42 protein-coding genes, 3 tRNA genes and 3 rRNA genes are annotated in these 55,552 nt (G+C 61.5%); 23 read left to right on the top strand and 25 right to left on the bottom strand.

Annotated features, from left to right (window positions below):
* The 4 genes from dph2 to QZ650_RS07255 form a co-directional block, all read left to right on the top strand.
* On the top strand, window positions 1-938 hold a 938-nt coding region (gene dph2 / locus QZ650_RS07270; RefSeq protein WP_292522480.1), incomplete at its 5' end, for a diphthamide biosynthesis enzyme Dph2.
* Window positions 935-1,546 (top strand): METTL5 family protein, encoded by a 612-nt coding sequence (locus tag QZ650_RS07265; protein WP_292516882.1) that lies wholly within the window; start codon window positions 935-937, stop codon window positions 1,544-1,546. The genes dph2 and QZ650_RS07265, both read left to right, overlap by 4 nt.
* Window positions 1,547-1,550: 4 nt before the next feature.
* A complete protein-coding gene (locus tag QZ650_RS07260) occupies window positions 1,551-2,720 on the top strand; it encodes an MFS transporter (protein WP_292516878.1) in 1,170 nt (389 codons plus the stop codon).
* Window positions 2,721-2,763: 43 nt separating this feature from the next.
* Window positions 2,764-4,413 (top strand): AarF/UbiB family protein, encoded by a 1,650-nt coding sequence (locus QZ650_RS07255; RefSeq protein ID WP_292516875.1) that lies wholly within the window; start codon window positions 2,764-2,766, stop codon window positions 4,411-4,413.
* Window positions 4,414-4,519: 106 nt separating this feature from the next.
* Here QZ650_RS07255 and QZ650_RS07250 read toward each other — a convergent pair whose 3' ends face one another.
* From QZ650_RS07250 to cofG, 5 genes are read right to left on the bottom strand one after another with little or no spacing between them, the layout of a single operon-like run.
* On the bottom strand, window positions 4,520-4,801 hold the full coding sequence (locus QZ650_RS07250; RefSeq protein ID WP_292516872.1) for a ferredoxin-thioredoxin reductase catalytic domain-containing protein: 282 nt from the start codon (window positions 4,799-4,801) through the stop codon (window positions 4,520-4,522).
* Window positions 4,802-4,814: 13 nt separating this feature from the next.
* Complete coding sequence (gene purQ / locus QZ650_RS07245; RefSeq protein ID WP_292516869.1) at window positions 4,815-5,528, bottom strand: phosphoribosylformylglycinamidine synthase I; 714 nt, start codon at window positions 5,526-5,528, stop codon at window positions 4,815-4,817.
* Window positions 5,529-5,532: 4 nt separating this feature from the next.
* Complete coding sequence (gene purS, locus QZ650_RS07240) at window positions 5,533-5,775, bottom strand: phosphoribosylformylglycinamidine synthase subunit PurS (RefSeq protein WP_292516867.1); 243 nt, start codon at window positions 5,773-5,775, stop codon at window positions 5,533-5,535.
* Complete coding sequence (gene purC, locus QZ650_RS07235) at window positions 5,772-6,497, bottom strand: phosphoribosylaminoimidazolesuccinocarboxamide synthase (RefSeq protein ID WP_292516865.1); 726 nt, start codon at window positions 6,495-6,497, stop codon at window positions 5,772-5,774. The genes purS and purC overlap by 4 nt, the downstream gene beginning before the upstream one ends.
* A 42-nt stretch (window positions 6,498-6,539) precedes the next feature.
* Window positions 6,540-7,535 (bottom strand): 7,8-didemethyl-8-hydroxy-5-deazariboflavin synthase subunit CofG, encoded by a 996-nt coding sequence (gene cofG / locus QZ650_RS07230; protein WP_292516863.1) that lies wholly within the window; start codon window positions 7,533-7,535, stop codon window positions 6,540-6,542.
* A 111-nt stretch (window positions 7,536-7,646) separates the two neighbouring features.
* Here cofG and cofC point away from each other — a divergent pair, with 111 nt between their 5' ends.
* A complete protein-coding gene (gene cofC, locus QZ650_RS07225) occupies window positions 7,647-8,294 on the top strand; it encodes a 2-phospho-L-lactate guanylyltransferase (protein WP_292516860.1) in 648 nt (215 codons plus the stop codon).
* On the opposite strand, the gene cofE is transcribed toward cofC, so the two are convergent.
* From cofE to glyA, 4 genes are read right to left on the bottom strand one after another with little or no spacing between them, the layout of a single operon-like run.
* Complete coding sequence (gene cofE / locus QZ650_RS07220) at window positions 8,220-9,026, bottom strand: coenzyme F420-0:L-glutamate ligase (protein WP_292516856.1); 807 nt, start codon at window positions 9,024-9,026, stop codon at window positions 8,220-8,222. The genes cofC and cofE overlap by 75 nt on opposite strands.
* Entirely contained in the window at window positions 9,023-9,841 is an 819-nt protein-coding gene (gene folP, locus QZ650_RS07215) for a dihydropteroate synthase (protein ID WP_292516852.1), read from the bottom strand. Before folP ends, cofE begins: the two co-directional genes overlap by 4 nt.
* Window positions 9,814-10,668, bottom strand: a complete 855-nt coding sequence (folD, locus tag QZ650_RS07210; RefSeq protein WP_292516849.1) for a bifunctional methylenetetrahydrofolate dehydrogenase/methenyltetrahydrofolate cyclohydrolase FolD — start codon at window positions 10,666-10,668, stop codon at window positions 9,814-9,816. The genes folP and folD overlap by 28 nt, the downstream gene beginning before the upstream one ends.
* The gene (gene glyA, locus QZ650_RS07205) at window positions 10,665-11,936 is read right to left on the bottom strand and encodes a serine hydroxymethyltransferase (RefSeq protein WP_292516846.1); all 1,272 of its coding nucleotides are present in this window, start codon (window positions 11,934-11,936) and stop codon (window positions 10,665-10,667) included. Before glyA ends, folD begins: the two co-directional genes overlap by 4 nt.
* Before the next feature lie 188 nt (window positions 11,937-12,124).
* Here glyA and QZ650_RS07200 point away from each other — a divergent pair, with 188 nt between their 5' ends.
* The 7 genes from QZ650_RS07200 to rrf all read left to right on the top strand — a co-directional run bounded on the left by QZ650_RS07200 (window position 12,125) and on the right by rrf (window position 22,659).
* Complete coding sequence (locus QZ650_RS07200) at window positions 12,125-12,766, top strand: hypothetical protein (protein WP_292516843.1); 642 nt, start codon at window positions 12,125-12,127, stop codon at window positions 12,764-12,766.
* A gap of 17 nt (window positions 12,767-12,783) precedes the next feature.
* Entirely contained in the window at window positions 12,784-16,227 is a 3,444-nt protein-coding gene (smc, locus tag QZ650_RS07195; RefSeq protein ID WP_292516840.1) for a chromosome segregation protein SMC, read from the top strand.
* Window positions 16,220-16,990 carry a segregation/condensation protein A gene (locus tag QZ650_RS07190; protein WP_292516837.1) on the top strand — a complete coding sequence of 257 codons (771 nt, stop codon included), beginning with the start codon at window positions 16,220-16,222 and terminating at the stop codon, window positions 16,988-16,990. The genes smc and QZ650_RS07190 overlap by 8 nt, the downstream gene beginning before the upstream one ends.
* Before the next feature lie 834 nt (window positions 16,991-17,824).
* Window positions 17,825-19,291: ribosomal RNA gene (locus QZ650_RS07185) — 16S ribosomal RNA — on the top strand.
* Window positions 19,292-19,361: 70 nt separating this feature from the next.
* A tRNA-Ala gene (locus tag QZ650_RS07180) sits at window positions 19,362-19,434 on the top strand.
* A gap of 129 nt (window positions 19,435-19,563) precedes the next feature.
* Window positions 19,564-22,494 (top strand): 23S ribosomal RNA (locus QZ650_RS07175).
* Between the two features lie 43 nt (window positions 22,495-22,537).
* Window positions 22,538-22,659 (top strand): 5S ribosomal RNA (gene rrf / locus QZ650_RS07170).
* Together the 16S, 23S and 5S rRNA genes with 1 tRNA gene alongside form the textbook arrangement of a ribosomal RNA operon.
* 157 nt (window positions 22,660-22,816) lie before the next feature.
* Here rrf and QZ650_RS07165 read toward each other — a convergent pair.
* The 5 genes from QZ650_RS07165 to QZ650_RS07145 form a co-directional block, all read right to left on the bottom strand.
* Window positions 22,817-23,449, bottom strand: a complete 633-nt coding sequence (locus QZ650_RS07165; protein WP_292520506.1) for a fasciclin domain-containing protein — start codon at window positions 23,447-23,449, stop codon at window positions 22,817-22,819.
* A gap of 111 nt (window positions 23,450-23,560) precedes the next feature.
* Window positions 23,561-25,024, bottom strand: a complete 1,464-nt coding sequence (locus QZ650_RS07160; RefSeq protein WP_292520504.1) for a thioredoxin-like domain-containing protein — start codon at window positions 25,022-25,024, stop codon at window positions 23,561-23,563.
* Window positions 25,025-25,091: 67 nt separating this feature from the next.
* A complete protein-coding gene (locus tag QZ650_RS07155) occupies window positions 25,092-25,988 on the bottom strand; it encodes a hypothetical protein (RefSeq protein WP_292520502.1) in 897 nt (298 codons plus the stop codon).
* Between the two features lie 702 nt (window positions 25,989-26,690).
* Window positions 26,691-27,602: a UbiA family prenyltransferase gene (locus tag QZ650_RS07150; RefSeq protein ID WP_292520500.1), complete on the bottom strand. Its 912-nt coding sequence runs from the start codon at window positions 27,600-27,602 to the stop codon at window positions 26,691-26,693.
* Window positions 27,603-27,882: 280 nt separating this feature from the next.
* A complete protein-coding gene (locus QZ650_RS07145) occupies window positions 27,883-28,710 on the bottom strand; it encodes a transcriptional regulator FilR1 domain-containing protein (protein ID WP_292520498.1) in 828 nt (275 codons plus the stop codon).
* Window positions 28,711-28,922: 212 nt separating this feature from the next.
* Here QZ650_RS07145 and QZ650_RS07140 point away from each other — a divergent pair, with 212 nt between their 5' ends.
* The 5 genes from QZ650_RS07140 (at window position 28,923) to QZ650_RS07120 (ending at window position 33,692) form a co-directional block, all read left to right on the top strand.
* Window positions 28,923-30,167, top strand: a complete 1,245-nt coding sequence (locus QZ650_RS07140) for an MBL fold metallo-hydrolase (RefSeq protein ID WP_292520496.1) — start codon at window positions 28,923-28,925, stop codon at window positions 30,165-30,167.
* A 2-nt stretch (window positions 30,168-30,169) separates the two neighbouring features.
* Window positions 30,170-30,409, top strand: a complete 240-nt coding sequence (locus tag QZ650_RS07135; RefSeq protein WP_292520494.1) for a DUF3006 domain-containing protein — start codon at window positions 30,170-30,172, stop codon at window positions 30,407-30,409.
* 48 nt (window positions 30,410-30,457) lie between these two features.
* Window positions 30,458-31,543 carry an NAD(P)/FAD-dependent oxidoreductase gene (locus tag QZ650_RS07130; protein ID WP_292520492.1) on the top strand — a complete coding sequence of 362 codons (1,086 nt, stop codon included), beginning with the start codon at window positions 30,458-30,460 and terminating at the stop codon, window positions 31,541-31,543.
* 33 nt (window positions 31,544-31,576) lie between these two features.
* Entirely contained in the window at window positions 31,577-31,885 is a 309-nt protein-coding gene (locus QZ650_RS07125; protein ID WP_292520490.1) for an ATP cone domain-containing protein, read from the top strand.
* A gap of 388 nt (window positions 31,886-32,273) precedes the next feature.
* Window positions 32,274-33,692, top strand: coding sequence for an MATE family efflux transporter (locus QZ650_RS07120; RefSeq protein ID WP_292520488.1), 1,419 nt, complete (start codon window positions 32,274-32,276; stop codon window positions 33,690-33,692).
* A gap of 19 nt (window positions 33,693-33,711) precedes the next feature.
* On the opposite strand, the gene QZ650_RS07115 is transcribed toward QZ650_RS07120, so the two are convergent.
* The 3 genes from QZ650_RS07115 to QZ650_RS07105 form a co-directional block, all read right to left on the bottom strand.
* A complete protein-coding gene (locus tag QZ650_RS07115; protein ID WP_292520486.1) occupies window positions 33,712-36,108 on the bottom strand; it encodes an ATP-binding protein in 2,397 nt (798 codons plus the stop codon).
* A gap of 314 nt (window positions 36,109-36,422) precedes the next feature.
* Complete coding sequence (locus QZ650_RS07110; protein ID WP_292520484.1) at window positions 36,423-37,868, bottom strand: heterodisulfide reductase-related iron-sulfur binding cluster; 1,446 nt, start codon at window positions 37,866-37,868, stop codon at window positions 36,423-36,425.
* 493 nt (window positions 37,869-38,361) lie between these two features.
* On the bottom strand, window positions 38,362-39,003 hold the full coding sequence (locus QZ650_RS07105; RefSeq protein ID WP_292520482.1) for a superoxide dismutase: 642 nt from the start codon (window positions 39,001-39,003) through the stop codon (window positions 38,362-38,364).
* 390 nt (window positions 39,004-39,393) lie between these two features.
* Between QZ650_RS07105 and QZ650_RS07100 the strand changes: the two genes are divergently transcribed.
* Window positions 39,394-40,956 carry a glycosyltransferase gene (locus QZ650_RS07100; RefSeq protein ID WP_292520480.1) on the top strand — a complete coding sequence of 521 codons (1,563 nt, stop codon included), beginning with the start codon at window positions 39,394-39,396 and terminating at the stop codon, window positions 40,954-40,956.
* A gap of 45 nt (window positions 40,957-41,001) precedes the next feature.
* On the opposite strand, the gene QZ650_RS07095 is transcribed toward QZ650_RS07100, so the two are convergent.
* Window positions 41,002-43,044 carry an acetate--CoA ligase family protein gene (locus QZ650_RS07095; RefSeq protein ID WP_292520478.1) on the bottom strand — a complete coding sequence of 681 codons (2,043 nt, stop codon included), beginning with the start codon at window positions 43,042-43,044 and terminating at the stop codon, window positions 41,002-41,004.
* 604 nt (window positions 43,045-43,648) lie between these two features.
* Here QZ650_RS07095 and QZ650_RS07090 point away from each other — a divergent pair.
* Window positions 43,649-46,288, top strand: coding sequence for a DEAD/DEAH box helicase (locus QZ650_RS07090; protein WP_292520476.1), 2,640 nt, complete (start codon window positions 43,649-43,651; stop codon window positions 46,286-46,288).
* Between the two features lie 52 nt (window positions 46,289-46,340).
* Here QZ650_RS07090 and QZ650_RS07085 read toward each other — a convergent pair whose 3' ends face one another.
* Window positions 46,341-47,549: a multidrug effflux MFS transporter gene (locus tag QZ650_RS07085; protein WP_292520474.1), complete on the bottom strand. Its 1,209-nt coding sequence runs from the start codon at window positions 47,547-47,549 to the stop codon at window positions 46,341-46,343.
* Window positions 47,550-47,585: 36 nt separating this feature from the next.
* Window positions 47,586-47,660, bottom strand: a tRNA-Glu gene (locus QZ650_RS07080).
* Between the two features lie 188 nt (window positions 47,661-47,848).
* Here QZ650_RS07080 and QZ650_RS07075 point away from each other — a divergent pair.
* The gene (locus QZ650_RS07075) at window positions 47,849-48,964 is read left to right on the top strand and encodes a GTP-binding protein (RefSeq protein ID WP_292520472.1); all 1,116 of its coding nucleotides are present in this window, start codon (window positions 47,849-47,851) and stop codon (window positions 48,962-48,964) included.
* Here the strand turns inward: QZ650_RS07075 and QZ650_RS07070 are convergent.
* A complete protein-coding gene (locus QZ650_RS07070; protein WP_292520470.1) occupies window positions 48,951-50,066 on the bottom strand; it encodes a tRNA (guanine(10)-N(2))-dimethyltransferase in 1,116 nt (371 codons plus the stop codon). The two genes, QZ650_RS07075 and QZ650_RS07070, sit on opposite strands and share 14 nt — an antisense overlap.
* A 69-nt stretch (window positions 50,067-50,135) precedes the next feature.
* Here QZ650_RS07070 and QZ650_RS07065 point away from each other — a divergent pair.
* The 3 genes from QZ650_RS07065 to QZ650_RS07055 all read left to right on the top strand — a co-directional run bounded on the left by QZ650_RS07065 (window position 50,136) and on the right by QZ650_RS07055 (window position 51,679).
* A tRNA-Arg gene (locus QZ650_RS07065) sits at window positions 50,136-50,210 on the top strand.
* Window positions 50,211-50,282: 72 nt separating this feature from the next.
* Window positions 50,283-51,122 (top strand): geranylgeranylglycerol-phosphate geranylgeranyltransferase, encoded by an 840-nt coding sequence (locus tag QZ650_RS07060; protein ID WP_292520468.1) that lies wholly within the window; start codon window positions 50,283-50,285, stop codon window positions 51,120-51,122.
* Window positions 51,123-51,331: 209 nt separating this feature from the next.
* A complete protein-coding gene (locus QZ650_RS07055) occupies window positions 51,332-51,679 on the top strand; it encodes a polymer-forming cytoskeletal protein (RefSeq protein WP_292520465.1) in 348 nt (115 codons plus the stop codon).
* Here QZ650_RS07055 and QZ650_RS07050 read toward each other — a convergent pair.
* From QZ650_RS07050 to QZ650_RS07035, 4 genes are read right to left on the bottom strand one after another with little or no spacing between them, the layout of a single operon-like run.
* A complete protein-coding gene (locus QZ650_RS07050) occupies window positions 51,644-52,348 on the bottom strand; it encodes a DUF116 domain-containing protein (RefSeq protein WP_292520463.1) in 705 nt (234 codons plus the stop codon). The genes QZ650_RS07055 and QZ650_RS07050 overlap by 36 nt on opposite strands.
* The gene (mtnA, locus tag QZ650_RS07045; protein ID WP_292520461.1) at window positions 52,345-53,406 is read right to left on the bottom strand and encodes an S-methyl-5-thioribose-1-phosphate isomerase; all 1,062 of its coding nucleotides are present in this window, start codon (window positions 53,404-53,406) and stop codon (window positions 52,345-52,347) included. Before mtnA ends, QZ650_RS07050 begins: the two co-directional genes overlap by 4 nt.
* Before the next feature lie 2 nt (window positions 53,407-53,408).
* Window positions 53,409-54,683 (bottom strand): CoB--CoM heterodisulfide reductase iron-sulfur subunit A family protein, encoded by a 1,275-nt coding sequence (locus QZ650_RS07040; protein WP_292520459.1) that lies wholly within the window; start codon window positions 54,681-54,683, stop codon window positions 53,409-53,411.
* Window positions 54,676-55,167, bottom strand: a complete 492-nt coding sequence (locus QZ650_RS07035; protein ID WP_292520457.1) for a gamma carbonic anhydrase family protein — start codon at window positions 55,165-55,167, stop codon at window positions 54,676-54,678. Before QZ650_RS07035 ends, QZ650_RS07040 begins: the two co-directional genes overlap by 8 nt.
* Window positions 55,168-55,552 lie beyond the last annotated feature (385 nt).

The following is a 55,552-nucleotide window of genomic DNA, read 5'->3' as shown; positions in this document are numbered from 1 at the left end:
TTTCTGATCTTATCGAGAGGCTCCGCGAACGAGGAGCGCGGTCCGTCGCCCTCCAGTTCCCGGCCGGGCTTGCCCGGCAGGCGCCGGGGACGGCCGCCGCCCTCCGCCGTGAGGGATTTGATGTGATCGTCAGCGGCGACCCCTGCTACGGGGGCTGCGACCTTGCGCTTGACGCCCTCGCGTACGCCGACATCCTTGTCCACTTCGGCCACGCGCCGGTCGAGGAGCGCCCGGATGTCATCTACGAGCCTGTCCGGTTCGACTTCGATCCCGGGGTGCTCGAAAGGGTCCTGCCGGCGCTCCACTCCCGCCGCATCGGGCTCGTCACGACCGTCCAGCATGTCCACCTGGTCGACGCGATGGCGGCGTTCCTCCGCGACCACGGCATCGAGGCGGTCATAGCACCCGGGGACAGCCGGACGCCGATCCCGGGGCAGGTGCTCGGCTGCAACTTCGCCGCCGCACGGGCGACGGGGGCTGACGAGATCCTCTTTGTGGGAACCGGGGTCTTCCATCCGATCGGTATCCAGCTCGCGACCCGTTCAAGGGTGGTCGCGCTCGACCCCTTCACGGGCGAGGTGCAGGAGGTGGACGCCGACCGCCTGGTCCGCCGTCGCGCTGCGGTGATGGAGAAGGCCCGGGATGCCGCGAGTTTCGGCATCATCGTCAGCACCAAGAGCGGGCAGCGTCGGATGGACCTCGCGCGAAGGCTCGTCTCCCTCTCTGAGCGGGCCGTGCTCGTCGCGATGCGCGAGGTCTCGCCTGCCGAGATGCTCGACCTCGGATTCGGGGCTTACGTGAACACCGCCTGCCCCCGGCTTGCCTACGACGACCAGATCCGCTTCCCGGTCGCGGTGCTGACGCCGCCGGAGTTCGAGATCCTCTGCGGTGCCCGGACCTGGGACGATTATACCATAGACGAGTACCTTGCACCATGAATCTCCGGCACCTTGAGATGCGGCTTGAGAGCCTGGAGGGTTTCGAGCGGCCGACCGCCCGGCTCGAACAGTACCAGACCCCCGCGCCGGTGGCGGCCCGCCTCCTCCACCATGCCGCCATGCAGGGGGCGATCGAGGGGCGCCGGGTCTGCGACCTCGGGTGCGGGACGGGGATCCTCGCCTGCGGCGCCGCTCTCCTCGGCGCATCCGCCGTGACCGGGATCGACGTCGACCCGGCCGCAATAGCCGTTGCCCGGCGGAACGCGGATGCATTCGGCGTCTCCGTCGAGTTCATCGTCGCCGATGTCAGGGATCCCGATCTCGACCGGGCAGGCCTCGCCTGCGACACCGTCGTGATGAACCCGCCGTTCGGGGCACAGAAAGCGCACGCCGACCGGCCGTTCATCGACCGGGCGCTCGAACTCGCGAGTGAGGTCTACGGCATCTTCAATGAGGGCTCGGCCCCGTTCGTCGCCGCCTATACCGAGGGCCGTGCGGCGATCGAGGAGGTGATACGGTGCGCGTTTCCCATGCGGCGGACGTTTGCCCATCACCGCAAAGACCGGGTGGATATTACGGTAGAGGTTATACACTTAAGGCGGATCTGACACCGTGACTGCTGATACAAAACCGGTCTGGGGGCTCTCGGCCGCCCACCTGGTCACCGACCTTTACTCACCCGTTCTTCCTGCAATCCTGCCGCTCCTCATCGCGGAGCAGGGCTACTCGTTCTTCCTGGCCGGGCTGATCGTCACGGTCTACAACCTCACGTCGTCGTTCGTGCAGCCGCTCGTCGGCTGGGTCTTCGATACCCGGGGGTTTGCCGTCCACATCGGGACGAGCGTCGCCATAAGCGCCTTCTTCATATCCATCGTCGGCCTGCTCAACAACTACTACCTCGTTCTCGCGTCCGTCGCCGTCGCGGCGCTGGGGCACGCCTTCTTCCATCCGAGCGCGCTCGGGACCGTCAGCCGCCTCACCCGGGACGCGAGCCGGGGAAGGATCACCTCCTACTTTGTCATCGGCGGCAACCTGGGCTACGCCATCGGCCCCATCTGCGCGGGCGTCGCCGTCGGGCTGATGGGCCTTCCGGGCCTCGTCATCCTGGCCGTCCCCGGGATCGCGATCGCCGCGGTGCTCAGACGTATCCTCCCCGCCCCCGACCGGGATGCCGTCCCCGAGACCCCTGTCCCTGCCGCCAGACCCTCGTACCGGGCAATCGTCCTCCTGGTCGCGGCCTCGGGCCTCCGGGCATGGGCGATCTTCGGGTCGGTCGCCTATCTTCCGACCGTTCTCACCCTGCGGGGCATCGACCTCGTGACCGCGAACCTCCTGGTCTCGGGCATGCTCATGTTCGGGGTCGTGGGGCAGGTTGTCGGCGGCACCCTCTCCGACCGCTACGGTCGCAAAGAGTTCACGATCATCGGGCTTGTCGCCGCTATACCGCCGTTTGCCGTATTCCTCACCACCGGGGGCATCGTCTCGATCGCTGCACTGATGGTCTTCGGGTTCATCCTCTGGTCGACGTTTGCCGTCACCGTCGCCATGGCCCATGAGATAGCCCCCGGGAACGTCGGGCTCGTCTCCGGCCTGATGCTCGGGCTCGCGGTCGGCGTGGGCGGGATGGGGGTTGCAGCCACCGGGTGGATCGCCGATATGACCACACTGACGCTCGGGCTCATGACGATCCCGCTCGCGATCGCCCTCGCCATTCCGCTCTTCCTCGCCGTCCCCTACCCCTGGAAGTCCCTTCTCCGGGGCCGGCTCCCCTCCCGGGGATGACCCGCCCCATCCCTTAAGTACCGGGAGTGCAGATTCATCCCCGATGGTCACCCGGCTCCAGCGCTACCGGCAGATAGCGGATGTGCTGGTCAAGTACGGTTTTGGGATCCTCGTCGAGGAGATGATTCCCGGGGGTGAGCGACTGCGGGCGTTTCGAAAGACCCCTGAAGAGAAACGGTCGGTGTACGTCCGTATCCGGCTCGCCATCGAGGAACTGGGGCCGACCTACATCAAGTTCGGCCAGATCATGAGCACCCGCCGCGAGCTCCTCCCGCCCGCTCTCATCGAGGAACTGCAGAGGCTTCAGGACCGGGTTGCCCCAATCCCGTTCGCAAACATCCGGCCGGTGATCAAGGAATACTGCCCGAACCTTGAGGAGTGTTTCGATATCATCGAGGAGGAGCCGGTCGCGGCGGCCTCCCTCTCGCAGGTGCACCGGGCGGTGACGAAAGACGGCCATGTCGTCGCTCTCAAGGTGCAGCGCCCGGGGATCGTCGACCTGATCGAGACCGACCTTGTCATCCTGCAGTCGCTCGTGGTGCGGGCGGAGTCGATCTTCCCTGATCTCCGGGTCTACAACCTGCAGGGGATGGTCAACGAGTTCTCGGCCCAGATCCGGCGCGAACTAGATTTTACCCAGGACGGGATGAACGCGGAGCGCCTCAAGCGGAACCTCAAGGACGTCCCGTGCGTGAAGATCCCTCGCATCTACTGGCAGATCTCCGGTCGCTGCCTGCTTGCCATGGACTATGTCGAGGGGGTGCGGATCGACGACGTGGAGGCCATCCGGGCTCTCGGCCTCTTCCCGGAAGAGGTTGCCGACATCGGGTTTCACGCCTACATCCAGCAGATCTTCGTCGACGGGTTCTTTCACGGCGACCCCCACCCGGGCAACCTCCTGGTGACGAATCAGGGCGAGATCGCCTTCCTCGACTACGGTATCGTCGGGGTCCTCCGCCCGGAGCGGCGGCGTGTCTTTGTCGACCTCCTCCTCGCTATGACCCGAACTGACGTCGCCGGCGTGATCTCGGCGCTCGGGAGGCTCGATGTGCGGATCAGTCCGGCGAATCTTGATGCTGTAAAAGACGACCTTTACGTGGTCCTGCTGGATTATAGGGAGATGAAACTTGAGCGGGTGAACTTTGCGGTCGCAATCCGGGGCCTGACCGACACCCTTCGCCGCTACCACATCCGGGTGCCGCCGACCCTGATGCTCATGATGAAGGTGATCGTCATGGTGATGGACATCGGCATCCGGCTCGATCCTGCGTTCAACTTCGACCAGAAGATCCGGCCGTACTTGATGGAGATCGCCGCGCAGCAGCGGTTCTCCCCGGATAACCTGGGGAGTGTTGTCCGGTCTCTTGCGGGCGCGGCAGAGGGGCTGCTTGCCATCCCGGCAAACGTGAACGAGACCTTAAAGACCCTCTCGGAGGGCACCGTCACGATCGAGCTCGAGAACCGTGACCTCAACGAGATCGTCAACGTCATCGACCGGACGAGCGACAAGGTCATCATCGCGCTGGTGGTCGCCGCGGTCGTCGTGGGTTCGTCGCTGATACTCCGGATGGACGAGCTCCCGATTCCGGGCTACATCTCGTTCCTCGCCACGCTGGGCTACATCGTCGCGGTAATCATCGGGTTCTACGCGGTCTACAGCGCTCTGCGGCATGGGCGAACGTTCCGGCGGTGATGCATGACGTTGCGGAGATCATCCGGGCCCCTGTTCTTCCTCCGAACCCCGCCCGGAGGATACGCCATTCCGCTCTTTCCGGAGGCAGCGAGGGCGCAAAAAAGAGTTATTCAGACTTCTTCTTGAAGAACAGCCTGCAGTGGCAGGCTCCCTGCTCTTCGATCTCTTTCTCGTGGTAGATGCAGGGGCAGATGATGATCCGGTCCTTCTCCGGGTCCCCGCTCCGGAGCCGGCAGGGACAGTATGCCGCCCCATACCGCTCCTGGTTCCGGGCGAGCCCGCGAAGGACGGCCGAGAGCTGCTTTTCGTCGACATTCAGCACGTAGCCTTTCTCTTTCGCGTACACCTTTACCCTGGCCCGTGCCTCTTTGATCCCTTCTTCAGTCATGATAAATTTCCCCTTATATCGCTCTCCGGCGCCCGTACTCTTCAATATAGGCGATCATCGAGTTAAAGATTTTGACCCCGTCGTCCGATCCGAGCACGGGCTCACTCGCCCGCTCAGGATGCGGCATCATCGCGAGGACGTTTCTACCCTCCGAGAGGACGCCGGCGATGTTTTCCGCCGACCCGTTCGGGTTGCTCTCAGCGGTCAGGTTGCCGTGCTCATCGCAGAACCGGAACGCGACCCTTCCCTCACGGTTCAGCCGCGCGACCACGTCGTCGGTTGCGACGTACCGGCCTTCCTTGTGGGCGATCGGCACCCGGATGACCTCGCCCTCCCGGTAGAGCGCGGTGAACGGGGACGCGGTGCTCTCCACGCGGAGGTAGACGTGCTGTGATATGAACTTCGGGTAAGCATTCAGCGTGAAGGTGCCCGGGATCAATCCGGCCTCAGAACCGATCTGGGCGCCATTGCAGATCCCGAGGACGAGCCCGCCCTCGTTCGCGTGCCTGACGATCTCGGTCATGACCGGTGTCCGGGCGGCGATGGCTCCCGCCCGGAGGTAGTCCCCGTACGAGAACCCGCCGGGGAGGACCACGGCATCGTAAGAGCGAGAGAGCCCGTTCTTGTACCAGACAAGGTCCGTATCGACCCCGCAGACGTCCGCGAGAACGTGATAGGTGTCCCGGTCGCAGTTGCTGCCCCCGAACTGCACCACAGCAAATCTCATGGCCCTACTCGACCTCAATCGTGTAGCGGTGGATGACCGGGTTTGCGAGAAGCCGTTCGCACATCTGCCCGGCCACCTCCCGCGCCGCCGTCGCATCCGCCGCATCAAGCGTGATCCGGAAGAGCCGCGCCGTGCTCAGAGCCTCGGTCGGGAACCCCAGGTTTGCGAGGGCGTGCTGGATGGCACGCGCCTCGGGGTCGAGCATCCCCTCTTTGAGGGCGATGGTGATGGTTACGTCGTGTTTCATCCGGATTCACTCCGGGACGGGGAGAGGATTCGTTTCGCGACGCCGGCGTAGGTCTCCATGACGTCTCCCTTGTTGAAACGGTAGACATCCTTATCGAGAGACGCTCCGGTCTCCTTGTCCCAGAGACGCATCGAGTCCATGCTGATCTCATCCCCGACAAGGATCTCTCCATCGTCGCGGCCGAACTCGAGTTTGAAGTCGACCAGGGTGATGCCGCGCGCGTCGAGGTATTCCCGGAGCAGATCGTTTATCGCGAGCGCCATGGCCTTGATCTGGTCGAGTTCCTCGGGCGTTGCAAGGCCGAGAGCATAGATCAGGTCGTCGTTGAGCATCGGGTCGTGATGGGCGTCGCTCTTGAAGTCGATGACGATCACCGGCGGGTCGAGCGGTTTCCCTTCTTCGAACGGATAATTGCGGACGATGGAGCCGGCCGCGACATTCCTGACGATCACTTCAAGCGGGATCATCGTAAGCCCCCGCACCGCGATGGTGCCGGGCTCGATGCTTGCGAGATAATGGGTGCGGATCCCGTTCTCCTCCAGGTACCTGAAGAAGAAGGAAGAGACCTCAGCGTTATATCTCCCCTTGCCGCCCAGGGTATCTTTCTTCCCGCCGTCGAACGCCGTGATGTCATCCCGGAACTTCATGATGTACACTTCGGGGTCTTCGGTACGGTAGACGGACTTAGCTTTCCCTGTGTAGAGGAGGTCAACCTGTTTCATGGCGAAATCTCCTGATATGTGTTGTCGGGATAAATGATGAGGTTATGCACCCCGACGCCGGTCTGGTGCCGCAATCCTCTCTGCGAGGCGCCGGATCAGGGGTTCGAGCAGGGAGGAATACCATCCCTTCTCGATATACTGCGGGTAAATGCAGAGCCGCTCCCGGAGGTCGGCGTCCCCGGCCACCCGTTTGAGTTCCTCGATCTGCGGCCAGGGGTGCTCGGGGTTGACGTAATCGATTGTGAGCGGGGAGACCCCGCCGAGGTCGTCCACGCCGTACCGTACCAGATCGTGCGCGTCCGCGAGGTTCGGGGGTATCTGGACCGCCACATCGGCCGGGAGGATCTCCCGGGCAAGGGATATCGTCGCACGGAATTCGTCCGTCCCGGGTACCGGGGAGTCCTCCATCGGCGTCCCCGGCTTCGGGCAGAAGTTCTGGATGATCACCTCCTGGATGTGGCCGTATCGGCGGTGAAGATCACTGATGGCCCTGAGCGACTCCTCGCGGTCCTCCATCGTCTCGCCGATCCCGATCAGGATGCCGGTCGTGAACGGTATCGAGAGTTTTCCGGCGTTCTCGATCATATCGAGCCGGACCGCCGGGTCTTTTCCGGGGGAGTCCCGGTGCGCGGGGACGTTGGCGGTCGTCTCAAGCATCAGTCCCATACTCGCGTTCACCTGCCGGAGGCGGTCGAGTTCTTCGTAGGAGAGGATGCCGGCGTTGGTGTGCGGGAGGAGCCCCCGCCGGATGGCGGCAAGGGAGAGGTCGTAGACGTAGTCGAGGATATCCGCGTAGCCGAGTCTCGCAAGTTCCGCGGCAAAGCCGGGCACCGTGCCGGGCCGCTCCCCGAACGTGAAGAGCGCTTCCGTGCAGCTGAGGCCGGCACCCCTTTCCAGGGTCCGGAGCGCCTCATCGGGGGGCATAATGCACCCCTCCCGCACCGGGGTCCGGAAACAGCAGTAGCCGCAACGGTTGGCGCAGGCTGTCGTTAAGGGGAGGAATACGTTCCTTGAAAAGGTGATCACGCGGCGGTGCATGGGTATATGTCGGCACCCCCGAACATGAACTTTAGGGCGGGTCGCTAGGGCGGGTCGCGTGGAGCATCCGTAACGATGCCTTTTTGATACCGTCCCGACAACCGTTTCACAATGTACTTTCACGCACTCATTCCCTTTAAGCCGGTAAACCCTAAAACGCGCCTCTCCTGCATACTTAGCCAGGACGAACGAGAGGCGTTCGCCCGGGCGATGCTTGAAGACGTGATCACCGCTGTGCTGAAGTCCGGGTGCAGCGCCACCCTGCTCTGCACCCATCCCTTCAAGCACGAGAACGCACTCATTGCCGTCAGGAAAGAGTCATTGAACGAAGCGATCAACTGGGCGCTCGGACAGTTCCATTGCCCGGCGCTCATCATCATGGCCGACCTCCCCCTGGTGACGGCCGGGGACATCCAGCGGCTGATCCGCACCGAGAAGGATATGGCTATTGTCCCGGGACGTGGCGGCGGAACGAACGTCATATTCTTAAAGAAGCCCAAATGCTTCCACGCCGACTTTTACGGGGCAAGTTTCATCGACCACCTGCGGGTTGCAGAGGAGTGCGGCTTCTCCGTCGAGGTGATCGACTCGTTTCGGATGTCGACCGATATCGACGAGAAAGAAGACCTGGTCGAGATCCTCATCCACGGAAAAGGGAGGAAGAGCAGGGAATACCTGGAGAACTCAGGGTTCTCTCTTGTCATCGACGAGAAGGGACGGGTCGGCGTGCAGCGCGACTCCCATAAAGAGACACTCTGAAGCGTCGATGGTGGCAACCCCGGCGTAGTCGCCGACGGGAAGCCCGATCCCCCGCACCACGGCTGCGGGGACGCACTCGCCTGCCTCCCCCATCACGAGTTCAGCGGCGGATGCGATGCAGTCCGCCACCGCCCGCTTCGTGACCTCGAGTTCGCGGCCGAAGATATCCTTTTTTCCGCGCTCGTCGACCACCGACGGGATGCCCGAACACCCGATGGCAACCCCGCTGCACCCGAGGCGCATCGCGTGTGTCCGTGAATCGACGATGATAACCGCGACGTCCGCCCTCGACCGATCTGTTATCGCGGCGCGGATCCGTGCTGCGGATGCGTCGGGGTTGATGGGGAGGAGGACGACGGAACCGGGCGGGGCGTTCGAGGCGTCGATCCCCGCGTTCGGGAGGAGCGTTCCGTTCTTCATGCTGAGCAGGAACCCCGGGATACCTCCGACGATCTGGTCGCTCTCCCGGAGCACCACCTCGGCAACGCGAGGGTCCATCCGGTACTTCTCGGCGAGCCGGAGCGCCTCTGCCGACGGCTCGATATCAGCAAGCCGCGTGACCTGTCCTTCGGCGGTGGCCACAGCGGACTCCGCAATGACCACGATATCCCCCGCCTCAAAGCCCCGGCACTCCTGGTCTTTCACGGCCGAGAGAAGGTGCGCCGCGATGTCGTCGCCGGCACGGATCAGGGGAGTTGCAAGCCCGTACACTGAGAATGATGGTGTCGTCATACTTTCCTCATCTTCGCATAAACCTGCAGGAGGTCGGCGGTCTCGCCGACATCGTGGCTCCGCACGATGGCCGCACCCCGCTCGACCAGCATCGCCGTGAGCGCGAGTGAGCCTGCGAGCCGCTCCTCGGGAACCCTTTCGAGCAGGTCCCCGATGAACGTCTTTCGCGAGACCGCGGCGAGCACCGGGCGGCCGAAGGCGGAGAACCTCTCAAAGTTCCGGCAGAGTTCCCAGTCGTCCTCGTTCTTCCTTTCCGGGACCCATCTCCCGACCGCAGGGTCGAGGACATACTCGTCGATCCCGTAACGCGCGCACCGGGTCACGACCGTCTCGAGCGCCGAGAGGGTGGCGGCAAGCCCGACGGCGTCGCCGGGTTCCCTGAAACTCGCCATCACAAATGCCGGCAGCCCGGAGTCGGCGACCGCCCGTGCGTAACGCTCGTCGGCAAGCCCGGAGATGTCGTTTATTGCATGGATGTCGTGGCGGAGGCAGACCTCGAGCACCTCCGGGTGCCGCGTGTCCACCGAGATGGTGATGCCGGTCCCGTCAAGCTCCGAGAGCGCCGCGTCCACCCGTGCCGCCTCCTCGGCGGGGGTGAGGGGGGGAGACCCCGGGGCTGTACTCCGCGCCCCGAGGTCGATCATATCGGCGCCCTGGTCCCGCATGGCAAGAGCACGGTCGTAGAGCCTCCCTGTCGGGGTGTACGAGCCCCGGTAGAACGACTCGGGGCTGCAGTTGATGATGCCCATCAGGCGGACCGGAGCGTCGCCGCCGATCCGGAGGCGGTTTACAACCGTGCAGTGTCGTTGCAGCATGTCATCAGCTTGGCAGCCCTGAAGGTATTCTCCATCAGCGTCGCGATTGTCATGGGACCGACGCCGCCGGGGACCGGGGTTATTGCTCCGGCTTGTTCGCGCACCGCCTCGAAGTCGACGTCGCCGCAGAGTTTGCCCTGCTCGTCGTAGTTGATGCCGACATCGATGACCGTCGCTCCTTTCTTCACCATATCAGGTCCGACAAACTTCGCTCTTCCGACCGCGCTGACGAGAATATCGGCGTTCTTCATCTCGTCCGCGAGGTTCTTCGTCTTTGAGTGGCAGATGGTGACGGTTGCGTCGGCGTTCAGGAGCAGGATGGCCATGGGCCTTCCTACGTCGATGCTCCGGCCGACAACCACCACCCGCTCTCCTGCAATCGGGATCTTATACTCCTCGAGGATTGTCATGATCCCCTGCGGGGTGCAGGGGGCAAAGACCGGGTTCCCGGCCAGCAGCCGTCCGAGGCTGCAGGGGTGGAACCCGTCCACGTCTTTCTCGGGGGCGACCGCCTCGATGACGCGGGTGGTGTCCACCCCGGACGGGAGCGGCAGCTGGACCAGGATCCCGTTGATGTCCGGGTCATTGTTGAGGCGGTTAACCGCCTCGAGCACCCGCTCGGTGGAGGCATCCGCAGGAAGCTCGATCCCGACCGATCCGATGCCGACCCGTTCGCACGCCCGGTGTTTCATCCGGACGTACATCTGCGATGCAGGGTCTTCGCCGACGATAACGGTTGCCAGGCGCGGGTAGAGCCCGGACTCTTCTATCCTCTCCTTAAGGAGCTCAAGCCTCTTTTCCGAGACTGCTTTGCCATCAAGTATCATGCGACTTCAGGGTAGAGGGGATACTTGCTCGCGAGGGCAATAACCTCTTCCCTCACTTCGGTGATTGCCTTCTTTGAGGTCTTATCTCTCGCGATATCCTTGACGACACGGGCGATCCAGTGGCCGATCTGCTTCATCTCTTCCTCTTTCATGCCGCGGGAGGTGACGGCCGGGGTGCCGATTCTGAGGCCGCTCGTCACGAAGGGGCTGAGCTGTTCGCGGGGGATGGTGTTCTTGTTCACGGTGATGCCCGCCTCGCCGAGCGCGACCTCGGCCGCAAGGCCTGTGAGGTGCTCGTGGTTTGTGGAGACCCCGGTCAGGTCGAGCAGGATTAAGTGGTTGTCGGTGCCGCCGGAGACGAGGTCGAGCCCTTCCTCTGCGAGGACATCCGCCATCGTCTGCGCGTTCTTGACGACCTGCCTGCAGTAGTCCTTGTATGCAGGGGTCAGCGCCTCCTTGAAGCAGACTGCCTTTGCTGTGATGGTGTGCATCAGCGGACCACCCTGCATGCCCGGGAAGATAGACTTGTCGATTGCGGCAGCATCCTCCTTGCTGCACATGATGGCCCCGCCGCGGGGACCCCGCAGGGTCTTGTGCGTCGTCGTCGTCACGATGTCGACGACCCCGACCGGAGAGTTGTGGTATCCGGTCGCGCAGAGTCCGGCGATATGGGCGATGTCGGCCATGCACCGTGCACCGACGCTCTCCGCGACTTCCTGGAACGCCTTGAAGTCAATCTCGCGCGGGTAGGCGCTCGCACCGCAGACGATCATCTGGGGCTTCACAATCCGTGCCATCTCCTCGATCGCCGCGTAGTCGAGCGTCTCCGTCTTGGGGTCGACACCGTAGTGGAATATGGAGTACCAGCGCCCGGTGATGTTGACCGGCGAGCCGTGAGAGAGGTGGCCGCCCTGGGTGAGGCTCTGGCTCATGATCTTGTCCTTGTAGGCAAGGTAGGCGAAGTAGACCGCCTGGTTTGCCTGACTCCCGGAGTGCGGCTGGACGTTTGCGTGCTCAGCGCCGAAGAGCTGGCACAGCCGGTCGCGCGCCAGGTTCTCTACGACGTCGTGGAACTCGCAGCCGCCGTAGTAACGCTTGCTGGGATACCCCTCGGCGTACTTATTGGTCATGATAGAGCCCATCGCCTCGAGAACCGCCTTGCTGACGACGTTCTCTGATGCAATCAGCTCCAATCCATTGATCTGACGCAGGCGCTCTTTCTCGATGAGGCCTGCGATTTCTGGATCGAAGTTTGCCAGATGAGACATGCAGAAAAAGGTTGCTTTGGTGAGGTAATATTCTTTCTTTTGCACATTTCGTTTATAGTGGCTGGTTATCGGGTGGCTGCTGCTTTTTCATCCGTTGCTCCCCGGATAAAATGTAATACTTCTTCATTTCGAGGATCTATAGTAATATTATTACGTAAATATTATCAAGGATTAATTTGAGGGAGATCATGGCGCAGAAAGATGCGAGGATACGGTTCCTTGAGCGAGAACTCGCGGAACGCGAGAAGGAGATGGAGACGATGAAGGAGTATGATCAGCTGGCGGTGCCGGAGGTGAGGGAGGAGTGTCCGGATGCCGAAGACGAGCGCCTGCACGAACTGGACCGGAGAGTCCGGGACCTCGAAGCCCTGGTGAAAGGCCTGATGGCGGAGGTTCTGGATCTCAAATCTGTGACCATGAAACTCTCGCGGGATGCGGATGAACGCAGGAAGGTGCCTGTAGCGGCAGAGGAGAGGAAGACGGGGGTCACGCTCAGGGCGGAGCCCCGCGCCGGTCCCGAGCCCCGGCCTGCCCGTGCCGCCGAACCCCGGAGTCCCATGCGGCCGGTGGAGAAGCAACAGCCTGAGAGGGCCGCGCCGAACGATGCGGACCTGGAACTGATCATGCAGAACGATGGGACGCTCAGACCGGAGCCGAGGAGGTCCTCTGAGTATATCGTCGCGAGCACCCGAACGGGAACGGTCCCGGTGCAGGGTCGGAGGAAGGGCGGCAGGCCGTCTGATCGGACAGTTTTTGTGGAACAGAAGAAGCGTGAGATTGACGATGTCATCCAGGCCGAAGAGGATGACACGGTCGACCTTGATCGGTAGAGAAGGGAGCCTGATCCTTGTACATCACGCAGCTTGAGATCGACAACTTCAAGTCTTTCGCGAGGAAGACGAAAATTCCTTTTTTTGAAGGATTCACTGTCGTTTCAGGCCCGAACGGTTCCGGGAAGAGCAACATCATCGACAGCATCCTCTTTGTCCTGGCCCTCTCGGGTGCGCGAGGGCTGCGGGCCGAGAAGCTGACCGATCTCATCAACGTCAACTCGGGGAAGAACACCGCCGAGGTGACGATCACGTTCTCGGACGGCACGACGATCCGCCGCCGGATCAAGCGGACGCCGACGGGCTACTACAGTTACAACTACTTAAACGACCGTCTCTGCAAGCAGGCTGATGTCATCGAACTCCTGGCGAAACTCGGGATCAAGCCGGAGGGCTACAATGTCGTGATGCAGGGTGATATCACCCGTATCATGGAGATGAGCGATGGAGAGCGCCGCAAGATCATCGATGAGATAGCGGGCGTCGCCGAGTTTGATCACAAGCGTGACCAGGCGCTCTCTGAACTTGAGGTGGTCCGGGAACGGATCGAGCGTGAGGGGATCCTTCTTGCCGAACTGGTAGCGAGGCTGGATGCGCTCCAGCATGAGCGCGAGCAGGCTATGGAGTACCGGCGATGGCAGGAGGAACTCGAGCACCTTACGCGGTGCCGGGGAGCGGCGCTCGTCCGGCAGAAGGAAGGGGAGATCGGTACCCTCCACGATCTCGCGCGCGACCAGCAGGCTGCGCTCGAGCGCACCGCCGGGGAGGCGGAGGCTCTCCGGGCAAGCCTCGAGGAGGCGCGCGAACGCCAGCGCGCCGTCGATGAAGAGATAAACCACAAGAGCGGGCCTGAGTACCTTGAACTCGTCGGGCGGCTCGAGGAGGCGCGGGGCGGTATCAAACTCGCCGAAAAGACCATCGAGCGCCTGAAAGCCGGCCGGGAAGAGAACCTTGAGACAGCCCAGCGGGTCTACATGGACAGCAGGCGCGCCGAGGCAAAGGTCGAGGAGTGCGCCGGGCAGATCCGCAACCTCTCGATCGACCGGGCGAATCTCGCCATGGAGCTTACGACGCAGCGCGAACAGATGCGGGCGGTCGAGGAGCGGATAGCAGGCGAGAGTAAAGAGGTTGAGGGGGTAAAGGACCAGCTCTTCGGCAGGTTGCAGGACCTTGAGAGCCAGAAGGAACTCCGGGCGAAGATCCTTCGCGAGCAGGACATCTTCATCGAGAAGAGCCGGATGCGGACGTCGGAGCGTGAGCGCCTGGAGGTGCGGGTCCGGCAGATCGAGGAGGAACTGGCGAACAAACAGGCGCAGGTCGCGGACTACTCTTCCTGCATGGCCGACTGCGAGGCACAGAAACGCCAGATCGAGCGCGACCTCTCCGAGGCCGAGAGTGCGCTCTTTGCGCGACGGTCGACGCTTGAGCGGCTAAAGAAGGAGATCCGGGAGAACGAGCAGAGCCTGATGCGTTTTGAGGCGCAGCAGCAGGCGCAGGGCGATGCCGGCGGGAGGGCGATGGACGTCGTCCTCGGGATGGAGGGTGTCCACGGCACCGTTGCGCAGCTCGGCCGGGCGCCGCCGGAGTACGCGACCGCGCTCGATGTGGCGGCGATGGGCCGGCTCCGCTGGGTGGTTGTCGATACCGATGCGGTGGCGTCCGATGCGATCCGCTACTTAAAAGAGAACCGTCTCGGGCGGGTCACCTTCCTGCCGCTCAACAAACTCCGGCCGCCGATCCTCTCGCCGCTGGAGGCGGACCCGGGCATCGTCGGCTACGCGGTCGACTTGCTCGAGTTCGACCCGGTGTTTGACCGCGCATTCCGGGTCGTCTTCGGCGCGACGGTGGTGGTGGATACCCTTGAGCGGGCGCGCCGGCTGATGGGCCGGTACAAGATGGTCACGCTCGACGGGGACTTCGTCGAGAGGAGCGGCGCCATGACCGGCGGTTCCCAGACCCGGAAGGTCCGGGGGTTCGGGGTGGCGGTCGACGACGAGATCATGCGGGTCCGCGCGACGCTTGCCGGCCTCGAGGCGGAGGCGGGGGAGATCGATGCGTCCATACGCCGGTTTGCGGCGGTTGCCGAGGCCAGACGGGCGGAACGAAGCGGGATCGATGAGCAGGTTGCGCGTTACCGCATGCTTGTGGAAGAGTTCCAGAAGCGCACCGAAGTCCTCACCGGGGAACGCCAGACCCTGGAAGCGACCCTGCAGGAGATGCTTGATGCCGCGAAGACCGGCGGTGAGGAGCTCGCGCGGCTTGAGGTGGATCTCGAGCGGACTACCGGTGAGATCGCGCGGCTCTCAGCGGAGGTTGACGATCTCAAGAAGAAACTTGACGATACCGAGATTCCCGCTCTCACCGAGCAGTATGAAGGGTATCGGAAGTCTGTTGAGGATCTCGAGCGACGGCTCCGGAACAAGGACGCAGATATCACCGACGCCAAGCGCGAGCGGCAGCACTTTGCAAACCGCATGGAGGAACTTGCCGCGGAGCGCAGCCGCCTCGAAGCAAAGAACCAGGAGATCGATGCCGATATCACGGCAGCCGGGGAGCAGATCGAGAACCAGCGTCGCCTGATCGTCCAGCTCGAGGCGCGCCAGAAGGAGTTCTCTGACGAACTCGCCGATCTCCGCGGCGAACGCGACCGTATCCTCGATGAGATACGGACGCTCGATCGGCAGGCTCTCGAACGCTCGGGTGCGATGGAGCGCATCCGGATGCAGATTGACGCTCTTGCGGAGCGGGAACGATCGCTCTTGGCGGAACTCGAGGCGCTCCGGGAGCAGGCCGGCGATGTGGAGACGGATCTGGACCTCAACGCGATCGATTCCGGGATCGCGGGGGCCGAACAGGCGTTAAAGAAGATCGGCGCGGTGAACATGCTTGCGATCGAGGAGTGCGACCGGGTCGCGGCGCGCGTCGAGGAGCGGACCACGAAGAAGGAGGTGCTCTCGCGGGAGCGGACGATGCTTCTTGAGCGGATCGAGAAGTACGAGCAGATGAAGTACGAGGCCTTCATGACCGCATTCAATGCTATCGATACGAACTTCCGGGAGATCTTCGCGCGGCTGACCGATGGGAGCGGGAGACTGGTTCTTGACAATGAGGAGGACCCATTCTCGGGCGGCATGACGTTTGCGGTCCAGCCGCGCGGCAAGAAGGTTCACCTCCTTTCCGCACTCTCCGGCGGCGAGAAGTCGCTCACCACGCTTGCGTTCATCTTCTCTATCCAGCAGTACATGCCCGCGCCGTTTTATGCGCTGGATGAGGTGGATATGTTCCTGGATGGGAGTAACGTCGGCAGGATCGCCGCCATGATCAGCGATCTGACCGGGAATGCGCAGTCGATCATCGTCTCGCTCCGAAAACCGATGATCGAGCGCGCCGACCGGATTGTGGGTGTGACGATCCGCCCGGACAAGAGCACGTACGTGACCGGTGTGCAGAACAATGGATGAGGAGCCTGTTGAGATCCTGGTCGGCATGGCCGAGCGGGGTGAGATCGATCCCTGGAACATCGATATCGTGGATGTGACGGACCGGTTCCTCGCTGAACTCGACCGGCGAAAAGAACTGGATCTGCGGGTCTCGGGGAGGACGCTCTTTTATGCAGCCTGCCTGCTGCGCCTGAAGTCGGAACACCTCGAGGGCCGGGACGACGAGGATGAGGAGTTTGCTCCTGATGAGGAAGACGATGATCTCGTGGATCTCGACTTCGGTTTCGAGTCGGATGGTGATATCGAGCCGATTGGCCGCCTGGAGCGGGAGATCCAGCGTCGCCTGGGGCGAAAGAACCTGCGCGAACGTCCACCGGTTACGCTCTACGAACTCATCAAGCAGTTGAAGACGGCGGAGAAGGAGCAGCGGCGGAGGCAGCGGCGGCGGACGCCCGTGGTCCGGGAACCGGACCTTGACCTCAGCGCAGAGGATGTTGTGGCAGTGGCGCACGACGAGGGATACCAGAAAGCGGTCTCGATCGTGATGAGAGGGTTCCAGGAGGCCGCGCGCGAGGGGGGTGTCCTGACGCTCGACGCCCTCTCGAAGGCTATGGGGCAGTCCCGGCGCGAGGTCTACATCCCGCTCCTGTTTCTTATGCTGGAGGGGAAACTTGCCCTCTGGCAGGACGAGTTCTTCGGCGAGATCTACGTCGGCGACCGGATCCTCTCCCGGAGTGCGGATCCGAATGCCTGCGAGGGGGCGCTCCCCGCGGGCGAAGAGTGAGCGCGGCTGATTGCTGTTTTACGGGGTTCCCACCCCATGTGGGGCTGTGCCTCTCCGCGCGCGCGGCAGTATGTCCGCGCTCGGTTTATATGCCTGTCTCTCGGGATGGTGGGTATGGGCTGGTTTACGGTCGTATGCCGGCTTTCTGTCCTCCGGCAGGGTAAATGTATAAATACCCGTGAGGTCAACATCATATGGTCAGATCGGGAGCAATTCTCGTCGTGAATTCTGTATTTGTGTGCAGAATTCGCTTCGCTCTCGGCACTTATGGGGGTTCGAGCCGGGTGCTCGGATCCGACGGGGCGGGGAAATGTTTATATAGCATTGGGGGCAATATAGTAAGGCTGTGTTGTCCGGGCCTCAGGCCGTGCAGCCCCCTCGGGGCGGTCTGGTCTGTGCCCCCTCAACTGCTGTGAGGGTCCAAGTTTCGGCTTGGTCCTGATGCGGGTTGACAATGTTTATATGGTCCGAAGTTCAACATATGTTCTCACGCGACGTGTTTCGCCGGGAATGTGTTGAACTCCCGGCGAAACACCTGAAGCAGGAACATAATGTTTATATGCAATGAAGAACAAACATTATTTCCTGCGCAGGGGGCCGGTCTCGGCCTGATTCCCTGCATCCAAAGGACATGAAGGTTCGAGGTTCTCGCCTCGAATCCGATGCAGGAAGCAATGTGTGGATACACAAAATAATCATTGTCTTCCTGTTTGATGGAGAATCAACACGACCGCGCTGTGACGCGGGTTGGTTCTGACGTTGGCATTGGCAATGCGGAAATTTGTTCAGTAACCGCTAATTCCTCCCAAGTTTAGTAGTGTGCATTACTTCCAAATTCTGGTTGATCCTGCCAGAGGTCACTGCTATCGGGGTTCGATTAAGCCATGCGAGTCGAGAGGGTTCGGCCCTCGGCGTACTGCTCAGTAACACGTGGATAACCTGCCCTAAGGAAGGGGATACCCCCGGGAAACTGGGGATAATACCCTATAGGATACCGACGCTGGAATGCCCGGTATCCGAAAGTTCCGGCGCCTTAGGATGGATCTGCGGCCGATTAGGTTGTTGTCGGGGTAATGGCCCAACAAGCCGATAATCGGTACGGGTTGTGGGAGCAAGAGCCCGGAGTTGGATTCTGAGACACGAATCCAGGCCCTACGGGGCGCAGCAGGCGCGAAAACTTTACAATGCGGGCAACCGTGATAAGGGAACCTCGAGTGCCCGTACATGCGGGCTGTCCAGGTGTCTAAAGCACACCTGAAGAAAGGGCCGGGCAAGACCGGTGCCAGCCGCCGCGGTAATACCGGCGGCTCGAGTGGTGGCCACTTTTATTGGGCTTAAAGCGTTCGTAGCTGGGTCGGTAAGTCTCTTGGGAAATCTGGCAGCTTAACTGTCAGGCGTCTAAGAGATACTGCTGATCTTGGAACCGGGAGAGGTGAGGGGTACTTCGGGGGTAGGAGTGAAATCCTGTAATCCTCGAGGGACCACCTGTGGCGAAGGCGCCTCACCAGAACGGCTTCGACAGTGAGGGACGAAAGCTGGGGGAGCAAACCGGATTAGATACCCGGGTAGTCCCAGCCGTAAACGATGTGCGTTAGGTGTATCAGTGACCACGAGTCACTGAGGTGCCGAAGGGAAACCGTGAAACGTACCGCCTGGGAAGTACGGTCGCAAGGCTGAAACTTAAAGGAATTGGCGGGGGAGCACCACAACAGGTGGAGCCTGCGGTTTAATTGGACTCAACGCCGGGAAGCTCACCGGATAAGACAGCGGAATGATTGCCGGGCTGAAGACTCTGCATGACTAGCTGAGAGGAGGTGCATGGCCGTCGTCAGTTCGTACTGTGAAGCATCCTGTTAAGTCAGGCAACGAGCGAGACCCACGCCAACAGTTGCCAGCATGATCTCCGGATTGATGGGGACACTGTTGGGACCGCCTCTGCTAAAGGGGAGGAAGGAATGGGCAACGGTAGGTCAGCATGCCCCGAATTATCCGGGCTACACGCGGGCTACAATGGGCAGGACAATGGGCATCGACGCCGAAAGGCGAAGGCAATCTCCTAAACCTGTCCGTAGTTCGGATTGTGGGCTGCAACTCGCCCACATGAAGCTGGAATCTGTAGTAATCGCGTTTCAAAATAGCGCGGTGAATGTGTCCCTGCTCCTTGCACACACCGCCCGTCAAACCACCCGAGTGGGGTTTGGATGAGGCTGCGGTCGTTGCCGCAGTCGAATCTAGGTTCCGCAAGGGGGGTTAAGTCGTAACAAGGTAGCCGTAGGGGAATCTGCGGCTGGATCACCTCCTAATGAAATTCACTTGGGAAAAAGCGGTTGCTGGACAAACTGCAAAATTGCCGATGTCAACCCGGAATCCGGGGCTCATAGCTCAGTTGGAAGAGCGCCGCCTTTGCGAGGCGGAGGCCGGGGGTTCAAATCCCCCTGAGTCCACTCGGCAGAAAGGGCGTCGCCCTTCCTGCCTTCCATGCACCCGACGACGCGAGTCATCGGGGAAGGGCTGAAGGTCACTGACCTGACGAGGCCGTGTACAGGTGCGTACTCTGGACGTTAAATGAGTTCAGCGGAACGGCGATATGCCTGTCAGTGGATGGCTCGGTTCGAGGGCCGAAGAAGGGCGTGCCAAGCTGCGATAAGCTCCGGGAAGACGCATGGAGTCTGTGATCCGGAGATCCCCGAATGAGTCTTCTTAACACTTCGGTGTTGATCCGTAAGGATCGGGAACCCCCCGAATTGAAACATCTTAGTAGGGGGAGGAAGAGAAATCAACCGAGATGTCGTTAGTAGAGGCGATCGAACACGACAGAGTTCAAACTGAATCCCGGCAACGGGAGATGTGGTGTCGTAAGCCTGCCGTCTGGACGTCAGGGTCAAGTGGAAGTCCTCTGGAATGGGGCACTAAAGAGGGTGATAGTCCCGTACACGTACCCCCCTGACGCCCTGGCAGTGTCTTGAGTACCGCGGGTCGGCATTCTCGCGGGAATCTGGGGGTCATCAACCTCCAAAACTAAATACTCCTCGAAACCGATAGCGCAGTAGTAGCGTGAGCGAAGGCTGAAAAGTAACCCTGGAAAGGTGGTTAAAAGCGCCTGAAACTGATAGGTGATGGTGAGTTGCGGCGCGAAAGGATCTTCCATGCGAAGGAACCCGTCGCGAGGCGGTAGTACGGGTGTGGTTGCCAGTGTCGTAACGTACGTTTTGAAGAACGGGCCAGAGAGTTTATTCTGTAGGCGAAGGTTAACCCAAAAGGGGAGCCAAAGGGAAACCAACAGGTCCGTAGCCTTCGGGCATGGGACGACGTATTAAACGTGCGTGGAGTCTGCAGGATAAGACCCGAAGCCTAGCGATCTATGCGTGGGCAGGTCGAAGCGTGCCGAAAGGCGCGTGGAGGACCGCAGGCGGTTTTGATATGCAAATCATTCGCGTGACCTGCGTATAGGAGTGAAAGATTAATCGAGCTGGGCATCCGCTGGTTCCTCTCGAAACATGCCGTAGCATGACCTGGCCAGAGGTAGACGGTGAGGTAGAGCACTGATTGGGGGAGCTGGGGGAGAAATCCCTCACCCCCCTGTCAAACTCCAAATTCCCCGTCGCCGAAGAAGGCTGGCAGTCCGCATTACGGGGTAAGCTTGTAATGCGTAAGGGAGACAACCCAGACCGTGGTTAATGTCCCTCAATGTAGGCTCAGTGTCAACACTGAAAGGCGTCCCAGGCCAAAGACAACTGGAAGGTGAGCTCAGAAGCAGCTATCCTTTAAAAAGTGCGTAACAGCTTACCAGTCGAGGTTTGGGGCACTGAAAATGGACGGGGCTTAAGCCTACTACAGATACCACGGACCACGCGCAAGCGTGACGGCGTAGAGAGGCGTGCTGCCTGGGTCGAAGCAGGGCCGTAAGGTCCTGTGGACCGGGTAGTAATGAGAATTCTGGCATTAGTAGAAGCAAAGTTGGGTGAGAATCCCAACCGCCGGAGGGGCTAGGTTTCCTCGGCAATGTTCGTCAGCCGAGGGTTAGTCGGTCCTAAGGTGTGTCGTAACTCGAACACATCAACAGGGAAACAGGTTAATATTCCTGTACCATGCGTCTGTAGCAGTTTACTGCCCTGACGCTTCGGGATATGCCGGGCAGGGTCGTCGCCCTGTCCAAGCGTTCAACCTTGTGGAGTACCGCCATGGTGAGAAGCAAGGGAAGGCGTGATGGAGTAATCCGGCAAATTCCTGGAGCCCGTGAAAAGGGAGACGTATGTCCGTACCGAGATCTGACACAGGTGCCCCTAGCTGAAAAGGCTAAGGCGTGTCGGTTTAATCGTGTTAAGGGAACTCGGCAAATTCGCCCCGTAACTTCGGGAGAAGGGGTGCCTGCCTGGCGATCAGGCAGGTCGCAGTGACCAGGGGACTCTGACTGTCTAATAACAACATAGGTGACTGCAACTCGGAAACGATTCGTATAGTCACTGATTCCTGCCCAGTGCGAGTATCTGAATCCCGGGCTCAACCGGACGAAGGACTCGTAAACGGCGGGGGTAACTATGACCCTCTTAAGGTAGCGTAGTACCTTGTCGCTTAATTGGCGACTTGCATGAATGGATTAACGAGAGTCCTACTGTCCCTAACACGAAGCCGTTGAACATTTTATCCTAGTGCAGAGACTAGGGACTCCAGATGGGAAGTGAAGACCCCGTGGAGCTTTACTGCAGCCTGTCGCTGTGTTACGGTATTCCTTGCGCAGCGTAGATGGGAGGCGTCGAACCACCCCTTCCGGGGGGTGGGGAGCCAACAATGAGACACCATCCTAGGTTTACTGTAACACTAACTCGATCTTCGAGGACAACGGTAGGTAGGCAGTTTGGGTGGGGCGCCACACCCTCGAAAAAATATCAAGGGTGCCCTATGGTCAACTCATGTGAGTCAGAAACTCACAGGAGAGTGTCAAGAGCATAAGTTGGCCTGACGCGATTTCACACAGCAAGAAATCGCGAGAGGAAACTCGGGTCTAACGAACCAATGAGCCTTATTGATGAGGGCCATTGACGACAGAAAAGCTACCCCGGGGATAACAGAGTCGTCGCCGGCAAGAGCACATATCGACCCGGCGGCTTGCTACCTCGATGTCGGTTCTTTCCATCCTGGCCGTGCAGCAGCGGCCAAGGGTGAGGTTGTTCGCCTATTAAAGGGGATCGTGAGCTGGGTTTAGACCGTCGTGAGACAGGTCGGTTACTATCTATCTGGAGTGTAAGGAGTCTGAAGGTAAGATGGAAATAGTACGAGAGGAACTTTCCGTCGTCGCCTCTGGTCGATCGGTTGTCCGACAGGGCACTGCCGAGCAGCTACGCGATAAGGGATAAAAGCTGAAAGCATCTAAGCTTGAAACCCGACCCGAAAAGAGACTCCGCTTGAGGACACGGGTAAAAGACCCGCTTGATAGGTCCGGGATGTAAGCACGAAGGCAACGACGTGTTCAGTCCGCGGATACTAACGTCCAATGCCGTCCGCTGAACTCAGACGAAATCCGGAGTACGCACCTGTTAAATCACTGGTAATAGCGGCCAGAGCAGAGGGGAAACACCTGGACCCATCTCGAACCCAGCAGTTAAGCCCTCTCACGTGCTGTGTGGTACTGAGGTGCGAGAGCCCTCGGGAAGCGCAATTCGCTGCTATTACCGTCCTTCCATTGGAAGACTGTTCTTATCTTACGTTATTGTGCTTACATTGTTCTCCAGTTCCTGCTTTGATGTAGACTCTCCTCGGGAACGTGGATTATTATTGCTTTCATTATATTCAGACCCGCGAGCCCCGGCGCCTTCTGCTCATCTCTCACTATTGAATCGCATCTACCGGCAGGTATCGGCCGGTTATCTTTGTTGTACCCGTTGTATTCGTCACGCTGCTGGTCTCCACCGGGGTCACGTCCGTTGCCGTCAGGATGACGCCCGGGGGTACCATCACGGCATCAATGACGTGAATGATGCCGTTCGTTGCCGGGATCTCGGTTCTGACTATCTCTGCGCCGTTCACCCATACCCTGTCACCTGCCGTATCCACAGCGATCGGGCTGCCCTGCACGGTTTCAATGGTCTCAATCGTGGCGATATCAGACGCCGTGTAACTGCCCGGGGCCATGTGGTAGAGCAGAACCTCGGCAAGGCTGCCCTTCGGGTCATTGAAGAGTCCTTCCATTACGGCACTCGGCACCCGGCGAAACACATCATCCGTGGGTGCAAAGACCGTGTATGGGCCCGGACCTGAGTATGCCCCTTCAAGTCCTGCAGTATCGATTGCGAGAAGAAGTGTTGAGAAGTTGCCGTCCTGCACCAGCACCTGCTCGATCGTCAGGTTCGTGCTGGCCGCCGCCCGGGCAGGCGTGCCGTTTGTCTGGTTCGTGGTCTCGTTCCCCGATGGAACCGTGCAGCCACAGATGAGAACCGCCGCTCCGATGATCAGAGCGATCATGAGATGTGTTACATTTGCTCGCATAGACCCCCCGAGAACGGCCCTTCAACCCCTCTCTCGCTTTACGCCTACATAAAGTATAGGTCTCCGGCCCCGGACGCTCATGCCCGCTCACCTCCAGAGCGCGAGCGTCGAGACCACGTGGCGGACCGGGTCATAGACTCTGATGATGTGGTTGCCGGTATCGGCGATGTACCAGAGCCCCCTGAAGTTGACCAGGCCGTCCGGTTCATTCAGTCTTGCGTCCCCCGATAACCCGTCCCGGTAACCGCGGCTGCCGCTCCCGACCCTGGTGAGAACCCAGCCGGTGGCCGGGTCGAACTCCTTGATCTTGTGGTTGGAGGTATCGGCCAGGTAGATCAGCCCCTGGTGGTAGGCTATGCCCATCGGGTGGTGGATGCGCGCCATCCGGGCGATGGTATCGAGATCGCCGAAATCTTCCGGGGAGTGCCCGACGAACGTCTCGACCATTCCCCGCTTTATCCGGCGGACGGCCGAAGCCCCGCTGTCGGCCACAAAGAGCGCCTCACCATCAGTGACGATCCCGGAGGGGCCGGCGAAGGCTGCCTTATCGCGCGGGCCATCGGCCAGTCCCTCCCGGCCGGACCCGGCGTAGGGTTCTATGACGTGGGTGGCAAGATCCATCCGCCAGACCTGGTTCGCGCCGGCCATCACAACGTAGAGGAAGCCGCCCATCAGCGTGAGGTCCCGGGGCGCGTTCAGCACGGTCTTTATGCCTGTCCCGCCTTTGCCGGGCGAGGGCGCGAGAAGTCCGGTCCCGGCGATCGTCGTGACCCTCCTCTCAGGCCAGGAGACCTGCCGGATCGTATGGTTCCCGGTATCCGCAACGTAGAGGATGCCAGCTTCTTCGTCAAAGACGAGTCCTTCCGGCAGGTAGAATGCAGCCTCATCGAACGGCCCGTCGGTGCTGCCGGCAGTCCCCGAGCCGATCGTCTCCAGGATCTTCCCGTCTCCGCTGGCGACGATGATCCGGTGATGGCCGGAATCGCTGATGAAGAGCCGCATACCCGTATTGTCTGCCGTGATCTTGCCGGGACGAAAGAGGGTCCCTCCCCCCGCCGTCTCAGGGACGGTCCCTGACTGTAGCGGCTTCCTCTCCAGCTGACCGCGCTGCTCGAACTCCTGCGCGATCCGCTTAATCTTCGGGTTGAGACGTCCGTAGAGCCCCTCCCCGGCGGTCTTTCCGACCACGTCTCCTCCCGGGTCGATGAGGACAAACGTCGGCCAGTCCCGGACGCCGAAGGCCTGCCAGAGGAGGCGATCGCGGTCGATGGCGACGGGGTGATCCGCCCCGGTACGGCGGACAGCCTCCCGGATATTTTCAGCGACGGCACCGGGTTCGAACCCGGGCGAGTGGACCTCGATGACCACCATCTCCGGGTGCTCCTCCTGGAGACGTCGGATATCCGGTGCCAGCTGCATGCAGTTTGAGCAGGCGAACGTTGCAAACGAGAGCAGCACTATCCTGCCGGCCAGGTCCCGGATGGAGAGGGGACGGTCGATGTTGAGCCATTCGAGACCCGGGGGGAAATCAGGTGCAGCCATCGGTTTCATGCGGCATCCTCTGGCGGTTCAGGATTATGAATGTTGGTGAGGATCCCGTCTGGATACCAGGGGATATTCACGCCGGCCGTCCTGCATACTCCACCTGCGGCGCGGCGAGCATCTCGTTGCAGAAGGCGATCGCCTCGGCAACCCTGTTCTTCTGGTAGACCGCAGGTTTGATGCAGGGCCTCTCCGGAGCCTCCCGAATGACCGAGAATACCTCCGGCCAGGGTATCGGATCGGTCGCTGACGGCGGTAAAAGGTCGTTGTGGATGTGGAAGGCCCGCAGGGCCTCCCGTGGGATCGCGCCGAGCGATCCCGGGAACTCATCCTTCCCGGCGGCGTAGAGGTGCCAGGGGTCGAGCGCAATCCCGGCGAGGTCGGCGATCTCCGGGTCGGCCTCCTTGAGCGTCGTCCAGAGTTTCCGCATCTGGCCGGCTGTGGAGATGCTCTGGTCACTGTGGTTCTCGACCAGCACCAGCGGTTCCACGCCGAAGGCGTTCCAGTGAGCGGTGATCAGAGTATGCATCGCCGAGACGATATCTGAGGGGGTGTTCTTCCGGTCGCCGGGGTGAATCTCCACGATGTCCGGTGGGACACCCAGGTAATCCTCGATCTCAAGGAGCATGTCCCCGAAGGCAATCACCCAGTCCTGGTCGCGCCACCGCAGTTCCGCCCTCACCCCCCGGCCGTGCTGGTCTTTCCGGGGGATGGCCGGTTCGGTATGCAGGACATACGCAAGGGATCCCGGGAGGCCCGTATCCTGCTCGTAGAGGTGCTCGACGGACGACCGGTTGAGCATGGACCCGATCTCCTGCCCGGTCCGTTCCACCTCCGTTCTGTTCTTGATAAAGTCGGCGGGAATCTCGACGAATGTGCAACCGAACGTTTCGGCGAGGTGCCAGCGTTCAAGGAGCCCGCCCCGCCGGGCTATTTCTGTGACGTTGGGGTAGATGTAGTCTGCACCTGGCATGCCAATCAGGCTACGCCATGGCAGGAGTGATACTAAAGTCTTGGGGGTCGGATGTTCTCCAGCCCGACGTGGCGGTTGAGGGCTGGCGACGCCGGATTGGCGGCGTTCTGGAAACAGTTCCGGGAGCGTCGTTTATATCGGTGCCGGCCCCGGGCATATGTCGGTATGGTCCCCCGTCTACGATCCGCTCATTCCGGCCGCTGTATACGATATCGTACAGTCGCCGGCGGGAGAGGCAAGATGGCTGGAGATGCCGCCTGAAAAAAGGTTGGCTGCAGGACTACCTGCGGTTATCGAGGTCTTTTGGACAGACAAACAGGATCGGTATGGGTGTATGGATGTAGGTGCAGTAGACCCGCCCGGGGTCGTAATACATGCATGAAGCGCATTCGAATCGTCGCGGTATCTCCCCTTTTTGTTGCGTTAACTCTTCGGATGCGGGATCGTACACGCAACCACCATCCTTACCTGGCATCTCCGGATCCAGCGATCCGTAATATTGGGTGCCGGTCTTACTCTTCAGCGGATCGATATCATTTGGTATACTCATTGCCGTACTATAAGATGCTCTTGGGCTGACAGACATTTGTTGCGCCGGTGAATGTTTATCACTCCGATTAAACCCCGGGGAGTTAGAGGGTGACTTGAAGCAGCATTGCCGTCGGGAACCCGGAAAATAAAGGTGGGACAGCAGAGCGACGCTTATAGCGCAAGATACGGCATTGTGAGGGTGAGCAGGCAGAGAACAACGGCCAGCAGGATGAACTCCCCGTCAGTAAACAGTTCGAAGAGGAGTTTCTCTGTCCCGAACCGCTGGAAGAACAGAAGGTATCCCAGGGTGTAGACAGTGCCTGCAACCAGCAGCAGTGCTGCACAGAAATCCAATAGGAGCCCGGCAGCGAGCACTAGCGCGACTCCGATGCTTATGTTCATCCCTGTAAGGAGAAGGAGCGTCCTTCGAGAACCGAGGATCGTCGGGATCGTCCTGACCCCGGACGCTGCATCCCCCTCAAGGTCGCGCATATCGTAAACCACTGTATTCGTGAAAGTCTGTAAAAGGAAGAAGACACCGACGATGCCGGTGGCGGGATCTGGAGGAAGGCCGGCGTGGCAGATCGGGAGGATAGTCGCGGGGATGGTCCAGGAGAACGCCACGATCAGGCTTTTCATGAAAGGCACCTCTTTCAGTCGCCGAAACCCAAACCGGGCGGGGAAGAGCGGCACGCTGTAGACGATCCCGGCGACCAAGGGGATCGTCGTGATGAGAAGGCTGCCGAACCCCTGAAGGGTGGAGAGGCAGAAGGCAACGACGAAGGCACAAATTGCAGAACGGAAGAGGATAAATTCGTATTTCTTCGTGAATGTATACCGTTCTGTGTGATTTATGGCGTCCTCGTCCTCGTCGGTCTTGCGGTTGAGGTTGTAGACGGCAAACACGACGAGCATCAGTATTGCCGTGGCAACCAGGTCGAAAGGGAGCCCCTGCAACAGGCATGAGATGTACACCATCGCCGCCATCATGGCAGCAGTATACAGGGAGCTGTAAACGATGAGATGGGCGGCGATCTGGTAGACCGGTTGAAACAGGTAGGCCCGATTGACAAATCCGAACATGAATTGGTTTTCTGGAGGTCGGCGAATATTTATTACGTCGATGAAAATTCATCACTCTGATGCATCCCGGCGTTCAAACGCAGTGTTCCGCAGGATTGGTGAGGTATGGCCTGGCATACGCGTTACTCTCCGGTCTATAGCGACGATTGTGTCAACTGCCCCCGACGTCGGGGGCCCCTTGGCCCACGATCCTTAAAATAGGGCCGCCTGGATCGTGGAAATGTTCAGTCTCCCGACCGATCGTGAAATGAGTGTTATGCTGCTTTAGGAGCTAAAAGGATTACCGGGGCATCTCCAGCAATATGGAGTCAGCTTTGTAATGCAGGAAGAGCCTCTCACCCCAGGTGACCGCCGCCGCATCGGTGCCGATGAGATCCGTAACGGCGTCGTACTTGCCCGTGTCGCGTCTGTACAGGCCCAATGAAAGATATCCATCGGTCACCGTCATCCCCAGGCGAACCGGCGAGGGGGAGACGTATATCTTGAAGTTTGCATACCCGCTCAGGGATTCCAGCATGGTACTATACGGTTCGGTGGCGAGTTTTTGAGCGAGTTCCTGGGAGACGACGAGTTCTCCGGGTTTGCCCTCCATAACAGCCTCTTTAATCGCATCTGCAAGAATGGGGCTCATAATCGATGTCACACCGTGTACCCAGGATGCTTTCCTGATTATTGCCTGAAATGATGCATACACTGCAAAAACATCCTCTTCGATGTTTCTTATCACCTCTGCACGATACAGGCGATCTATCGCGCACAGAAACTCGGGTGGTATGCCCTCGATCTCGTGCTCGACCCAGAACCCCCGGTGGCGCTGGAACACCCCCATAAGCGTTACCACTCGCTCAATCTCTGATTCGACGAGCCTGCCGATAGGGGTGAGCACATAGTCGCCTCGTACTGACTCGACATAATGCAGTGCCTCGAGGTGCCGGATCTTCGGGATGAGCGCCTGTGACGAACTCCCCGTGACGTCACGAAGGGCCGAGAGGGGTTTTGTCCCGTCCCCGAGGGCAAGCAGTACCTGCGTCAACAGTCTCGACCGGAAGATCGCCTGAACGTCGTCGTGAAACTTGTTGTAGATCTCCAGAGGGGGCGTCTCGTTCATACTCTTACAATAAGGGGTCGGGTCAACGATATCACCCTTTCTATTCCTCCAGGCATGCGTTTCTCATATTCAGAGCTTCTCAAACCCTCTCCTGGTTATCGGCGGCATCTCCGGGATTCACCCATTTGCTCCGGTAGATCTGCCTTTTGAGCGCCTTTCCGCCCAAACCCGAGCGCACTTATAGGCGGTAGGTCGATATCTGTTGAGGCAGTATGTCGTTCATACCCAGATACCTGCTCTGCATCGCACTCTGTGCGTGCGCCATTGCCTGTTTCCTTACTGCCGGCTGCTCCGTTCCCGGGGAGCAACCGGAGATCGTCTTCGGGCTCTCCGGCGACCTTGCCGTTCACATCATCGACGTCGGGCAGGGCGACTCGATCCTCCTGGAGTTCCGCGATAAAACCATGCTCATTGACGCTGGTGAGCGCGGTATGGGAGAGCGCGTCATCGCGTACCTCGATGAGAAGCAGATTGAGTCTCTTGACGTCGTTGTGGCAACCCACCCGCACTCGGACCACATCGGCGGCCTTGGCGACGTCCTCTCCACCTACCCGGTCGGCCGGTTCATCGATGCCGGGCAGCCGCATGCTACGGCGACCTACGAGAACCTGCTTGCCCTTGTTGAGGAGCAGGGAATACCGTATGCCGTCGCGGAGCGCGGGCAGACGATTGCCCTCCATCCCGACCTTGAGATACAGGTCTTAAACCCGGCCTCCCGGCCGCTCGGCGAGACGAACGAGGACTCCGTCGTCCTGAAAGTCACCTACGGTGAGGTCTCCTACCTCCTCACTGGCGATGCCGGGGAGCCTGCGGAGGAGAGCATGATGGAGGCCGGGATCAACCTTGATGCCGACGTCCTGAAGGTCGGCCACCATGCGAGCCGGTATGCATCATCGGCCGGGTTCCTGGCCGCGGTCAACCCGGCGATCAGCGTCATCCCGGTCGGGGAGGGGAATGACTACGGCCACCCCCACGAGGAGGCGCTCGGCCGTCTTGAGGCCATAGGGTCGAGGATCTACCGGACCGACCTTGATGGGACCGTCGTCATCGCCACCGACGGCAAGGCGCTTGCCGTTACGGCCGGTGGAGCCCCGGCGGCAACCATGATAGCCCGGACGACGACACCGACACCTCTCCCGACCACGGCCGTTCCCCTCTCCGGGGTATACATCGCCGATCTCGATCTCCAGAACGAAACCGTCACCGTCATGAACGCCGACCCCGCGGCGGTCAACCTCACCGGCTGGACGGTCACCGACGAAGGGGCGCGGAACACCTACACCTTCCCGGTCTTCACCCTTGACCCGGGCGCCGACGTCACCGTTTACTCGGGTGCAGGGAACGACACCGCGACTGACCTCTACTGGGGCCGGCAGACGGGGGTCTGGAACAACGACGGCGATACCGCCACGCTCACCAATCCAAACGGTACGGTCGTCAGCACCCTGGAGGGGTGATCGTGCAGGACGAGTCGGCCTTCCAGGCGAGCCTCGACCGGATTGAGGAGGGGCTCGCCGTCCTCCTCCTTCGCGAGGACGAGTCGGTCCGTTTCACGCTTCCCCGTTCCCTCCTCCCCCCCGATGCCCGGGAGGGCGATATCCTGGAGGTCGCGATTCGCCGGGATGTTGCGGCGACCGAGGCGGCACGGCGGCGTGTGGCCGAGAGGATCGAGCGGTTGCGGGCGCGGGGTGGGGAGTAACCCCCGTCACCCACTCTTTTATACTCTGTTCCCCCCATCAGGCCGCTGATGCTCTCTCGATGTGACGTGATCGTCGTCGGTGCAGGCCCCGCCGGCAGCACCACCGCACGCTACGCGGCGGAGGCGGGGCTCGACGTCCTCATGATTGATAAAAGAAAGGAGATCGGCCTTCCTGTCTGCTGCGGGGAGTTCAACGCATCCCCCGAGATCCTCGCAGAAGCGCTCCCCGGCGCCCGGGGACTCGACGAGCTCCTTCCCATCGGCCCGGAACTCGTTCAGAGGAGAATCCGGGGTGCCGTCGCCGTCTCCCCGAAGGGCCGGGAGTACGAGTTCGATCTTCCCGGCTGCACCGTCAACCGGGACGCGTTCGACCGGCACCTGGCGGACGCGGCCGTCCGTGCGGGGACCGTCCTCTCGCTGGATACTAAGTTCCTCGGCCGTGAAGGCCGCCGGGTCAGTACCAATCGGGGTGAGGTCGAGGCCCGTGTTGTTGTCGCCGCAGACGGCCCGCTCTCCCCGACCGCCCGCTCCGCCGGGATGGAGCGGAACGCCGTGCTCGCCCCCGCTATCACCTGCCGGGTCGACGGGGAGTTCGGCGACCGTCTGCGGCTCATCTTCGGGAGCAGCGTTGCCCCGGGTGGATACGCATGGGTCTTCCCGAAGCGGGGATGCGCGAACGTCGGGCTCGGGGTGCAGAGGCCGGCAGCACCGGTTCCCGTCCTTCTCCGGGCGTTCCTTGCGCGAAACGGCTTTGCCGCCCGGGATGTCCAGGCCGGGTTCGTCCCCGTCTCCGGACCGATTCCGAAGACCGTCCGCGAGAACGTCATCGCCGTCGGCGACGCCGCGGGCCATGTCGTCGCCTCCAACGGCGGGGGGATAGCGACCGCGATGATCTGCGGGAGGCTCGCCGGGCTTGCCGTGGCACGCCACCTGCTCGACGGCGAACCCCTCGACGCCTACGAGCGGAATTGGCGCTCGATGGTGGGCGGGGAACTCCTCACCGCCGCGAGAACAAAGAGGATGGCCGACCGGGTTCTCAGATCAGACTTCCTGATCGAACGGGCGATGCACCTGCTCGGCGGCCGCGGCATCCGGGACATGATCGTCTTCGGCGGTCTCGGGATAACCAGGTAGGACCGGAACCCTTATTATCTCCGGGCGAGCCCGATGCCACAGCACCCGGAGGTGATTGGACTGGTCGATATCGTCAAGGTTGACGGCAGGAGAGAGCCGTTCGTACGGGAGAAAGTGGTTGTGAGCGCACTCAAATCAGGCGCGCCGCCGGAGGAGGCCAGGGCGATCGGGGAGGCCGTAGAGCGGGTCGCCTACGATGGGATGCCCTCGAGCGAGATCCGGCGCCGGGTGCTTGAGCAGCTCCGCGACCGAAACCCGGAATGGGAGGAGAACTGGCTCACGTACGATCGAGCTGTGAAGAAACGGGGGGCAACAGCCGTCGCAGGGCCGCCCGCCCGCTAACCTCGCATTCCGGGTTTGCCGGAACCTTCTGCTTTTTTTGGAGGAGTCTTAAGGCAGGGCTGTTCGTGCTTTGGCCCTGCGGACCGTCGCCGCACGAAGATCGAAGGGACGGGAGTCGTTAAGAAGACCTCCGGTCTGCCCTGGATTGGCATGGCAGGAGGAAAGTATATCTACCAATCCACGCTCATATCTGTCTTGTATTGTCTTATGGCGTCCGGAAATGCGATAACTCAAACTGCCTTTAGATGGCCGTTTTCAGTACAGGTGCATGTCGCGGACGTATTCGACAATCAGCATCCAGGGAAAGGCACGACGTCCCGCCCGCCATTGATACGCACCCCGATTCCCTCGGGAAGCTGCGGCGCGGGCACGCCAGCAGGCGATATGTATGCCAACCAGCGATTCAGAAGAAGACGATACACCCTCAAGTAGTAATCAGAACGATACAGAAGGAACAAAGATACTCTTCGCCGATCCGAAGACCGCGATCCTCCGGCTCTCCCTGCCGATGATGATCGCGATGACCCTCATGACCCTCTACAACGCCGTCGACGCGTTCTGGGTCGCGGGCCTCGGTGCAGACGCTCTTGCCGCCGTCGGGTTCTCATTCCCGCTCTTCATTATCACGATCGGGTTAGCGAGCGGCCTCGGCACCGGGGGGGAAGCGGCGCTTGCCAGGATGATCGGTGCCCGCGACCGGGACGGGGCAAGCAGTGTTGCGATGCACACCATCCTCCTGATGACCGTCCTTGCCGTCGCCGTCACCATCCCGCTCTCCCTCTTTGCCGACGATATCTTCGTCCTCATGGGGGCGGGCGACGCCGTCGGCCTCGCCACCGGGTACGCAAGGGTCCTCTTTCTCGGGACGTTCGCCCTCCTCTTCGGCGAGGTAGCCTACGCGCTCATGCACGGAGAGGGCGACGCAAAGCGGACGATGTATGCAATGGCGCTGGGAGCGGTAGCAAACGTCATCCTCGACCCGATCCTGATCTACACGCTCCATATGGGAATCGCCGGAGCAGCCTGGGCAACCATCTTTGCGGAGGTTATATCCGCTATTCCGATGGTCTACTGGCTCTTTGTGAAGAGGGACACCTATGTCTCTCTTCACCTCCGTGAGTTTGTCCCCGACACCGCCATCGCGCGGGAGATCCTGCAGGTCGGCCTGCCGGCTGCCGCCGAGCAGTTCTCGCTCGCCCTGATGGCCCTGGTCCTGAACGGGATCATCGTCCTGATATCGAGCACCGACGGCGTTGCCGTCTACTCGACCGGGTGGCGGCTCGTGAGCATCGGCTTAACCCCGATCCTCGCCATCGCGACGGCGGTGGTCGCGATCACCGGCGCCGCCTACGGGGCGCGGGCGTATGCCCGGATGGAGTCCACCCTCCTCTACGCCGTCAGGCTCGGGACCGGGATCGGTATCGGGCTTGCCGCGGCCATGTTTGCCTTTGCCCCCCAGATTGCCGCACTCTTTGCGGCACCGGGCGATACCGCCGCCATCATCCCGGAGTTGACGGTCTTCCTCCGGGTCATGAGCCTCGTCTATCCGATGGTCGGGTTCGGCCTCTTCTCCGCATCGTTCTTCCAGGGGACGGGACTCGGGGCCCGCTCGCTCACGATCACCGTCATGCAGAACGTCGTTCTCTCGACCCTGCTTGCCTGGGTCTTTGCGATCGAACTCGGGTTCGGCCTCGCGGGCGTCTGGTGGGGAGTCGCTGCAGGAAACGCCATCGGCGCAATCCTCGGATACGCCTGGGCACGCCGGTACTCGGCAGGGCTGATAGTCCGGCAGGCTGCAGCGGCGTGAAGGGGCCACATGAGCCCCTTCACTCCATATCCTCGTCGTCGGGCCCGGTGTGGACAACTTCGCGGAGCGTGAACCGGAACGACGTCCCGAGGTCCGGCCGGCCTTCTACACGGTCCTCGACCCAGATCCTGCCCCCGTAGCGCTTAACGAGCATCCCGACGATGAAGAGGCCGAGCCCTTCCCCGTAACCCTGGCTCCCGTTCTGCCGGAACCGGTCAAAGAGCCCCTCCTTCATCTCGTCAGGAATCCCGGGCCCGGTATCCTCCACGCTCACCATCACGGTATGGTCCTCTTCGGGAGAGTCCTCCACCCTGATCGTGACATGAACCTCCGGTCCGCCAAACTTTACGGCGTTGCCGACAAGGTTTAAGAAGATCTCAGGGAGCAGGTCGTCCGCCCAGACCTCCGCCGAAGTATCCTCGTAAGAGACGCCCGCTTCCGGAATTCGGCCGAGTCCGGCCCTGATCACGTGGCTGAGATGAACCGGTGCAAGGTCGGCCGGCTCCTGGTGGATGCGGCGGATCGTCGAGACGTTCTGGAGAATGCCGGTGCTCTTCCTGACGCTCCCCCGGATCTTTTTTGCATACTCCGCGGCGTCTCCTTCCAGCCCCTCAAGCAGAAGGTCGCAGTAGAGGCTCGCGACGTTCTCCGCGTTCTTGATGTCGTGGGTCATGATGTCCAGGTAGAGGTTCGTCTCGCGATGCGCCTCCTCCAGCCGTTTGTGGAGCATGCTTCGCAGGACACCTGAGCCGATCTCCTTCCCGATCGCTTCAAGCAGGTGACGCTCCTCGTCACAGAGCCCCTCCATCTTCCTGCTCCCGAGGAAGAGCGCCCCGACCACGACCGACTCCGCAAGGATCGGGATGCAGGCAAGGGTGGAGACCCCGAGCGACGCCAGGATCTCCTCTTCGACTGTGCCCGGCTTACTGTTCAGTTCAAGGTAACGCGGCTGTCCGGCAACAAAGACAAAGTTCCAGGGCCAGTGATGGACCTTTATCGTCCTGTTGCGGGTGAGATACTTCTTCGGGACCGCGTGGTGGTAACGGGTGAGTGCCAGTGTCCGTTCGGGGTTTAAGAGGTAGGTCAGCCCCAGATCGAAACCGAGCGCGTCCAGTGCCGTTGAGAGCGATGTCTCAAGCAGTTCGTCGAGTGAGAGGGACGACGCGGATACTCCCATGATCCGGTTGAGGATCTGGAGTTGCCTGTTTGAGGAGAGCAGCCCTTCGTTCATCTGTTTTCGTTCGGTGATGTCGTGGATGGTCCCCTGGATGAGAGCGGGTGTGCCGTCCTCGCCGCAGATGTTCTGGACAAAGTCCCGGATCCATCGGATCGTGCCGTCCTTTCGCACGATCCGGTATGCCCGGTCGGTCGAGAAGCCCGGGATTGCCTGCAACCGTCCGACGCTCTCCTGGAGGCGGGGACGGTCGTCCGGGTGGACGATCGCATCCCAGGTTATCGTTCCGGCAAGGAGCTCGTCCGCGGTGTACCCAGTGATCGCCTCCACTGCACCGTGGAAGAAGATGGGTTCGAGGTCTACCGTCCCCCGGTAGGCGATGCCCCGGAAGTCCTGAACGAATGAACGGTAGCGTTCCTGGTTTTCTCTGACCTCGTCCTCCTCGCTCCTTCTCCGGATCGCCCGGCCGAGCATATCAGCCGTAACCTGAAGGAGGTACTGCTCATCGACGGAGAAGACGTTCCCCGACCTCGGCGGGGAATCCAGCAGGCAGGCGACCTCCACACTCCCAACTCTCTGCCGGTCCACCCGGATATCTGCTGCAATCTTCCAGGGTGTCTCCTGGTATCGATGCGTGTAGACCGCATCGTCGTGCACGATACGGACGCCCATCTGTTCGGGGCGGCTAAATCCGGACGGAAGGGCCCGGGCGACGTCGAGGAAGAGATCTCCCGGCGAGGTCCGGTCGGCATCAATCAGCCGGGAAATTTTGTGCAGGGTCCGGATCCCCCGCACTCGCTCCCTCTCTTCACGAATCCGGGGAAGCGGTGATACTCTGCCCCCCGTCTTCCTGCCGGCGACGTTCCGTATCCTGAGGACCCACATCCCTGAAAACGGTTCATCTTCCATCTTCTGGCTGGAGTAGACGTAGCGTTGCTCTTCTCCCCGGGAGTTTTGCACCAGGAGATCGAGACCGGGTGTCTCGTCCCCATCACGCACCGCGGCAAGGAGTCTTCTGGCACCATCTTCCCCCTGCAGGAACGGGACCAGGTGGGTGTTGAGAACCTGGCCGGCATCGAGTCCCAGGATCTCCTCCTCGCCGGCCGCGAGAATGGCCATGGCATAGGCATTCACCCAGGTAATCTGCATATCCTGATCGAGCACGAGGATACCCACCCCGGGTTCGTCAAGGAGCTGAAACGTCTGCTCTGCTTGGGTGGATCTCGAATCCACTATGCTCATACGAATGTCTTACCCCCTTGAGATTATTATCCTATGATAATTATAAGAACAAATTCATATTTGGATTGATAAGAGATTTGTGGTTACCATCCGTCTGAAGCAGGATGACCTGCAGGTTCCCGGACCGTGCAAATACTCTGGCGATCCATTCAAAGACCGCACTCTGCTTTTTGCTCCCGGTCCTCCCGCATGCGGCTCCCCGGGCCCGGCCCCTCTCTCTTCTTCCCGGGGAAGGGAGCACCGGGGGAGCAACCCGGTTCTCAACCGGACGATGCGGCAGGTCGTGCCCATTCCTCCAACTTCCACTCTCTCCTCTAGAGGATCCCGATACGGCCGAGCGCCGGTGAGAGCGACGTCAGGTGACCCTGAACGTAGACCGCTTCGCGCGGATCGACACCCATTGCGAGCGCGAGGAACTCGCTGATATGAAGCACCGGGACTCCCAGGTGGTCGTATACGAGTTCGCACCCCGGGCAGTCCACGATCATCACGTCGAGGTGCTGGTCCGTGAAGTCCTGATGGACAAGCTGGTTCAGCCGCGAGATCTCGTGGGGATGACCGTTCAGGTGCCGGTCAAAGAGGTTCTTGACCCCGCCGCAACAGTAGTGCTCCATCCTGCTCCTGACGACCCGCGCACCGGTGACGGCCACGAGGCTCTGCAGTTGCGGCGGGACGGCAGGGGTGCCGTTCATCTTCCGGTAGTGGCAGCTGACATGCACCCCCACGTGCAGCCCTGATAGCCGCGTCTCGATGAGTTTCTGGAGCTCGTCAAGGTAGAGAGGGTAGAGGTCGAGGATGTTCGCCACCGAGAACGCTTCCGGGCTGCAGACCTCCCGCCCGACCTGGTCCAGAGCCTCGCTTGCCACTGTCCTGTTGGCGCTCGTCGCGAGGAGTTCCAGCGCGGTCGAGTATGAGTCGCTGCAGGTCGGGCAGATCCCGGTGACGGCGATATCGTCCGATCCGCACACATCCTGGATGACGCTGAGATTCCGGGTGGTGAGGAGCAGCCGGTCTGCGAATCCGGCGCCGCCCATGTAATGCGGGGCACCCCCGCAGCAGGTCTGCGACCGCGAGGTCACATACTCGACTCCCAGTGCGTTCAGGATCTTCCGTTGCGAGAGGTCCGCCCCGGGGTAGTTGAAGGCGCAGCAGGACCTGAGGTGAAAGACCCGGTCGGGAGGGGCGAGGGGTTGTTTTTGTGTCGGGTGCCCGGGCAGGGAGAACGCCGATGCTGCGACCGGGTGGAGCAGCAGCCTCCTGGCCTCGTCGACGGCTCGCTCGTCTGCCCGGTATGGGTGGCGGACGGTCTTCGTGACGAAGTTTCTAAGTCTGCCCTTGCTCGCGTAGAGCGGGAGAAAGGCGTGAGGGGGGAGCCCTCCGCGGTCAAGGAGCATCCGCCGGAAGACCGGGTGTACGTGTTCCATCTCGTAGACAGCGTTGATGATCCCGCCGATGCTGACGGACCGCGGGCAGACCGTCTCGCAGGAATAGCACTGGACGCAGTCGGCAAGGTTGATCTCCGGGTGCCGTCCTGCCTGGAGGGCCGCGGTCACCTTCCGGGCAAGATACCCGCTGTCCCCGTTCGACCCGGGATCGTTGATCTGCGCGGGACAGTAAGGAGTGCAGGAGCCGCACGCGTTGCAGAGCAGGTAGTTCTGAAGTCGCGGGTCCCCTCTATCAAGCAGGCAGCGGACGGCTCCCTGTGTGATGGCATCCTGGACCATCTTCCGGTCCGGTCCCGGGAGGGCTTTACTGAGCATGCCTGGTCCTGGAGACTGCCTCTCCGCTCTCTGCTGTGCGCATCCCGGGGCCGGTTGTCAGCCCCTCTCCCTGATGGCATGCAGGCCTGATGGTTGGTCCGCGTTGCTTCCAGTATCGATTCATTGTTCCCCCCGTGCTCATAGCGCCGTCGGGTTATGATCCTGTGGGGATGATTTAATAGTTTTGATCGAGTTACCCTGCCCTCACCGGTGAGAAGGCCGCAGGAGCAGACGTCCCCGGCGGTTGCCGGGACGACCCCGGAAGACATCGGAAGAGGCGGCGCCTGCTGTTTGGGGCCGGAGAGGCTGAAGAAGATGGAGCGATCTCGTGAAACCCTCTTCCGGTTCGGGTGGGTGTCCTCACCCAGACTCCTGCCGGCGCACCTTCGGTGCTAGGACTCCTGTCCGGCGGAAAGCCGTGGGTGGGTAATGCAGGTAAAACAGCGTTGCCCTGAGGTAACAGAGTGGTTCAACAAAGCCAAAAATGAAAGGTTCAGAGGTTCTCAAACCTTTTATTCACCGCATCCCAGTTCACGACGTTCCAGAACGCGTCGATGAATTGGCCCCTGTTGTTCCTGTAGTCGATGTAGTAGGCATGTTCCCAGACGTCGAGCACCATCAGGATCTGAAACGTCGGGTAGACGTTGGTGTTGTGCTTCTCGATCTGCATGATCATGGGGCGGTCGGTCATCGTGCAGTATGCCAGTGCCGCCCAGCCCGACCCTTCGGCGCTCGCGGCCGCTTTTGTAAACTCAGCCTTGAACCGGTCAAAGGAGCCCCACTCCCGGTCGATACGGTCGGCAAGGGCCCCGCCAGGGGTCCCGCCGCCCCCCTTTCCGGCAGGGGCCATGCTCGGCCAGAAGCGGGTATGCAGGATATGGCCGCCGATGTTGAACGAGAGGTCTTTGAGCAGCGCTTTCATATCGACTTCAGTGCCTTCCTGCCGTGCTTTCTCCAGTTTCTCAAGGTCGGCGTTCGCCCCGGTCACGTAGGCCTGGTGATGCTTATCATGGTGCAGGGAGAGTTGTTCCCTTGAGATATGCGGTTCAAGGGCGTCGGGTGCGTATGGCAGGGGCGGCAGTTCATACTTCTTTTGCGATGCAGATTCCATCTTCTGTCCAGTCATAGGCATCATTCCTCCTTCAGGAAGTGGATGTATTTCATGGTGCCGGTAGAGAGGATCGGTCCCGCGACGGATCCCTCCTCCATGCTCTCCGCTCTCCCGTCTGCAGCCGGGGTGGCGGAAACGGGATGTTCGGGTGGAAGACAGCGCCCCAAACGGACCGGATGCCGTTCTCCCCTTTTACCCGTAACAGCGGTTCGAACCTCCCCTCCCCGATTCACGGATGGCGGGAGCGATCGTGCAACCCTTGCGCAATGTTTAAATACGCTGATAGGATGGATGGTATCTGAACCGCCTCGCGTTCTCTACCGCACGGTACCCGGCTTTGGGTCCCGGGCTTGCTGGTGACCGGACAACCGAGAGGCGCCTGCACGATACAGTCTCCGGATAATGGTGAACCATATGAAGACGGCAGCTCGTATTTCGCTCTTTACCGCCACGCTCATGATGCTGATCACGCTCGCCCTCTTCCATGATCTCTACGTCATATTCGTCGGAGCCGGATGGAGCTTCTTTGCGAGAGTACTCTCTCTTCTCCTCGTCGGTGTCACATTTTTCGGGGTGATACAGTTCATGAGCTACGCCGACCACCTCCTGCGGTCGCTCTATGCCTACGTTGAACGCCCCATAACACCGCTACGAACGACTGCATTGTCCTCCTGCCGGGTCGCGGTCTTCATCCCGGTCTACAACGAGGAGCCTCAGGTGGTCGAGTCCTGTATCCGGGCATGCACGGCCATCACCTACCCGGACGTCTGCATCTTCCTCCTCGATGACTCCACCGATGCGCGTAAACGCATCTCGATGGAGGAGATCAGCCATCGATACGGCCTCCACTATGTTCACCGCGAGCACCGGAGGGGCTTTAAGGCCGGGGCCATCAACCATGGCCTCTCACTCCTCGACAGCAACACGACGTATCTCCTGGTGCTCGACGCCGATCAGAAGGTAAAGCCGGCGATCCTCACCGACCTCATCCCGGTCCTGGAGGCCAACCCCGACGCCTCCTTCATCCAGACGCCTCAGTTCTTCCGGTCGGAGCCAAATGACCCGATAAGTGTCACGTTCTCCTACCAGCAGCACATCTACAACAAGCACGTCTGCAGGGGGCTCTCCGTCAACCATACTGCCATGCTGACCGGCTCAAACTGCATCTTCCGGGTGAGCCATCTTGTTGCTATCGGCGGGATGGATGAGACGTGCATCGCTGAAGACATAGCGACCTCTTTTACCTTCCACCTCAAGGGGTGCCGGGGGATCTTTCTCGATGCCGTGTACGCGGAGGGCATCGCGCCGCCGAACCTTGCGGCCTACTTTACGCAGCAACTCCGCTGGGCATACGGAAACACCCAGCTCCTCGGGACCATCCTCCGGAACCTCGTTATGCGCCCACGGAGCATGACCGCGGTGCACTGGCTTGAGTTCGCCGTGGTCGTCTCGATCTACCTGCTCGGCGGGGTGAACGTGGCCCTCTTCCTCCTTCCCGTCGCCACGCTGATCTTCGGTATACCGATCCTGCCGGTATGGCTCCCCCCGATCTTTGCCGTGGTGCTTGCCGTGGTGATCGGCATCCAGGTTATCATCAGCATCCGCGAGCGGCAGTACTCTCTGCGCGATCTCGCACTCTCGCAGGCGATCTTCAATACGCTTGCCTTTGTATACGCCCGGGCGATCTGGTATGCCGTCTCCGGAAAACAGTTGCCGTTCGTCGTGACGCCAAAAGCGTTGTCGGGGCCGGCCGGCCGGTCTCGCGTCAGGATAGCGCCGATCCTCGTCGTGATCTCAGCGGTTCTGGTATCGATAGTTATCGGCATCATGCGGTTCATATCCGGGGGGCTGGAATCCGGGACTGCAATCCCGCTCTTCTGGGCCTGCTACACGCTGGCCGTTCTCTCGTCGTTTCTGGTGGTCTGGCGGCGGGACGGGAGGCGGATACAGGTGGACGGAACCGGACAGCCGGACTGACCGAGCCGTGCTGGTGCAAAAATAGTGTTTGTCCGGGAAGAGATCTTACCGGAACCTCTGCCAGAGGATCCTTCCCATAACCCGGAAGGTGAAGTCAAGCTCGTCAAAGAGCGGGATGCCGTTCTCCTTGAGAACCTTGCGCCCCCGGTCCATGGACCCGCCGCCGAGCAGCGTCGTGACGATCATGTTCTCGGTCTTTTCAGAGAATCGGATGATCTGGTTTGCAAGCTGCTCGGAGCCGATGACGAGGTTCGGGAACCCGACGACGAACGCGATGTCCCAGCAGTCCTGGTGCTTGGCGAGCACGCTGAACGTCTGCTCGAACCTCTTCTCGTTGGCGTCGCCGAGGAGGTCGATCGGGTTGTTCTTGTTCCAGAACTCAGGCAGGAGGTCGTTTAACTCCTTCAAGACCTTGGGCGGGAGGTTGATCAGGTCGATGCCGTAGCGCTCGGCGTAGTCGGAGGAGAGGACGGCAAACCCGCCGGCGTTCGTGATCACGACCGCCCGTTTGCCACGGGGGTAGCCCTTCGGGAGCGAGAGCATCTCGGCGACCTGGAACGTGCCTGTCAGGGTGTGAACGGGGATGACGCCGGACTGACGGAAGGCTTCCATGTAGACGTCGTACGACCCCGAGAGCGAGCCCGTGTGGGACGATGCCGCGGCCTGGCCTTTCTCGGAGGAACCGGACTTGATCGCCACGATGGGTTTGGTCTTTGCGACCTCGCTTGCCACCTTCATGAAGGTCTTGCCGTCCTGGATCTCTTCGATGTAGAGGATGATGCCCTTGGTCTTGGGGTCACGCTCCACGAACCTGAGAAAGTCGATGAAGTTGAGGTCCGCCTGGTTGCCGACGCTGACGACGGCGGAGAAGCCGATGTCCTGCTTGATGCTCCAGTCGACCACGGTGTTGACGATGGCGCCGCTCTGGGAGATGAAGGCGATGTTGCCGGGTTTCGGCGACTCGTGGACGTAAGTGGTATCGATGCCCTTCGGGGGGATGATCAGCCCGAGGCAGTTCGGGCCCACGATCCGCGTGCCGTAGCCCTTTGCGATCTCAAGGACCCGGTCTTCGAGCGCCTTGCCGCCCTCACCCATCTCCTTGAATCCGGCGGTGATGATGACCGCCATGGAGACCCCCTTCTGTCCGCACTCCTCGATGACGCTCGGGACGTGCTTTGCCGGGACGGTGATGACCGCCATGTCGACGGGGTTCGGGATATCGAGGATGGAGGGATACGCTTTAAGCCCCTGCACCTCCGGGCGCTTATTATTCACGGGGTAGAGCTGCCCGGGGAAGTGGAGGAGGTTGTGCATCACGGCGTAGCCCATCTTCTTCGGCTCCGACGAGGCGCCGATGACTGCTATGGACCGGGGGGTGAAGTACTCGATCGGGACGAAGGGCCGTTCTTTTGCTACCTTCTCGACGGCTTCGTCGTCGACGAAGATCCGGGCGTCGACGATGCAGGCCCCGGACTCGTACAGCCTGACCGGGTTGATGTCGAACTCCACGACGTGGGTGTTCTCGGCAAAGAAGCGGTTGATCGCCCACATGACCTGAACGAGGGTCTCTTCGTCCCGGGGCTTTGACCCACGATAGCCCTGGATCATGGGGTAGCCGTGGATCTCCCTGATCATCCGCCGGATCTCCTCCTCGGTGATGGGCAGGATCCGCAGGGTGACGTCCTTCATCAACTCAACAAGGGTGCCTCCCATACCGAAGGTGAACACCTTCCCGAACGCCGGGTCGGTCTTCCCGCCGATGATCAACTCAAGCCCGGGTGCCGCCTGCTGCTCGACGATGACGCCCTTGATCTCGGCCTCAGGGTTATACGCCTTTGCATTCCCGACTATCCTGTTGAACGCCTCCTCAGCGGCCTGTTTTGAGGAGATACTGACGATAACCCCGCCCGCATCGCTTTTGTGGACGATCTGGGGCGAGTGGATCTTCATGACGACCGGAAAGCCAATCTTCTCTGCCGCTTTGCCTGCTTCGGCGGCGGTCTTGACGATTGCATGCTCCGGCACCGGCACACCGTATTGTTTCAGGAGGTCGTACGATTCGAACTCGCTCAGCATTCTTTTTGCCATGGTTGTCGCCTCAAGTCAAGTTATGAGTATCTCTACTCAAGTGTCTCTATGATCCTGCAGTTCATGTTCCCTGACAGATGAACCGTCTCCCGGAAAGCCAAACCAATAGGTCGGATGAACTGTACAGCGTGGTCTCATATCTGCTTTATAGGTTTTGTAATGATTCAACATGACAAATTCACCTCGGGGACCCGGACCCTTTTTGAATCCTGATGAATATCCCTCTAATCATCTGAATTGCAAAGCAAAGGGACTATTTACAGTAACATGCTGGAGGCCGCGCCAGGGGTGCGTGCCCTGGACCTTCGCCAGAGATCGCCGGCCGGAACGGGTGCTGCAGGCGCCGTTTTGGCTTGAACGAGGCGGGTCCCGGAGTGCGAGGATAATGTTTAACCCGCCTGGAGCAGACTCAGAATGAGCATCCATGCCGGAGATGGCCCGCCGTGCCCGCTCTCCGGGGAGCGTTCCGGGACGGAAGCCTCCCGAATACTGTGGCAGCCGTCTCCCGGAGCACCTCTTCCTCTGTTGCGTCTCTTCCTCCGGGCTCTGTCGGGTCCGGCGCCGCGCCGGCGCGAGGCCACAGTGAATGCACGGAGACCCAGCCATGCGACGGTTCCTGCCACACGAGATTGACTACCTCACAAACCCCGACCGGTTCACCTTCGACTCCTTCAAAAGAAGCGTCCTCGACCCGCTTCCACCAGCCGCTGCGCTCGGGGTGGCTGACGAGGAGCTCCTGAACTACTACGAGAACACTCTCCGGAAGGACGGGCGGTTTGTTCTCCGGCTGGACCCAAACGACGATCACTATGAACGCCTGGAGCGTTACGTTGCAGAGACCGCCTTCCTCCTCTTTGGCGGGCTGGAAGATGCCGGCCTTCCCGACGAGGCGGCGGAGGAGTTCTCCCGGTTCCGCCACCTCTGCTACCGCACACTCCACCCGTTCGCGGAGAGCCAGAAGGTCGCGATCTTAAAGAAGATCTGCCTCGAGATCGGGTTGGCGCCGGATATGATCGACGAGGTCTCGACGCTCTTTGCGGTCGGGAGCGGCCTCTTTGCGATGGAACTCCTTGCCCGGCTTGCGGGTACGGGCAGAGCCGACCAGTTCTTTGCACGGCTGGAGGAGGCCGACGCACTTATAGACCTTGCCGCCCGCCCCGCCCTCCTCTATCCTCTCTGGCCGCACCAGCGCCGGGCACTCGAGGCCTGGCTCTCTGCCGGGGGGAGGGGGATCCTCGAGATGGCGACGGCGAGCGGGAAGACCCTCATCGGGCTTGCCGCCGCTTTGAGGCTTTATGAGGTGCACGGGCGGCTGGAGGTGCTGGTGCTCGCCCATTCCCGTGCCCTGCTGAACCAGTGGCGGCGGGAGGCAACGGAGAAACTCGGCCTCTCCGGCAACCCCGGCGCCGATTATACGGTGCCGCTTGAGTACCGCGGCCGGTTCGTCCTCCGATTCGAGACGCTCCAGAAGGTCTACCGCTCTCCGGACCGCTACCGGGCCGACCTCCTGATCGTCGACGAGGTGCATCACGGAGCGGGGTTGCAGTTTCGTAAAGCCCTTGCCGTCCCCGCGAAGTGGAAGATGGGGCTCTCGGCGACGGTCGAGGGCGAGGAGCGCCGCCAGCCGCTCGACCGGGCGCTGGGCCCGACGGTCTATACATACACCCTGAAGGATGCCCGCGAGGACGCGGTCGTCCCGTCGTTCTCCCTCCACCTCCACACGACATACCTCGACGTGCGGGAGAACGAGGAGTTCCGCGAGATCTCTGACGCGATCGTCCGCGAACTTGCCGTCATCAACGGTCGGCACCGGGATATCATCCGACGACTCTCCGGCTCCCGGTTCGACCGATTCTCGAGCATCGCGGAGTTCGTCGGCCTGATGCGCCACCTCCGCTACCGGACAGCCGATGTGCCGGAGGCGTGGTATGGGCTGATCGGCCTCGTCTACCGGCGGCGGATGATCATCCACCGGTCGGCCCCGAAGACGGCCCGGGCGATCGAGCTTGCCCGGCAGTTAGGGGCGACGAAGAAGTGCATCATCTTCTCGATGGACATCGCGACCTGCAACGCCATCTACAACGCTCTTTGCGACACGGTGGAGGCCTACCGCGTCCACTCGGAGATGCCCCGCTCCGAAGTGCAGCGTTCCCTCAACCGGTTCCGGTCGGCGCGTTACGGCGTCCTGATCGCGCCGAAGATGCTTGATGAGGGGATAGACGTCCCCGACGCGGAGATCGGGATCAACGTCGCGTCCTCAAAGACCCGGCTGCAACTCGTGCAGCGCATGGGCCGGATCCTCCGGAAGCGGCCGGGGAAGGAGCCGGTCTTTCACCACTTCGTCGCCCTGCCGCAGGCGTATGTCGAGGCCGAGGACGCGTTCGCCTACCAGAGCGATCTCGCCTGGATCCAGGAGACCGCCCTCCTTCTCGACATCCCGGTCCTGCAGACGCCTGACGAGGATGACGGGCTTGCCGGGTTCCGGCAGAGGAGCGAGGCGGCCGTCCGCGACTACATCCGGGCCCGGCGATACGTCGTGGCGGACGACTTCGGGACCGTCCGCATCGATGCGATCCTCGAAGCGATCCCGGAGCGCCTCCGGCGTGACCTCGCCGCGTCGCTCGCATCGTGTTCGGGAGACATCACCGACGAGGTGTGGGAGGCGATGGTGAGGATGGCGTGGCGCACCGATGAAGGCTGCCCGCCCCCTTCCGGCATGCGCTGGCTCCTTGTCCTCGCCGGTCGTGACCCCCGGACGCTTTGCGGGCTGCTTCTGAGCGGCGTCGGGGCGATTCCTGCCGCGGAGATTCCCGGGAGCCGGGTCCGGACGGAATTGCCGACGCCCCCCGTCCCGGAGGACGACCGGCCGGATGCGATAGCAAAGCAGGTCAGGGCGCTCGAACGGGCGGCGAACCAGAAGGAGGAAGCGGCCGCCCGCCGCCGGCTCGTTGAGATCGGGCCGCCGGCCCTTCCGTTGCTGATACCGCTGCTCGGCTCGCGAAACGACGAGGTCGTCCTTCGTGCAATCGGGGCGATGGAGGCGATCGGGGATCCGGCGGCGGTCGCCCCGCTCATCCCGCGCCTCGCGGATAGGCGTTACGGCGTCCGTGCAAGGGCTGCCCGGGCGCTTGGGCGGATCGGCGACCCCCGTGCCCGCCTCGCGCTGATGCGGGCCTTGAAAGACCGGGAGCCGGAGGTGCGGAGGGCGGCCCGGGAGGCGCTTCGCGCGATGAAGGGGAAGTGAGACGATCATAAATTATCGGCTGCGCTCCGGAGATGCGAGGGCAGCCCTGCCTTCAGATCTTCGTCAGCCCCCGTCTCCCGATAACCGTCCACCCTGCGAGGCAGACAACCCCGACCGCCACATTGATCGCGCCGAGGCCGAGAACAAGGCTCTCCCCGCCGAGGTAGATGAGGATCATCCCGGCGCTGCCGAAGACGAGGCTTGAGCAGTTGATCAGGGCGGATGCAGACCCGGTGTCCTCCTTCTGCTGGTCGAGCATCAGGAACGCACCGGGAGGGCGCACAGCGCTCCCCATCAGGGAGGCCGGGAAGAGGGCAAGGGCGAAAAGTAGTGGTCCCAGGCTCCCGAAGAGGCAGACGAGCGCCCCGCTGGCGATCATGACGGCAAAACCGGACCCGACGATCATCCGGCGGCTAAAGTGCCGGGAGAGCCAGAGATAGAGGAACGGGCCGGCTATCAGGGCCGCGGCATTGAGGGCGAAGTAGAGGCTGTACCACTGCTCCGAGAGCCCGAACCCTTCCTGGTAGATGTACGGCGAAGCGGAGACGAACGCTAAGGACGCGGTGCTCACGAGCGAGAAGACGATGAGCAGTGACGTAAATCCTGGATTCCTGAGCACGGTCCCGAGCCGGCGGACGGACTGCTTCATTGTCCCGGTATACCGCGAGGGTATGGTCTCCTCGAGGAGGAGGCCGCCCGCCATCGAGACGGTCCCGATGAGGGCGAGCGCGACAAAGAGCCCCCGCCATGACGTGTAGGGGAGCATGAACGCCCCGAGAACCGGGGCGACGGCGGGCGAGATGACGACCATCGATTGGACGAGCGCGAGCACCGACTCCCGCCGCCTCCCGTCGTAGACATCCTTGACCATCGCGGTCGCGACCGCAGAGGCGGCGCTGCCGCCGACGGCCTGGAGGACGCGAAAGGCGATCAGGTGCCAGATCTCCCATGACAGGGCGCACCCGGCGCTTGCCGCTATATACAGGGCGAGCCCTGCGAGGAGAACGGGCCGGCGACCGTATTTATCGGAGAGCGGTCCCCAGAAGAGCAGCCCGAGGCTGAAGAAGAGGAAGAAGAGGATCAGGGTGAGGTTTGTCAGGTTCGCAGAGACGCCGAAGTAGTCCCCCATACCGGGCAGGGCAGGGAGGTAGAGATCGGTTGAGAGCGGGACAAAGGCGGAGAGAAGGGCAATCAGGAGAATGAGGCCTTTACTGCCGAGATATTTCTGGGATCTCCTGTCTCGGTTGGGGGGTTGATTCATGGAAGCATCTCGATGGGTTGTGATTGAAGAACAGAATGCTGCTATGGGGATTCGAACCCCAGTCGTAGGAGTGAGAGTCCTACATGATTGGCCGGTCTACACTATAGCAGCGCATTGCACCAACGTGCTCTACATTGTTTGATCTATTTGTACTTAAACCTGTCGCATACCTGCCCCTCCACGACCCTGCACGCAACCGGGCAATCTGAGCCGTATCCGGGCCTGGATTTCCCTGCCAATCCGTGATTTTCACCACAGACACCAATAAGTAGCTTCCCCGCATACGTGTACCGGCAGTAATGAGCAGTGTCGAAGAGCAGATACGGGAACTTGAGGACGAACTCAAGAATACCCCGTACAACAAGGCGACCTCCAAGCATATCGGCCGCCTCAAGGCGAAAATTGCAAAAATTCGTGATGAAGCAGTAGCCCGGGCCATGGCCTCCTCCGGCGGAGGCGAGGGCTACTCCGTGAAGAAATCGGGAGACGCCACTGTTGTCCTGGTCGGTTTCCCGTCCGTCGGAAAGAGTACGCTGCTCAACAGGCTCACCGGCAACGACCTCTCGGAGACGGCGGCCTATGCATTCACAACCGTCTCCGTCATCCCGGGTTCGATGGAGCACCGGGGCGCAAAGATCCAGATCCTGGATATCCCCGGCCTGATCGCCGGGGCCGCCATGGGCAAAGGCCGCGGGAAAGAGGTTATCGCCGTCGTCCGGAGCGCCGACCTTATCCTGGTTCTCGTCGACGTCTTCAATGAGAAGCATGTGGACGTCCTCCTCCGCGAGCTCCATGATGCCGGGATCCGGATCAACCGACCAAAACCCGATATCACCATCAAGAAGGCCGGAAACGGCGGTATCAGGCTGAACACCGTCGGCGCCGTCGACCTCGATCTCGAGGATATCCGCGCAATCCTCGCAGAGAACAAGATCGTCAACGCAGACGTCCTGATCCGCAACGGCGTCACGCAGGACGACTTCATCGACGCGATGATCGGCAACCGGGTCTACGTCCCTGCGTTCATCGCGGTCAACAAGGTCGACCTGGTGGACGAGAAGACCCGGGCGGTGATCGAGGAAGAACTGACCGAGCGGTTCGGCGAAGAGCCCATCATGGTATCGGCGCACAGCGGCTACCGCATCGATGACTTAAAAGACGCCATATTCGATAACCTTGGCTTCATGCGGGTCTACTTAAAGCCGGTCGGCGGCCCCGCGGATATGGACGAGCCGATGATCATCCGGAGCCCGGCGACCGTCAAGGATGTCTGCGACCGGCTTCACCGGGACTTCGCCGACAAGTTCCGGTACGCAAAAGTCTGGGGTGACTCGGCCAAGCACGACGCGCAACGTGTCGGCCTCAACCACCAGCTCGCGGACGGGGACGTCCTCACCGTCGTCACCCGCCGCTGATCGCTTTTTCAAGGACAGGAAGCGGCGCATCGGTCTTTATAGCGGTACCGGAGTAGTGTGCGCGGCTTGCCTGGTAGCCGAGGGCCACAAGACGTTCGATGACCGTCCCGATGCTGCCGGGCGAGACCCGGAGCGATTTTGCTATGACGTGGTAGTCGTAGTGGCTCGAGGTCTCCAATTCCTGCCCGCAGGTTGCAAGCAGCCGGGCGATCCGCGTCCCGGTCCTGGCCGTGACTCCGGGGAGCGCCTCTTCCATCGCAACGAGCGTTGGATTATCGTTGATCCTCCCGGTCCAGAGGGGGCCGACCGGGACGAGGTCCACGCCACAGAGCGGGCACTTCTCCGCCTCAGGGAGCATCCCCGTTCTCTCCGAGCGGTAGAGGCAGTGGGGACACTGCATCACGTAGCCGATCCGCGCGAGGGTCCGGTCGGCCGCCGCTGCCCCGTCCCTGAGGCGGAGGTGCAGCCGGTGGAAGTGCTCGTGCGCGTAACAGAAGAGGGGTTCCACCCCGCGGTCGTACTTGATCACCTCGCGCACAACAAACCCGAGAAGCGTCCGGAGGCCCACCTCGGCATGGTACTCGGTGTTCCGGGGACGAGAGAAGTAGCGGCGCATCCCGGCTTTCAGGTGCGCCCCGCAGAGAGGCGCGGTGTCGGTCGCGGTCACAAAGAGGTACCTCCCTGCGCTCCGGGCCGCTGCGTCGACGAACGGCGCCGGTGTCCCGAAGGGGTCGAGGTCGACGGCGTCGAACTTCCGAGCGCTCATCAGGGCGTTCGCGTCTCCGCGAGTGACTTCGGCGGCAATCGCCAGCGCCGTTACGTTCTCCTGGATCAGATCGACCGCTCTCGGGTTCCAGTCGTTGATCGTCACCGGTATGCCGACCTCATGCGCCACCCGGAGCCCCCGGACACCGGACGCCCCCATGGCGTCAAGGTAACTCCCGGGTTTTAACGCAGAGAGGAGGAGGATCGTGGCGTCCCGGTTCAGTTCCATGCGCGAGTTATAAAAGACCGGGCCGCTCCCCGGCGGGAACTGAAGGTGAGGATCCTGCCTCGGCACGAAAAACCGGGTTCTTCCCTCCGTAACCTCAACGATATCCATTGCTTCCGGAAAGGTGGATGCTCGATACCCTTATACCTTCTGATGAATAATACTAATACTCCGGTGTATGGGCTTGTGGCCTAGCCAGGACATGGCGTCAGCCTCCTAAGCTGAATGCCGGGGGTTCAAATCCCCCCAAGCCCGTCCTTTTTCCGGGTTCTTGCTCAGAGAACCTCTGGTTATTTATCGATAGGCAGAAAACCTAACTCTCCAAGAATGAGCGCCGCCGCTTTTATCAGGATCACCCGTCCGCATAACGCCGTCGTTGCCGGGCTTACCGCGCTCATCGGCTACCTCGTCGCCACCGGGACCCTCACGCCGCCGTCGCTCCTGCTCGCCGTGGCTGTCACGCTCATCACCGCCGCGGGGAACGTGATCAACGACGTCTACGACGTCGATATCGACCGGATCAACCGGCCCGGCCGGCCCATACCGGCGGGACTGATCAGTCTTGCCGGCGCAAAAGCCTACACGGCGGTGCTCTTCATCGGCGGACTGCTTTCCGCCGCCCTGACGACAACGCTCTGCCTTGCGATCGCCCTCGTGAACGTCGTGATCCTGGTCGCGTATGCCCTCTGGCTGAAGCGGACCCCGGGCATCGGCAACCTCGCGGTCGCCTACCTGACGGCGAGCGTCTTTCTCTTCGGCGGAGCGTTTGCGGGGATCGAGGGGCTCATCCAGAACCTCTCGCTTGCGGCGATCACATTCCTTGCGACCATTGCGCGGGAGGTTCTCAAAGACGCCGAAGACGTGGACGGGGACGCCGCCGGAGGCGCACGCACCCTTCCCATGATCATCGGCGTCCGGTGGACGGGGGTGCTCGCGCTCGCCTGCGGCCTCGCCGCCGTGGCGGCAAGCCTTCTCCCCTTCGGGGACTGGTGGGGCCTCTTCTACCTTGCCGCCATCGCGGTTGTGGATATCATCATCCTCTTTGGGGCCGTCAGGGGGGCACGATGCACGACGCCGGCATGTGTCCGGGAATCCCGGGCGACATCGATCCTCCGGGTCGGGATGTTCGCCGCGCTCGCGGTCTTTGCGGTTGCCGCGGTGGTGTAGTCCGGAGAACCCCTCGCCGGCGTCCGGGTTCTCCAGGGAGAAAATTCTGGGCCGCCCGGTAAAAACCCCGTACGGTCTTAAGGCTTCGAGAAATCCTACTATAATTTTATCTGGTTACGGACCGAGTAGTTATCCGGAAGATCTTCATGAAAGTTTACCGGCGCGGGGACACATACATAGCACCAAAAGGTTCCTTTTTTGACGGAAACGTGAAGATAGACGGGAATTTCATCGTTCCTGCGGAGACGCACATCTGGGGCAACGTGGTGGTTGCCGGCTGCTTTGAACTCGGGCCGGGCTCAACAGTCGGGGGCTCTATCGAAGCAGAGAGCATCGTCGTCGGCCACGATGTCAAGGTCAAAGGGCCGCTCTGTGTCCAGAAAACGGCCACCATCTGCGACAACGCGCATCTCCACTCAATCCGGGCGGGGGGAAACATCACCCTCCGGCCGGGAGTCCGCGTCGGGGACGTCAACAGCGGCGAGACGATCTTCGTCTATGGCAAGGTCACGAGCGAACGCCTATTCGGCAGGGCCGTGAAGGTCTACGGCACCTGAAGGGTGTTCGACGCCGAGCAGGGCGACGTCCCTCACCGCAATCCAGTCCGCCACCGTCTCCACGCACCCGTCTTTTACGTTCACGACGCCCATGGGGGTGATCCCGATTCTATCGCACATATCGATCCCGTCTTTTACCTCCATGAGGCAGCCGACGCCGATGATCGCCCGCGGTCGGTACTTCTTGACCATCCGCTTTATGAACGTCGAGCCCGGGACGATGAAGACGCGGTAGCCGATATGCTCCAGCCAGGCCGCGTTCTCCCCGACCGCACAGCGGCCGCAGTTCCGGCACTTGAGGCCTTCCGGCGTCAGGTTTGCCGGACACTGGGCCGACCGCAGGCACTGGGGCAGGAAGACCGCCCGCTGCCGCACAGGAGTCTCCGAGAACGCCTTTGTGTTCATGGTGTTGCGGAGGGTTATGAAGAACGTGACAAGATCCCGATCATCCAGCCCGAGGAGTTTGCAGAACGCCTTGACGAGCCCTTCGAGGAGGACCAGGCCGGGTATCAGGATCCGCGGAAGGTAGAACTTCCCCCTGGTTATCGAGGCGGTGACGATGATGGCAAGGGCCACCGCCAAAAGCAGCATGCCGAGGATGAGAAAGAACGTAATCTCGCCGATGATGGTCATCAACTGGATCCAGATCCCGGACTCAAAGAACATCATGGTCTGGTTTCCTCTCCCTTCCCGACAAGCCGGAAGGACTCGGCATACGGCGGCCGGAGTACCCCGATCTCGGTGATGATGCCGTCGATAAGATCGAGCGGGGTGGCGTCGAAGGCGTAGTTGAGCACCTTGACGTCGTCGGGAACGAGCTGTCGGTCGCCGCAGTAGGCGAGTTCGGAACGGTCCCGCTCCTCGACGATGATATCCGTCTCCCTGCGGGAAAGGTCGAACGTCGAGACCGGCGCCGCGACGTAGAACGGGATCTTATGGTGACGGGCGGCAACTGCATGCATGTAGGTTCCGATCTTGTTAAAGACCGCGTCCTTTGTGATCCGGTCCGCGCCGACGATGACGAGATCGATCTTCCCCTTCCGCATCAGGTATGCCGCCGAAGAGTCGGGAATGAGGGTCACGTCGATCCCGTCTCGGGCAAGCTCCCAGCAGGTGAGCCGTGAGCCCTGGTTCAGCGGCCGGGTCTCGCAGGAGAACACCCGGACGTTCTTGCCGGCCGCGACCGCCGAGCGGATCACGCCGAGGGCCGTCCCCCAGCACCGGCAGGCAAGCGCTCCCGCGTTGCAGTGGGTGAGCACCGTACACTCGTCGGGGAAGAGGTCTTCGCCGAATCCGCCGAGCTTCCGGCAGGTCAGTTCGTCCTCTTTTGCGACGGCGTTCGCCTCGGCTACGGCGATGGCCTTTGCCTCCGCGACCGATGCGGCCATTGCGACCTTCCGCGTCACGCGGTCGATCCCCCATGCGAGGTTGACCGCGGTCGGGCGGGTGCTCCGCAGGTGGTCCGCGGCCCGCCGGACATCGTCGAGAAACCGGCCGAGATCCTCTTCGGTGCTCCGGACGGCCGCGAGCGCCACGCCCATCGCGCCGGCGATCCCGAGCGCCGGGGCCCCCCGGATCTCAAGCCGCCGGATCGCCCGGGCGAGGTCGTCGATGGTGGTGCACCGCATCATCTCGTATCTTCCCGGGAGGAGGGTCTGGTCGATATAGACGATGCACTCGCTCTCGGCATCCCACGCGATAGTGTAGGGCTCTTTCGTCTCCGGCATGCTTATCCTGCCCTGATTGCGTCAAGATACGCCCGCATTGCGGCCGCCTCGCCCATGGCGACCGAGTCGGGGATATCCTTCGGCGCGGTGGCGGTTCCTGCCACGTAGATCCCGGGCTTCACCGTGAGGACGGGGCCGAGTTTCAGATCGGCAGCCCCGAAGAACCCGGACTCGTCTCTCGGGATGCCGAGCATCCGGCCGATCTCCTCTGCTCCTCCCGCGGGCTCAAGCCCGATGGAGAGCACCACCAGGTCCGGGTGGAACGTCTCCACCTCGCCGGTCTCGGTGTTCTCCGCGGTCATCATAAGATGATCGTCCTCCTCGAGCACCTCGCCGGGGAACCCGCGGACGAACCGGATCCCGAGGCTCCTCGCCCGCTCGTAATACTCCTCGTAGCCCTTGCCGTAGGCCCGGACGTCGTTATAGAAGACCGTGACATCGACGCCAGGGTTCTTCTCCCGGATGAGCATGGCGTTCTTCATCGCGTACATGCAGCAGACGCCGGAACAGTAGGGGCGGCCGATAGAGGCGTCGCGGGAGCCGACGCACTGGACGAACGCTATGCTCCGGGGCGGTTTGCCGTTCGAGAGCCTTTTGAGTTTGCCGCCCGTCGGGCCGCTCGCGTTGATCATCCGCTCGAACTCAAGGCTCGTGATGACGTCGGGGATGACGAGGTAGCGCAGCTGCGTCTTATTCCGGGCGTCAAACGTCGCATATCCGGTCGTGACGACGATGCTTGCCGCCTCTATCTCGATCAGGCGCTCTTCGTCCTCGTGGAGGATTGCTTCTTTGCCGCAGACGTCGTAGCAGAGGCCGCACTCGATACAGTGCTCCCGGTCCTTGACGACGATGTCCGGGACCGCCTGGGCATGGGGCTTGTAGATGGCTTTCCGGACCCCGATCCCGGCGTCGAACCGGTTGTAGACCTCGACCGGGCAGATCCGGGTGCAGTCCCCACACCCGTTGCACTCCTCCTCGATGATGTAGCGGGGGTGCTTCCTGACCCTGACCCGGAAGTTCCCGACCTCTCCCTCGACCGACTCGACCTCGGAGCAGGTGTGGATGGTGACGTTTCTGTGCCGGGCCACCTCCACCATCTTCGGGGAGAGGATGCACATCGAGCAGTCGTTGGTGGGGAACGTCTTGTCGAGCTGGGCCATGTGCCCGCCGATGGTCGGTTCGCGCTCGATGAGGTGGACGTGGATGTTGTGGTCCGCAAGGTCGAGCGCCGCCTGGATGCCGGCAACCCCGGCGCCGATGACGACGACGTCAGTCATGGCGATACCTCCCTGCAAGTCTGGCGTATTCGCGCGCGTTGCGAATAATACCTTCCTGCTGCTCGGGTGTCGTCTCCCGGATCGCTTTCCCGGGCACGCCGAGGACCAGCGAGTTTGGCGGTATCTCTTTACCTTCCGTCACCACGGCGCCGGCGCCGATGATGGAGCCTTCCCCCACCACCGCGCCGTTCAGGACGACGGCGCCCATCCCGACGAGCACACGGTCGCGGATGGCGCAGCCGTGCAGGATGGCCCCGTGGCCGACCGAGACGTCGGTCCCGATCGTGACCGGGAATCCGATCGTGGTGTGGACGACGGCGTTGTCCTGGATGTTTGAGCCGGCGCCTACCGTGATCCGGTCCCTGTCGGCCCGAACGACGGCGCCGAACCATACGCTCACGTCATCGGCGAGGATCACGTCTCCGATGACTGTTGCGTTATCCGCGATAAAGACACGGTTTCCCACAACCGTTCCGCTCTCCATAGTACGTTTAGTGTTGGTTGCGGCGATACAAAATGTTCTCCATCGGCGGGGGGGTGGGGTGCTTCTGACGGTGCTCGGACGGCGGCGGCGTGGGCGACGCTCAATTTGGTGTGTCCCATTTTAGCATGCGCATCTGAAAGGCGCAAGTGGCTAGCACCGGGACTTCTGAGGTTCTGAAGGTGGCTTGGTGTCTACTGTAGTTGTTGGAATCTCTGGCGGTGAGGCCCCGATACACTGGACCGTGGTGGCTATCGCCATTGGGGGAGGGGCTGACGGGGAGGGGGGCTTGCCCCCTCCCCTGTCTCAACTCACACAGATTTGCACTGCTCTCCCAACGATCCAAACTTCTTGTGTCACCCCCACCCCGCCCGGCCTTCGGCCTCCT

Source organism: Methanoculleus sp. (assembly GCF_020696975.1).
GTDB lineage: Archaea > Halobacteriota > Methanomicrobia > Methanomicrobiales > Methanoculleaceae > Methanoculleus.
The sequence above is the reverse complement of the archived record's forward strand: the minus strand, read 5'-3'. Positions and strand labels throughout refer to the sequence as shown.

Coding starts and splice junctions, on each gene's coding strand:
- QZ650_RS07265 (WP_292516882.1), top strand. CDS start 935: ATGAATCTCCGGCACCTTGAGATGCGGCTTGAGAGCCTGGAGGGTTTC.
- glyA (WP_292516846.1), bottom strand. CDS start 11,936: ATGTCTCATCTGGCAAACTTCGATCCAGAAATCGCAGGCCTCATCGAG.
- cofE (WP_292516856.1), bottom strand. CDS start 9,026: ATGACGACACCATCATTCTCAGTGTACGGGCTTGCAACTCCCCTGATC.
- purS (WP_292516867.1), bottom strand. CDS start 5,775: ATGAAACACGACGTAACCATCACCATCGCCCTCAAAGAGGGGATGCTC.
- mtnA (WP_292520461.1), bottom strand. CDS start 53,406: ATGCCGGAGACGAAAGAGCCCTACACTATCGCGTGGGATGCCGAGAGC.
- QZ650_RS07090 (WP_292520476.1), top strand. CDS start 43,649: ATGCGACGGTTCCTGCCACACGAGATTGACTACCTCACAAACCCCGAC.
- QZ650_RS07035 (WP_292520457.1), bottom strand. CDS start 55,167: ATGGAGAGCGGAACGGTTGTGGGAAACCGTGTCTTTATCGCGGATAAC.
- QZ650_RS07255 (WP_292516875.1), top strand. CDS start 2,764: ATGGTCACCCGGCTCCAGCGCTACCGGCAGATAGCGGATGTGCTGGTC.
- QZ650_RS07125 (WP_292520490.1), top strand. CDS start 31,577: ATGCCACAGCACCCGGAGGTGATTGGACTGGTCGATATCGTCAAGGTT.
- QZ650_RS07050 (WP_292520463.1), bottom strand. CDS start 52,348: ATGATGTTCTTTGAGTCCGGGATCTGGATCCAGTTGATGACCATCATC.
- cofG (WP_292516863.1), bottom strand. CDS start 7,535: ATGCACCGCCGCGTGATCACCTTTTCAAGGAACGTATTCCTCCCCTTA.
- QZ650_RS07150 (WP_292520500.1), bottom strand. CDS start 27,602: ATGTTCGGATTTGTCAATCGGGCCTACCTGTTTCAACCGGTCTACCAG.
- QZ650_RS07120 (WP_292520488.1), top strand. CDS start 32,274: ATGCCAACCAGCGATTCAGAAGAAGACGATACACCCTCAAGTAGTAAT.
- QZ650_RS07165 (WP_292520506.1), bottom strand. CDS start 23,449: ATGATCGCTCTGATCATCGGAGCGGCGGTTCTCATCTGTGGCTGCACG.
- QZ650_RS07160 (WP_292520504.1), bottom strand. CDS start 25,024: ATGAAACCGATGGCTGCACCTGATTTCCCCCCGGGTCTCGAATGGCTC.
- folD (WP_292516849.1), bottom strand. CDS start 10,668: ATGATACTTGATGGCAAAGCAGTCTCGGAAAAGAGGCTTGAGCTCCTT.
- QZ650_RS07140 (WP_292520496.1), top strand. CDS start 28,923: ATGTCGTTCATACCCAGATACCTGCTCTGCATCGCACTCTGTGCGTGC.
- QZ650_RS07155 (WP_292520502.1), bottom strand. CDS start 25,988: ATGCCAGGTGCAGACTACATCTACCCCAACGTCACAGAAATAGCCCGG.
- QZ650_RS07250 (WP_292516872.1), bottom strand. CDS start 4,801: ATGACTGAAGAAGGGATCAAAGAGGCACGGGCCAGGGTAAAGGTGTAC.
- QZ650_RS07060 (WP_292520468.1), top strand. CDS start 50,283: ATGAGCGCCGCCGCTTTTATCAGGATCACCCGTCCGCATAACGCCGTC.
- QZ650_RS07200 (WP_292516843.1), top strand. CDS start 12,125: ATGGCGCAGAAAGATGCGAGGATACGGTTCCTTGAGCGAGAACTCGCG.
- QZ650_RS07100 (WP_292520480.1), top strand. CDS start 39,394: ATGAAGACGGCAGCTCGTATTTCGCTCTTTACCGCCACGCTCATGATG.
- QZ650_RS07095 (WP_292520478.1), bottom strand. CDS start 43,044: ATGGCAAAAAGAATGCTGAGCGAGTTCGAATCGTACGACCTCCTGAAA.
- QZ650_RS07085 (WP_292520474.1), bottom strand. CDS start 47,549: ATGAATCAACCCCCCAACCGAGACAGGAGATCCCAGAAATATCTCGGC.
- purC (WP_292516865.1), bottom strand. CDS start 6,497: ATGAAACAGGTTGACCTCCTCTACACAGGGAAAGCTAAGTCCGTCTAC.
- QZ650_RS07040 (WP_292520459.1), bottom strand. CDS start 54,683: ATGACTGACGTCGTCGTCATCGGCGCCGGGGTTGCCGGCATCCAGGCG.
- QZ650_RS07130 (WP_292520492.1), top strand. CDS start 30,458: ATGCTCTCTCGATGTGACGTGATCGTCGTCGGTGCAGGCCCCGCCGGC.
- QZ650_RS07190 (WP_292516837.1), top strand. CDS start 16,220: ATGGATGAGGAGCCTGTTGAGATCCTGGTCGGCATGGCCGAGCGGGGT.
- QZ650_RS07070 (WP_292520470.1), bottom strand. CDS start 50,066: ATGGATATCGTTGAGGTTACGGAGGGAAGAACCCGGTTTTTCGTGCCG.
- QZ650_RS07145 (WP_292520498.1), bottom strand. CDS start 28,710: ATGAACGAGACGCCCCCTCTGGAGATCTACAACAAGTTTCACGACGAC.
- folP (WP_292516852.1), bottom strand. CDS start 9,841: ATGCTGCAACGACACTGCACGGTTGTAAACCGCCTCCGGATCGGCGGC.
- QZ650_RS07110 (WP_292520484.1), bottom strand. CDS start 37,868: ATGCTCAGTAAAGCCCTCCCGGGACCGGACCGGAAGATGGTCCAGGAT.
- QZ650_RS07115 (WP_292520486.1), bottom strand. CDS start 36,108: ATGAGCATAGTGGATTCGAGATCCACCCAAGCAGAGCAGACGTTTCAG.
- QZ650_RS07105 (WP_292520482.1), bottom strand. CDS start 39,003: ATGATGCCTATGACTGGACAGAAGATGGAATCTGCATCGCAAAAGAAG.
- purQ (WP_292516869.1), bottom strand. CDS start 5,528: ATGAGATTTGCTGTGGTGCAGTTCGGGGGCAGCAACTGCGACCGGGAC.
- QZ650_RS07075 (WP_292520472.1), top strand. CDS start 47,849: ATGAGCAGTGTCGAAGAGCAGATACGGGAACTTGAGGACGAACTCAAG.
- cofC (WP_292516860.1), top strand. CDS start 7,647: ATGTACTTTCACGCACTCATTCCCTTTAAGCCGGTAAACCCTAAAACG.